The sequence below is a fragment of the Shewanella sp. 6_MG-2023 genome (genome assembly GCF_030547195.1).
Taxonomy (GTDB): Bacteria; Pseudomonadota; Gammaproteobacteria; order Enterobacterales; family Shewanellaceae; genus Shewanella.
Map to the genome: position 1 here is coordinate 115,344 of NZ_JAUOQU010000001.1, position 57,671 is coordinate 173,014.

The window sequence follows — 57,671 nt, forward strand, 5'->3', positions numbered from 1 at the left end:
GGCACGATGTCTTCGATATCGCCGAATGCTTCAAGAGGGACTTCTTGTTTTAGGCCGTCATGGTATTCACCATATGCTTGTTCAGTTGGAATATTCGCGTCAAATTTGTCACCAATAACTTTACCTTCTAGCTCAGTTTCTAAGCCTGGAATTAAGCCTTCAGTTCCGTGTAGATAAACCATAGGTTCAGCTTCAAATGAGCTTTCGATTAAACGACCTTCTTGATCGGTTAAACTGTAGTGAATAGTTACTGCTGCATGTTTTGTGATTTTCATAACGACTCCAATTCTGAATGTGGCGGCATAATACTATTGTTTTTACAAAGTCGCGATAATTTGTATCAGCTTTTGCTTATTCAATCACATGTTTTTAAATCAAGTATCTCGCTGGCTGACATTTGCTTTAAATCGTGGCGCATCCGGTTACTTATCCTTTGACAATGGATGTTTTTACCATTGTTGCTGTGACTAAATTTACGCGCAGTACACAGGTCACTGTTTTTAAATAGATTAGATGAATCATTTTCATGGTGATTTGCGCTGCCATGTTTATGAAAATGCTAATTTTAGTGCTTAGGCACTGAAATTTAATGCAAGATGACTTTTGGCGCTTTTGAATAACCATATAAAAATCATAATAATAGTAAGCCTCTGACTTGTAAGTATTTATTCTTGTATATCTTTTTTGGGTTACGTTTACGTAAACATACTAAAAACTTGTTTTGGAGGCGTTTTTTAGTGTGATAGCTGCGATTATTGTGATTTCAGCAGTGATTTAGCTTGTTATCAATAGAGTGCTTAAAAATAAACCACTAATTAGGGGTTGACAACCTACCTTAAAAAAAGCAATTCTGTTATCAATTCAAAACAAACACATATTAAATCGAGTGTAATGATGAAATCCGTTAACCATGTTGTAGTTACCATTATTACAACCACCACAATTAACATTGTGGGGGCGGGCTGATTACACCCTAAAGATTTATAACGACAAGCCCGCTTCCCACAAAGAAGCGGGCTTTTTGTTTTCAGATTTAAAATTAATATTTAGTGCTAGCGAGTTAAGGGAGAAGAATATGAAAGTGATGAAGTTTGGTGGAACCTCGTTAGCCAATTGGCAACGTTTTTTGATGGCAGCAGACATTATTGAACAAGCTGCAGCTGAAGAGGCTATTGCGACTGTGTTATCAGCGCCTGCAACTGTTACCAATGCCTTGTTAGAGTTAGTAAGTCTCGCACAAACCAATCAAGACTATGCAGCGGTATTAGCCCATATTGAGTCGGTTTTTAGTGGCCTTTTTAGTGACGCTGAACAAGCGTTAATTTCACCGCAGCAAAAAGCGCTACTGGATGAAAAGCTGGCGCTGCAATTAACTGACTGGAATGACAAAGTCACTGGAATAAAGCTGCTTAACGAATGCCCCGATCATGTTCAAGCGCAGGTTATCGTCTCTGGCGAGCGTTTATCGGCAGCCTTAATGGAACAAGTGATGCTAGCAAAATCACTTACCGCAGCGCAATTTGACCCAAGAAAATTATTCTTAGCCCATGGTAAGCCACTTGAATCTATTGTTGATATCAATGAAAGCAAACCGCGTTTTGCTGCGCTTTCATTAAATGAAGCACGGGTATGGATTATGCCAGGTTTTACTGCTGCTAATGAGCAAGGTAAAACAGTGACTTTAGGGCGAAATGGCTCAGATTACTCTGCAGCGGTTTTAGCAGCTTGTCTTGATGCCTCAAGCTGTGAAATTTGGACCGATGTCGATGGGGTTTATAACACGGATCCACGCGTGGTATTAGACGCTAAATTACTTGAACAACTTAGCTATCAAGAAGCTATGGAGCTTTCTTATTTTGGTGCTAAGGTGTTGCACCCTAAAACCATTGCACCGATTGCTCAGTATCACATTCCTTGCTATATCAAAAATAGTTTTAACCCATCAGCGCCTGGCACATTAGTGTCTAATCGGCCTGACAAAACAGGCTTGCAGGTCAAGGCCATTTCTAACCTTGATGAACAAACCATGTTTAACATTTCAGGCCCTGGCATGAAAGGCATGGTGGGCATGGCCAGTCGTACCCTTGAAGCGATTTCTCGCAGTGGTATTTCAGTTTCATTAATCACTCAAAGCTCGTCTGAATACAGTATTAGCTTTTGTGTTAGCTCTAATGAAGCTTATAAAGCAAAACAAGCATTAGAAGTTGAATTTGAGTTAGAAATCCAGTCTGAGTTACTCGAGCCTATCGAATTAAGACAAGATTTAGCGATTGTGTCGCTTATTGGTGATGGCATGAAAACCCATAAAGGCGCCGCTGCTAAGTTTTTCAGCGCCCTGGCTAAAGCCAGCGTTAATATTATCGCCATCGCCCAAGGCTCGTCAGAACGTTCGATTTCTACTGTAATTGAGCAACGTAAAACTAAGCATGCCATTGCCGCCTGTCATCAAGCCTTCTTTGATGTTCAGCAGTATTTAGATGTGTTTTTAGTAGGCAGTGGTAATGTGGGGGCAGGGCTATTAGAGCAAATCAAACAACAAGCCTCGATGCTTAAAGAGCAGCATATAACCATGCGAGTATGTGGTATTGCCAATTCTCGTAAAATGCTTCTGAGCAGTGCTGGGCTAGATTTAAATAATTGGCAGGCTTTATTGGCTGATAGCGATACAAGCTATGATCTCGCAGAGATGCTGGCCTGGGGTAAAGAACAGCAACTGCTAAACCCTGTTTTAGTTGATTGCACTTCAAGTGAGTTGGTTTCAGATCGTTATCTTGATGTGATGAATGCTGGCTACCATGTCGTCACCCCGAATAAGAAAGCCAACACTCGTGATTATGCTTACTACCAACAATTGCGCACAACGGCGTTATTGCAGCGCAGACAATTCTTGTATGAAACAACCGTAGGTGCTGGCCTGCCAGTGATTGATAACTTAAAGAAACTGCTATATGCCGGTGATAAGTTACAGCGATTTAATGGGATCTTATCTGGTTCATTATCTTATATATTCGGCATGTTAGATGAAGGCATGAGCTTATCAGAGGCCACCTCAATCGCTCGTGATAAGTGTTTTACAGAGCCGGATCCTCGTGAAGATTTAAGTGGTTTGGATGTGGCGCGAAAAGTACTAATTCTTGCTCGTGAAGTGGGCATGCCATTAGAACTTGATGATATTAATGTTGAATCAGTTCTGCCAAGCTCGTTTGATGATTCAGGCGATGTAGACACCTTTATGAATCGTTTACCACAACTTGATGCGCAAGTCAGTGCGCGAGTTGAATCGGCAAAAGCGCAAGGTAAAGTACTGCGTTATGTGGGTCAGATTGAAGCAGGTAAGTGTCATGTACGTATTGTAGAGGTTGATTCATCAGATCCGTTATACAGCGTAAAAGGCGGCGAGAATGCACTGGCATTTTACAGCCGTTATTATCAGCCTATTCCATTTGTATTACGCGGTTATGGTGCGGGTACTGATGTGACTGCAGCTGGCGCGTTTGCGGATGTATTAAGAACTTTAAACTGGACTCGTGAGGTGGGGCTATGAGCAAACAAGTCACTTCGGATAAAGCGATAACTGTTTATGCTCCTGCTTCAATGGGTAATGTCGGTGTTGGATTTGATCTACTCGGCGCTGCGCTTGCGCCAATTGATGGCAGTTTACTGGGTGACAGAGTGATGATTGAAGCGGCTGATGCTGGTGTTCATTATTCTCAAACGGGTCCATGGGCGCATAAGTTACCAGAAGATGGTAAACAGAATATCGTCTATCAATGTGCTGTGTTTTTTCTTGAAAAACTTAATGCTAAACAAGGTGTGGCTATTTGTTTAGAGAAAAATTTACCAGTTGGCAGTGGGCTTGGTTCTAGTGCAAGCTCTGTGGTTGCAGCACTTTATGCATTAAATGAGCATTTTGAGCAGCCTTTTGATGAACAAGCATTATTGCTTTTAATGGGCGAGTTTGAAGGAATGATTTCAGGCAGTGTTCATTTTGATAATGTTGCCCCTTGTTATTTAGGCGGCATGCAGTTGATGCTAAATACTCCCAATAAGGTGTGCGCTGGTATTCCTACGTTTAAGCAATGGTATTGGGTGGTGGCCTATCCGGGGATCTCACTGTCAACGGCCAAGATGCGCGACTTATTACCACAGCAATACGATAAAGCGGTAGCCATCGATTTTGGCCGTCATTTAAGTGCATTTGTGCATGCAAGCTATCAGCAAGATCCAAAGCTTGCTATTAGCGTTTTAAAGGATGTGATGGCTGAGCCTTATCGAGCCGATGCGATTCCGGGTTATAGCCATGCGCGCGCAGAACTTGAAACGTTAGGCATGTTAACCACCGGCATATCAGGAAGTGGCCCAACGCTGTTTTCTGTAACCGATAATCTAGAAACTGCTAAAGCTGCTAAAGCATGGTTAGAGCAGCATTATTTATCACAGGCTGGTGGGTTTGCCCATGTCTGTCAACTTGATGAGCAAGGTACGCGTCGAGTTTAGTCACCACATTTTAATTTTAAAGGCGTTTAGAAATGGAATTATATAATTTAAAGCACCCATCACAAGTGGTCAGTTTTAGTGAAGCGGTAAAATTAGGTTTAGGTAAAGATAGAGGGCTTTTTTTTCCAAAATCTATTCCTGTGCTTGATAATATCGATGAGCTACTCGCGTTACCTTTTGTTGCAAGAAGTCAGCGTATTTTAGGGGCTTGGCTTGCTGATGAAATTGGTCAAGATAAAGTTAATGAGTTAGTTAATGCAGCATTCACTTTTGATGTGCCTTTAGTGAAAGCTGATGATAAACGTGCGTGTTTAGAGTTATTTCATGGGCCTACATTGGCATTTAAAGACTTTGGCGCGCGCTTTATGGCGCAATGCGTTAATTTATTAGCAGGAGATGAAAAGCTCACTATTTTGACGGCGACCTCAGGGGATACTGGCGCGGCGGTGGCAGATGCTTTCTTTGGCCTTGACGCTGTACAAGTGGTGGTGATGTACCCCAAAGGAAAAATCAGTGAGCTGCAAGAGAAGATGTTCACGACTCTAGGTAAGAATATTCATACTGTCGCTGTTGCGTCAGATTTTGATGCTTGCCAAACACTGGTTAAGCAGGCATTTGATGATAGTGATGTGCGTGATGGGCTGCACTTAAACTCGGCTAATTCAATCAATATTAGTCGGTTATTGGCGCAAATTTGTTACTACTTTGAAGCGGTAGCTCAAATGAAGCAAACCAGCAATGCTGAGATTGTGCTGTCAGTGCCTAGCGGTAACTTTGGTAATTTAACCGCAGGTTTATTTGCCAAGGCGATGGGCTTACCTATTAAGCGCTTTATTGCGGCGACTAACTCAAACGATACTGTGCCACGTTACCTTGCTGCAGGTGATTGGGCGCCAAATACTACCGTTGCGACTATGTCTAATGCGATGGATGTGTCCGAGCCATCAAACTGGCCAAGAGTCGAAGCCATTTGTGAGGCGTTAAATTGGCCGTTATCGTCTATTACAGGGGTGGCGCTTAATGAAGCGCAAACAACTGCGGCGTTAAAAGAGTTATATCAGCTGGGTTATCAATCTGAGCCTCATGCCGCAATTGCCGCACAAGCTTTATCTGATGAGCTTAAAAGTGGTGAAACCGGTATTTTCTTAGGAACGGCGCATCCAGCGAAATTTAAAGATGTGGTCGATGTGCAATTACAAATCGATTTACCATTACCCCAAGAGCTTGAAGCTGTAGTGAATAAGCCGATTTTATCTGCAGAACTGAGCGCTGATTTTACCAAGCTGAAAGAGCACTTATTTAACATTCTTAAATAATAAAGCTTTAATATCAGCTTACTAAAGCACCTTAGGGTGCTTTTTTGTTATTTAAACTCATCTGAATGTTTCAGATTTGTATTTTATGATCTCGGTCATAACATCTGCGCAATCCATAGTGTAGATTAATAATACTAGAGGTTTAAACTTTTTAGACATGAAGGAATTGTGGTAATGGAGAAGATGATACTTAAAAGGCTAATGAATGATCACAAACACATAGCCATATTATTGAATATTCTAGCCAAGAAAAATCACAAACTTTCTCAGGGTGAATCAGTTAATTTTGCGCTTATTCGTGATGTCGTCGAATATATGCAGGTTTATGCTGAGCATAGTCACCATCCGGTAGAAGATATTACTTTTGATTACTTTATTAAGCACTTTCCTAGCCCTAGTACGACCAGGCTTCATGATGAACATAGCAGTCTAGCAGAGTCATCTGGTGCATTGATGTATAGTCTGAATTTGATACTTTCAGATGTGGTGATTTCCCGAGAAAAGTTGGTTTCCGACTTAAAAGCGTATGTTGAAATCCAAACGGCTCATATGCAATATGAAGAAAAAGAGCTATTTCCTCTGTTTGCTAAGCACATGCAGGGCAGTGATTGGGATAAAATATGGCAACAATGTGAGCAGCGTTTAGTTGATGATCCGTTATTTAACGATAGTGATGATAATATCTTTGAAGAGCTTAAAGAGCATATTGCTGAAGTTGAACCACAGTAGCTGACTCTGTGTTATCTCGCCTAAAGGATTAATGATAACGAGTTAAAAGCATTAAAAAGAGCGCTATAAGCGCTCTTTTTATATATAGACCTTTGAATAACTATTCAGTTAGTTATCTTGCTTACAATGGCATCGCATCGAAATCAAAATCGAAACTTGTGTCAATGTCTTGAAGTTCCTTAAGTAAGCGTTGTTTATCCTTTAACGCTTCTATTTCTCGCCATTTACGTTTTTTATTTGAGCTTTTTGAGCGAGTTGGTCTTTCAACAACTTGGTCTAGCGCACCACCATAGTCTAAACGATCCATGGTAAACCTCCCTTGTTATTATGATGTCTCTATTCAAATAAATATCATATTCCGTCACTATAGTGCAATAGTTATGTTTCAATATTGTTAATGGGAGGTGGTGTTTAAGTGATGTTCAAGTGGTGTTTTGCTGGCGTATTTAGAGGCTTGTGCTATGAGGAAATGAAAGTGTATATAAAAAAGCCAGCTTTAGCTGGCTTTTTTAGTGTTTAAATCTGACCTTGACGGTATAAATTAATTAATGAATTACTGGAGCTATCAAGCTCTGTGGCATCATTTTTGGCGCCGATGCGGTCTAGGACATCGTTGCCAAGGACTTTACCTAATTCCACACCCCATTGATCAAAAGAGTTAATTTGCCAAATAGCGCCTTGAACAAACGTGCGGTGTTCATATAAGGCAATTAACGAACCTAAGGTCGTTGGAGTTAGCTTATCCATTAATAAGGTATTACTTGGCTTATTACCTGCCATTGTCTTGTGCTTAGCAATAAGGGCTTTATCAGCATCAGGCGTATCTTTGCCTGCCAATTCCGCTAAAGCTTCTTCATAAGTGCGACCTTGCATTAATGCTTGGGTTTGGCCAAAGCAGTTTGAAGCAAGCTGGTTATGATGTTCACCTAATGGATTGTGACTTTGCAGTGGCATAATAAAGTCAGCTGGGATAAGTGCTGTACCTTGATGTAACAACTGGTGATATGCATGCTGACCATTGGTGCCTTCACCACCCCAGATCACTGGGCCGGTATTGAAATCTACCTGAGTTCCATCAAGCATGACCGACTTACCATTACTTTCCATATCAAGTTGCTGGAAGTAAGCGGGTAAACCACGTAAATAATGATCATAGGTCAAAACTACATGGGATTGTGCATCATGAAAATTGCTATAAAGCACTGACAACATGCCCATAATCACAGGCATATTTTGTTCAAGTGGCGCTTGGGCAAAATGTTGATCCATTTGGTTGGCACCATCAAGCAGTTGCTTGAAGTTATCCATACCCACTAATAACGCTATGGGTAAGCCAATGGCTGACCATAATGAATAACGTCCACCCACCCAATCCCACATAGGGAAAATATTGTCAGCATCAATACCAAACTCAGTCGCTTTAGCAACGTTTGATGTTACTGCGACAAAGTGCTTGGCGACATCGGCTTGGCTACCACCTTGCTCGAGGAACCAGTCTTTAGCGCTTAGGGTATTGGTCAGTGTTTCTTGGGTGCCAAATGACTTCGATGACATGACAAATAAGGTTGTTTCAGCATCTAAGTTTTTAAGCTTCTCACAGATAGAGCTTGCGTCAACGTTAGCCACAAAATGGCAATTAAGGCCTTTTTGCCAATAAGGCCTTAATGCTTGAGAGACAATTTTAGGGCCAAGGAAAGAGCCACCAATGCCAATACTGACAATATCAGTAATGGTTTTGCCGGTGTAACCTTTCCATTCACCTTGAGATACAGACGCCACAAACTGAGTCATCTTTGCTAGTGTTTGCTGCACTTCAGGGACGATATTCGCCCCTTCAGCCATAATTACTTGCTCAGGATTACTCCTCAGCGCTGTGTGTAATACTGCACGGCCTTCGGTGTTATTGATAATATCGCCATTAAACATGGCAGAAATTTTAGCTGATAACTGGGTTTCTTCAGCTAATGCAAACAATAATCCTAAGCCTTCCTTATCGATACGGTTTTTAGAATAATCTAATAATAAACCGCAGCTTTTGAGGCTCATCTTCTCAAAACGTTTAGGGTCATTAGCAAATAGCTCCCGCATATGGGGAAGCGCTGCTGTATTTTTCTTTAGCTGCTGCCAAGTATTACTCTGAGTTAAATTAGTCATGCAAATCACTCCGTTGATTAGCTAAGTTTTGCGTTTAGCATAACCTCAAGTTTACCTTGGTCGATGGCAAAGTTGCGAATGCCTTCAGCAAGTTTATCAACAGCCATTGGGTCTTGGTTATATTCCCAACGGAACTGTGCTTCGGTTAATGGTGCTGGCGCGGCAACCGTTGTTGTTGCAGGTTTTAGCTTTTGGCTAATAAAAGTATCGCTATTGGCTAACTCTTCTAATAGCGCAGGGCCTATCGTTAGGCGGTCACAGCCCGCAAGCTCGATAATTTCGCCAGTGTTACGGAAACTTGCACCCATTACCACAGTGTTATAGCCGTGAAGCTTATAGTAGTTATAGATATCGGTTACTGATACCACACCAGGATCGGTTTCAGCGGTGTAATCAAGACCTGTGTCTTTCTTATACCAATCTAAAATACGACCAACAAATGGCGAAATAAGGTAAACACCTGCTTCAGCACAAGCTCGGGCTTGAGCAAAGCTAAATAATAGCGTTAGGTTACAGTTGATGCCTTGTTGCTCAAGCTCTTTTGCTGCGCAGATCCCTTCCCAAGTAGATGCTAACTTGATCAGAATGCGAGATTTATCAATACCGGCTGCTTGATATAGGTTAATTAGCTTATGGGCTTTTTCGATAGAGCCTGCTTTATCAAAAGAAAGTCTGGCATCGACTTCTGTTGAGATGCGGCCTGGAACAATCTTAAGAATTTCTACACCGATGTTGACGGCTAATTTATCACCTGCGTCTTCAACTTGCTGAGCTGTGTCATTTGACTGCTGTTTTGCCCAAGCAATAGCATCATCAATTAATGGGGTATATTCAGGAATTTGCGCCGCTTTTAAAATTAGAGAAGGGTTGGTGGTTGCGTCTTCTGGTTGGTAGCGTTTAATTGCTTCAATGTCGCCGGTATCAGCAACGATTGTGGTTAGTGCTTTTAGTTGAGCTAACGTGTTCGCCATGGAAATTTCCCTCTCAAGTAACAAAGTTATTTTGTTCAATACAGTTATTAAATGCGATCTTACTGTATTTTCCAACAACATTTGTAAAAAAATAACGCAAATAAACGTGAAATGAGCTCATAAGCAACTAATTGTGTAATTTAATGCCTGATTTATTAGTTGTTTAAGTTGTTTTTATCGTTGAAATAAAAGTGTTACCGATAACATCTCTTTGTTGGTAAGGGTTTTTATTTTTTAGCTGATGGCTACAAAAACAAAAAAGTCGCTGCAAGCAGCGACTTTTTATTACCAGCTTAATTAGTTGATTATTTTAGAACCGCACGTTTTTCTGTGCCGGTTACGATAGCTTCAATACGACGATTTTGCTTATGGGCTTCAGCGGTATTGCCTTCCATAATAGGTTTAGTAATACCATAGCCAATAGCTTGAATACGACTTGCTTCAATATCATATTTAGCTGCTAAAGCTTCAGCGACTGATTTAGCACGACTCTCAGAAAGGGTCATATTATATGCAGGCTTGCCAACATTAGAAGCGTGACCTTCGATTGATACGGTATGCTCAGGATTTTTCTTCAAGTAATTAGCTAATTTTTCAATGTCAGCATAAGAAGCTGACTTAATAACAGAAGAGTTGTTATCAAATAAAATACCACCTAAGTCATGATTGTCTGTTACAAATTCGTAGACAGTACAACCATTGGCATCAACTTTGTGAGTTGCTGGTGTATCTGGACAGCTATCTTGATCATCCATTACGCCATCGTTGTCGGAATCAATTGGTGCAGCAGCAGCTGCAACAACAGGGGCTGCTGCTTTAGCTTTACCAAAGCGGTAGCTTAATTCTAAGCCCCAATAGTTACTTTCCATTTCAAGGGTATTATATTTATCATCGTCTAAGTTTTCGTAGCGACGATATTTAGCCTGCAGCTTTAAGTTTTCGGTAAAATTATAACCGATACCAGCACCGATATAGGGCGCAATACCGCTGTCACTGTAATACTCAGTGCCATAATTTTTTATGTTCTTTAAAAGGTAGTTCATTCCGCCAGCCTCAGCAGACAAACTCCACTTGTCAGCGAAAGGATAAAAACCGACTAAACCTAATGCCATGCCTCTAGCGCCGACATCATTACGTTTATTACTGAAATCTGTCCATTGAATACGACCTAAGTCTCTATAACCGAGTTCAATACCAAAATAGTCATTAAATAAGTAACCACCGAAGACATCCCAAGCATAAGGGTCATCATCTTCACAGTGGGTCATTGTTTTAAGGTCGCAATGTGGTTCGTAATTATTAATCCCTAAACCACCACCGACATACCATGGCGTTAACTCTTGTTCTGCGACAGCGGCAAAAGGCAACATTGAGGTGAGTAATACTACTTTTAAGGTGTTTTTCATCATATATAGTCCATTGTTATTTTATGTCACCAAAACACATGTAAACCGATTGTTTACCTTAAGTGTCACCAGCACTTATTTGGCGTTCCTATTATGATTTAGCTGGCAAGCTAATTATCGTCTTAAATTCAATGGTTTTCCATAGTAGTTACGAATATTTTTAAAATATTATCAACAAACACCTAACGAATCCCCGCAAGATGTTGCAGTGTTGGTTTTTTCTAATGAATTGACGATGGGCTTTGTTGTCCGTGGTATAAAGAAAAAGCGCCCAAAGGCGCTTTAACTCGTTATAAACGATTGTAGTTTGTTTTTTGAACTCTAATCTTATTACCGAGTCCAAACCCAATTTTCAATGTCTACTGGGTCAACACCGTTGGCCTTAATGTAGTTACGGTGTTCGACTAATCTTTGGAGCATATCCGTTGTGATTTGAACATGCTGAGTTTCATCAATAACACCTTGTTGGAATAGTTTGTATGCCATATCAATCACAAGGTGATAACGTGATGTGCCATTACGAACGCCCATATCAAATGGTGTTGTAGTTGAACCTTCTTCTTCATAGCCTTTAATGCGGAAACGTTTACTGCCTTTATAATCAAATACCAATTTCTTGATGGTATTTGGATAACCATGGTAGTTAAATACCACGCCTTTATCTTCAGTAAATATTTCATCCATTAACCAAGGCTTATTTTGGAATTTACGACTACCTAAACCGTTACTATTAAGTTCAGTTACACTGACATAACGAATACGCACTCTTGGCAGTAGTTCTCTAATGAGTACTAATGACGCCATACATTCTTGAGTGACATAATCACCACAACCTGCAAGTACTACATCAGGATTATCATCTGATGCAAAATCCCATACCATCACGCCATCTTTAGTTTGCTTACGGGCTTCATCTAGTGATAGCCATTGAGGTAACTCTTTTTTACCTGCAACTAAAATGTTGAGTTTGTCGCGGTCTTCATATGCACGCTCTGTATAAGTGAGTGTACTGTTACCATCAGCAGGTAAATATGCAGAAATAATATCTGGATGCTTTTCTAACATAGCACCTAGAAATGAAGGGTTTTGATGCGAATAACCATTATGATCTTGACGCTCTAATAAAGAAGACAAAACAACATTACAAGAAGGTACAGGTTTACGGAAGTGAACCCCTTGACTGGCATACACATATTTACAGTACTGATCAGCCATTGATGAAACTACTTGAGAGAAGGCTTCATAGGTTGGGAACATGGCATGCCGACCTGTTACTGTGTAACCGTGCATCATACCGAAGAGTAAGTTTTCCGATAGCAGTTCAATAACACGGCCATCACGCGCCATATCTTGATCCCAGCTTTCAATCGGCCATTGCCATGCACGATCTGTTTCTTCAAATACCGCTTGCAGTTGATTTGAGTATGTTTCATCTGGGCTGAAGATACGTAAGTTACGTTGATCTCGATTTAATTTGAATGCGTCACGCATCCACTCGCCCATTTTGTACATTGATACGCCGCGAGTACCACGTGGGGTTTCTGGACCATAACTTAGTTTTTTAAGATCTGGTTGAGCAAGTGCACGGACTACTTCACCGCCATAACTTAAGTGTTGGCGACCACAACATAACTGCTTAGGTGGAATCAAAGATTGAATTTCTTCATCAAAGGTAATTTCACCTTGCGCATTGATACTGCACAGTTCATCAAATTTGTAACTTGCTAACCAGTCATTAAGCGCTTTTAGGTGACCTGCATCTGTTGCACACTTATTGACGATGACTTGATGAGATTCGCAGTTGCCAGCTAGCTTCTTACCGCCAAACTCAGATGTACCTGTCCAGCCTTTAGCTGTTCGCATAAGAATAACCGGCCAGCGAGGCTTACAAACATCTTCGCCGCGACGGGCACGAGTTTGGATATCATTGATCATCTCGTAAGCTAAGTCCATAGCCTCTTTCATTTGAACAAACACATCCTCTTCAAGTTGATCATCAACAATAATGGGATGATAACCTAAACCACGAAATTCAAGATCTAACTCTTCATGACTCATGCGTCCCATACGAGTCGGGCCTGAGATTTTATAGCCATTAATATGCACAATGGGCAGTACCGCACCATTGGTTGCAGGGTCGACTAACCGGTTGGCATACCATGATGCAGCTAATGGCCCTGTTTCAGACTCACCATCACCAACTAAACAAGCTGCGATTAAGTTTGGATTATCAAGAACGGCGCCCCAAGCAACGGATAATGAATAACCTAATTCGCCACCTTCTAAAATTTGGCCGGGGGCTTCAGGGTTTGCATGAGAAGGGTAGCCATATGCTGCTGAGAACTTTTTACAGATATCTTCAATACCTGATTCGTTATAGGGGATGGTTTCTGGATAAAAATGGCTTAAAGAACCTTCAACAAACAGGTTAGCTTGAACTGCTGGGAAGCCGTGACCAGGACCGACTAAATAAATGAATTCTCTTTCATGCTTAACGATTAAGCGATTAACGTTTGCATACACAAAATTGATACCTGGACAGGTACCCCAATGACCTAAAAGTCGAGGTTTAATGTCAGTATGTTGTAGCTCTCTTTTAAAAAGCACATTTTGCTTAAGATAGATTTGTGAGGTAGCGAGGAAGTTAGTTGCTCTAACATATTTTTTAAGAGCAGTGATTTCATTTTGCTGTGTCATAGTGACCTCATTATGAAAGATAAGATTGATTTAGCTTTTAATGAGAACACTGTATTCCCTAAATTGAATCAATAATGTGTTATTGATCTAACTTTGTATTAAAAAAAATCATTAATAAAATGATGTTAGGTTAAGAAATTGTTGAGTCACTTAGTGTTAGGCGATTTGCAATTGTTATTCTAGATGGGGCTTTAGGCGGCTATTTAAATAAATGTGATCACTGTCACCTATGTTTGAAGTTTTTCTATGCTAGTTTTTTCTCGCATTTTTTTGAGAACACCTATAACTAAGCGATAAGTGGTAAAGAGTGGTAATGTTTGCTGGGCTTTACTGGTTAAAGTCAGTAAAGTTAACTTGAATAATGCTAAATAATAATTAACTAATATATTCGCTCACTGAATTTAATAAACAGTAACAGCTTGGCTATTTACGAATACATGCTGAGGCTGCGAACTTAGATTTTGATGAGCTCATTATAATAATTCGATAATTTTATTTTGTCTGAAGGTGTTGCTCGGTTTAAGCATATTTTTACAAAATAAAGTTATTCCAAGGAATAGATTAAGCAAATGGCAATGTTAGAAACAATTGTTGGTTTCATGAACAATTTACTCTGGGGTAAATTGTTAGTTTATGGGCTGGTAGGCGCAGGTATCTTTTTTACTGTTCGTCTTGGCTGTATTCAAATTACTCATTTCGTACACGGCGTTAAAGTATTAGCGATTAGCCGCCGCCCTGGTAAGCATGGCTTATCTTCATTTCAAGTTTTTTGTACCAGTATGGCTGCCCGTGTCGGAGCCGGTAATATGGCTGGTGTTGCGGTTGCAATCGGTGCCGCAGGTCCTGGGGCAGTATTTTGGATGTGGGCCATTGCCATGCTCGGTATGGCGACGGCAATGATCGAGTCAACGTTAGCGCAAGTTTATAAAGTTAAAGACGTTGACGGGCAGTATCGTGGTGGCCCTTCATATTATATGGAAAAAGGCCTTGGCCAACGCTGGATGGGGATTCTATTTTCAATCCTACTGATTATTTGTTTTGGCTTAGTGTTTAATGCTGTTCAAGCAAATACTATCTCTGGTGCAATGACTGCCGTATTTGATTTAAATCCAATTTATGTCGGTCTTGGGATTGCGCTATTGAGTGGCCTCGTGATTATGGGCGGTCTTAAAAAGGTCGCTAGAGTGTCAGAAATTATCGTTCCGATTATGGCATTAGCCTACATTGCGATTGCCTTGGTTGTTGTTTTAATGAATGTTGAGCAATTGCCTGCCGTATTTATGTTGGTGATTAACAGTGCATTTGGCTGGCAAGAGGCCGCTGCTGGTGGTGTAGCATACAGTGTTGCTCAAGCAATGCAGGCGGGTATTGCTCGCGGCTTGTTCTCTAATGAAGCAGGTATGGGTAGTGCCGCCAATATTGCAGCAAGTGCTTCACCGAATCCTAATCACCCAGCGTCACAAGGTTTTGTGCAAATGATGGGTGTGTTTGTGGACACTATTGTTATCTGTACTGCTACTGCGGCAATTATCTTATTGTCTGGTGATGGTGGCGGCTCTGGTGATGGTATTGCAAGAACCATTAATGCATTAACGCATCATGTGGGTGACTGGGGTGGGGCATTTATTGCCTTTGCTATTTTACTTTTCTGTTTCACGTCAATTATTGCTAACTATTCGTATGCAGAAACTAACGTGATGTTTCTATCTGGCAATAAAAAAGGTGCACTACCAATCTTCCGTATCGCAGTATTAGGTATGGTTATGTTTGGCGCAGTGGCTAAGATTGGCATCGTTTGGGATTTAGCCGACGTTTCTATGGGCTTGATGGCGTTAGTTAATATGATTGCCCTGCTGTTATTGTCAGGTTTAGCGGTGAGAATTATTAATGATTACCGCCAACAAGTTAATAAGGGTGAAGATCCTGTATTTGATACGACTAAGTTCCCAGAGCTTGAAGGTCAGATAGAAGATGGGATTTGGATCAATAAAGAAGTTGAAGTGACCAAGTAACTCACTTTACTTAATCGCGAATGTTAATTGCAGATTAATCAAATCTGAAAAAAGCATTTAGCACAATCTAAAAAACCATGCAGTAATTGCATGGTTTTTTTTATGAAGCTCAGTATGATAGATAGCATGAATTAGAGTCCATTTTATAAAATAGGATTATCAGCAATGCTAGTATTAGTTTCTCCTGCCAAAACACTTGATTTTGAAACGCCTGCATCAACCAAGAAGTTTACTCAACCGACTTTGCTAGATTACAGCCAACAATTGATTGACGTATGTCGTGAATTGACGCCAATGGATATTGCCTCTTTAATGAAAGTGAGCGATAAAATAGCAGGTTTGAATGCGGCTCGATTTGCACAGTGGCAACCACGTTTTACTCTAGATAATGCCAAGCAAGCTATGTTTGCCTTTAGGGGCGATGTATATACCGGCCTTGATGCGGACTCACTGTCTGATATGGAAATCGATAAGGCTCAAAAGCACCTACGAATTTTATCTGGTTTGTATGGCTTACTGAAGCCGCTGGATTTGATGCAAGCCTACCGTTTAGAAATGGGCACCAGCTTGGTAAACCCCGCAGGTAAAAGTCTTTATGCATTTTGGGGCGAGACAATCACCAATGAAGTTAACGCAGCTGTTGCTAATCAAAGCGATGATATCGTCATTAATTTAGCTTCAAATGAGTATTTTAAAGCGGTTAAACCCAAACTACTTAAGGCCACTTTAATCACCCCGGTATTTAAAGACTGCAAAAATGGTCAATACAAGGTGATCAGTTTTTATGCCAAAAGAGCCCGCGGCTTGATGGCGCGTTACATTATCCAAAACGATGTGACGTCATTGGCACAATTGCAGCAATTTGACTTAGATGGCTATTATTACAGTGAAGACTTATCGACACCTGCAGCGCCAGTGTTTTTAAGAGAAGAGCAAATTAAGTAACCACTACAAGTTTCAGTGTAATGTAACGGGTAAAAAAATACTTAATAAAAAAGCAGCTAAGGTTTGAACTCCTTAACTGCTTTTTTGCGATAAAAGGCTGATAGATTATTTCTTATCGGCCTTTTTAGCTAATGGGCGTAAGTTAAGTTCTGATTGCGCCATGATATAAGCAAATTGCGCATAAGCAGCGACATTTTGCGCTAATGCGGTAGGGTCGATTTTATCTAAAGTGTCGTTAGGGGTGTGGTGATAATCAAAGTAATCAGTACCATCTTGTCGAAGGGACGCCACAGGGACACCTAGAGAGGGCATCATAGACACGTCAGGGCCACCAGAAGCGTTATTGTTCCCTAACTTAACCCCGTTGATGGTCATTGAACTGTGCTCAGTTTTAACTTGCTCAAATACGTGTGGATTAACGTTGAAATCAATTTGGTAAATCTTGCCTGCGCCAAAATCAGATTCTGCGGCAATATAATGATTAACCAGCTCGTCAGCATGTTGCTTTGCATAAGCCTTACCGCCAACTAATCCCACTTCTTCTGCGGCATATAATACCACTCGAATGGTTCTCGCTGGTTTTTGAGGTAAATCTTGAATCAATTTCGCCGCTGCAGTCACAATCGCAACGCCTGCACCATCATCAATTGCACCCGTGCCTTCATCCCAAGAGTCAAGGTGAGCGCCAATCAGCACCACTTCTTCAGCCTTACTACTGCCAGTTACCTCGGCAATAACATTGTAGGATGTTGCGACCCCTAAATTCTTTGAAGATAGGTTAAGTGATAAGCTGATGTTCTTATCTCTTTTTAACATGGCATTAATCATATCAGCATCTGGTGCAGACAATGCAGCAGCTGGAATTTTTGCCACTCCATCTTTGTAACGCATCATGCCGGTATGGGCCATGCGGTCATGATCGGTACCTATTGAGCGAATGACCACAGCGACAGCGCCTTTTTCTGCTGCAGCAACCGCGCCTCTTGAGCGGCCGCCAACAGACTGACCATAGCCTTTACCACTAATATGGCGCTCGGTTTTATGATCAATAAAGACAATTTTGCCTTCGACTAATGCTGGATCGGCGACTTGTAGTGCAGCAAGGGTGTCAAAGCGCACTATCTGGGCTTGTAAACCTGACTCAGGCGTTGCCACGCTGCCACCTAGAGCGCTAATGACCAGCGGTTGCTCAAACGGTGAGACGATTGATGCCTGAGCATGGCCTCGTGACCAAGCTGGGACTTGGACAGATTCCTTATAGACCTTATCAAAACCTAAGCTTTTGAGTTTATTCATCGCCCATTCGACTGCGATGAGATCTTTCTCGGAACCGGCGAGTCGAGGGCCGACTTCCACTGTCAATGATTCAACAATGTCATAACCTAAAGTAGAAGATAACGCCTTTGTGGCTAGTTGCTGGCTAATTACATCGTTAGCAGACTGTGGTAATTGTGTTACTTGGGTATCATTTGTCTGGCTTTGACAGCCTGATATAGCGGCTAAAACTATCCCTGTAAAAATTGATTTCTTATAGTTTTTCATGAGTTTCCTTCATTTTTATTAGCTAAGTCTCATTTTTAAAAACAATCTACCAAAAAGTGTGCTTCATGTCGCTGCCCGATTTGTTAGGGAAGGCTATATTAGTCTCAGTGATGATTAAGGAGAGCTAACGCGTGATGAATATAGAAATGATGCAGCAGCGAGCAGATCATGCTGTGGTAATGCTAAAGGCACTGGCAAATGAACGCCGTTTATTTATTTTGTGCCATTTGCTGAATGAAGGTGAAATGTGTGTCGGTGAGATGAATAAAAAACTAGGTCTAAGCCAATCTGCGTTATCGCAGCATTTAGCTTGGCTGAGAAAAGACAATCTCGTTTGTACACGTAAAGAAGCGCAAACTGTGTTTTATTCACTTAAAAGTGATGAAGTTCGTGAGCTAATAAAAGTATTGGATAATTTATACTGCCATTAATGGCAATAATTTTGATACCTATAACGTCTTAACAATATCTTGCTACTGATGACAGTGAGATCGAGTTAAGGCGTTTTTTTATGTCTTAAATATGGATTTGATATTTAGCGCAAAAATGTCCGTAAAAGCTTGAAGGCTGGGCAAGTGGAGAGAGTATTTTTGTGAGTTATTTTATTGCAGATATAAAAAAACCGACCTAAGTCGGTTTTTGTAATATAAATCGCTAAAATTAAGCAGCTAGTGCTTTGATTTTTGCGTTTATACGTGCCTTTTGACGAGCAGCTTTATTCTTGTGAATAAGGCCTTTAGTCGCCATACGGTCAACAATTGGTTGTGCTGCTGCGAATGCTTCTGTAGCCGCTTTGTGGTCACCGCTCTGGATAGCAGCGATAACTCTTTTAACGTATGTACGTAACATTGAACGACGACTAGCATTATGCTGACGACGTTTTTCAGACTGAAGCGCGCGCTTCTTTGCAGACTTGCTATTAGCCAAGGTGCAACTCCTAAAACTGGGTTTAATACTTTGAGGGCGAGGAATATGCCTGCTTTTATTCATTTTGTCAATGAATATGGTAAAAAACTCGTCAAAAAGACAAATAAAATACCTTGCTTGGTTATCTTCAACCCAACTCGTGTAAGATGTGGCGCAATTCTATCAGTTCTTATACCCCATAGACAGCATTAGAATTGAAAATTTGAGATATATCAGACTTAATTTAAACGCGTATGTGCGACTTTGGAGTAATGCTTGAGTAAATCGTTATTAAAATCAGGTGCTATCGTCAGTGTTATGACCTTGATATCTCGGGTGCTTGGCTTAGTTAGAGATGTGGTTATTGCCAATTTGATGGGGGCTGGCAGTAGTGCTGACGTTTTTATTTTTGCTAATAAAATCCCTAATTTTTTACGCCGACTATTTGCTGAAGGGGCCTTTGCACAGGCATTCGTGCCGGTACTCACGGAATACCAACAAAACAAAACACCTGAAGAAACCCGTGAGCTGATTGGCAAGGTCGCTGGAACATTAGGTGGTATTGTCAGTGTGGTTACCTTAATAGGCGTCATTGGCTCACCGATACTCGCTGCTTTATTCGCTGGTGGTTGGTTTTATGATTGGTTAAATGGTGGCCCTGGCGCGGCTAAGTTTGAACTCGCTTCTTTGATGTTAAAAATTACCTTTCCTTATTTATGGTTCATTACGCTAACGGCGTTAGCTGGCTCAATTTTAAATACCCGGGGCAAATTTGCGGTTTCGGCCTTTACACCCGTATTTTTGAATATAACCATTATTATTGCCGCTTTAGTGTTTGCCCCCAAGATGGAACAACCTGAAATCGCTTTAGCTTTAGGGGTGTTTTTTGGTGGTTTAGTGCAGTTTTTGTTTCAAATTCCGTTTTTACTACGTGAAAATGCCTTAGTAAAACCGTCATGGGGCTGGAACCACAGTGGGGTCGTGAAAATCAGAACCTTAATGATCCCTGCATTATTTGGCGTTTCTGTTTCGCAAATCAATTTACTGTTCGATACCTTTATTGCCAGTTTTTTAATGACAGGCTCTATTAGTTGGCTTTACTACTCAGACCGCTTACTTGAGTTCCCTTTAGGATTGTTTGGTATTGCCATTGCGACGGTTATTTTGCCAGCTTTATCTAGAAAGCATATTGATGATAAAGGCAGTGGTTTTAGTGACACTATGGACTGGGGAGTAAGAGCCATTTTATTATTGGGCATGCCAGCCATGCTGGGATTAATCATTCTTGCTCAGCCGATGTTAATGGTGCTTTTTATGCGCGGCGCATTTACAGTATCTGATGTTGAGATGGCATCGTACAGTTTAGTGGCTTATGGTTGTGGCTTACTGAGTTTTATGATGATTAAAGTATTGGCGCCGGGGTATTACTCACGCCAAGATACTAAAACCCCAGTTAAATTCGGTATTATCGCCATGGTAAGCAATATGGTGTTCAATATCATTTTTGCCATTCCATTTGGCTACGTAGGACTTGCAATTGCCACTTCTATGTCAGCCTTTCTTAATGCCGGCCTGTTATATCGAGGCTTACACCTAGCTGGTGTCTATAAAGTCAATCGTTCAACCATGGTATTTTTCGCTAAAGTGGTCATTGCGACACTCGTGATGGCAGCGCTTTTAGTTTACTTATTACCAGAGCAGCAAATGTGGTTAGATATGGCAATGCAAGTTAAGGTTTACAGCCTGTTAAAACTCATCATATTAGGTGCATTAGCCTATTTATTCAGCTTAGTGCTAATGGGGCTAAAACCTTGGACAATGAAACGTCGATCATGAATGCTGATTATCCATTCTATCTAGTATATAATCAGCCGATTTACAGTAGCAGTTGTTTGGCGTAATGGAACTAATTCGCGGTATACATAATATTTTACCTTCGCATAATGGATGCGTGCTCACTATTGGTAACTTTGATGGTGTGCATCGTGGTCATGCGCAAGTGATTAATAATTTAGTTAATAAAGCTAAACACTTTCAGCTACCTGCTGTAGTAATGACCTTTGAGCCACAACCGCAAGAGTTATTTCGCCAACAAGATGCCCCTGCAAGAATTAGCTTATTAAGAGATAAAATTAGTTTGCTAGAAGAGCTCAATATTGATCGTCTTCTGTGTGCTAATTTTAATACTCGTTTTGCTAATCAACCGGCAGAGCAATTTATTGAAGATTTATTAGTCAATAAATTAGGGGTGAAGTATCTAGTGGTTGGTGATGATTTTTGTTTTGGTAAAAACAGAACTGGCACCTTTGATATGTTACTTGAAGCGGGTAAAAAGTTCGGTTTTACTGTGGTCAGTACCCAAAGCTTTATCTTAGGTTCGACCAGAGTGAGCTCCACTGCGGTTCGTGAGCAGTTAGCATTAGGGAACTTAGAGCAAGCAAGGCGTTTACTCGGGCACCCAGTGTTACTGTCAGGTAAAGTGGCCCACGGCCAAGAAATTGGGCGAACCATTGGTTTTCCAACTGCCAACATTGCATTAAAGCGCAAAGTATCACCTGTTAGAGGGGTGTTTGCGGTAAAAATGTATTGGGATGGCAGTGATATTTATGAAGGCGTTGCTAATGTTGGTTTTAGGCCAACTGTTGAAGGGCAAGTCTGTCAATTAGAAGTGCACTTATTCGACTACTCTGGTGACTTATACGGTAAAAGAGTGGAAGTTGAATTAGTGGCAAAAATCCGTGATGAACATCCGTTCGAGTCACTGGATGCGTTAAAAAAACAAATTTTGAATGATGTAAATGAAGCAAAAGCTTTATTTAGCAATGATGCAGGTTGAGATTAATCAGCCCAAATAATGGTATAGGATCAATGACCGACTATAAATCTACTTTGAATTTGCCGGAAACCGATTTTCCGATGCGCGGTAATCTGGCTAATCGTGAGCCAGCTATGTTAGACCGTTGGACTCAAGACGAACTTTATCAAAAAATTCGTGACAGTCGAATTGGTCGCAAACCGTTTATTTTGCATGACGGCCCCCCGTATGCGAATGGCAATATCCATATTGGTCACTCGGTAAACAAAATATTAAAAGATATCATTGTTAAGTCTAAAACAATGGCAGGTTTTGATGCGCCTTATATTCCTGGATGGGATTGTCACGGCTTACCAATTGAATTAATGGTAGAGAAAAAAGTTGGCAAACCAGGTCAAAAGATTTCAGCTGCTGATTTTCGCGAAGAATGCCGTAAATACGCCGCTAAGCAAGTTGACGGTCAACGTGAAGACTTTATTCGTTTAGGTGTATTTGGTGATTGGCATAATCCTTACTTAACCATGGATTACAGCACTGAAGCTAACATCGTACGTTCTTTATCTAAAGTGATTGAAAGCGGTCACCTGCACAAAGGTGTTAAACCTGTTCATTGGTGTACTGACTGTGGTTCAGCGTTAGCAGAAGCAGAAGTTGAATACGAAGATAAAACCTCACCCGCTATTGATGTGGCATTTAATGCCGTTGATAGCGCAGCGGTTGCAGCGAAATTTGGCGTTGAAGGTTACACAAACACGGTTTCAGCGGTTATTTGGACCACGACGCCTTGGACTATCCCTGCTAACCGTGCATTATCATTAAGCCCAGAGCTTGATTACAGCCTAGTTGAGCTCGTTAAAGATGGCGTAACTAAAACCGTTATTTTAGCTGAAGTGCTAGTTGAAGGCTGTTTAACCCGCTTTGAAGCTGAGTCACATCAGGTTATCGGTACTACAAAAGGCGCTGAGCTTGAGCTAATGCGTTTCAAGCATCCTCTTTCTGCATTTGATGTGCCTGCCATTCTTGGTGACCACGTAACAACTGAAGCTGGTACTGGCGTAGTTCATACTGCACCAGGTCATGGTCAAGACGATTTCGTGGTTGGTCAAAAGTACGGCTTAGAAGTCGCAAACCCTGTTGGTGACAATGGTGTCTATAAAGCTGACACTGAGTTTTTTGCTGGTCAACACGTATTCAAAGCCAATAAGAGTGTTGTTGATTTATTAGAAGAGAAAGGCCAGCTGTTGTGTCATGTGGCATATCGTCACAGCTACCCACATTGCTGGAGACACAAAACGCCCATTATCTTCCGTGCAACGCCACAATGGTTTATCTCAATGGATAACCATGGCTTGCGTAAGCAGGCGTTATCTGAAATTGAACAAACGCAGTGGATCCCTGACTGGGGCCAAAGCCGTATTGAAAAAATGGTTGAGAACCGTCCTGACTGGTGTATTTCACGCCAACGTACCTGGGGCGTACCAATCACGTTATTAGTTAACCGTGAAACTGAAGAATTACACCCTGATAGCGTTTCTATCATGGAGCGCGTTGCGCACCGTATCGAGCAACAAGGTATTCAAGCTTGGTGGGATCTTGAGATCAGTGAACTGATTGGCGATGAAGCCGATCAATACCGTAAAGTGACTGATACTTTAGATGTTTGGTATGACTCAGGTTCTACTTTCTCATCAGTTGTTGCATCACGCCCTGAATTCCAAGGCCACGAGATTGACTTATACCTTGAAGGTAGCGATCAGCATCGCGGCTGGTTCATGTCTTCATTGATGATTTCAACGGCAATGAATGGTAAAGCACCTTATAAGCAAGTACTAACACACGGTTTCACCGTTGATGGTAAAGGCCGTAAGATGTCTAAATCAGTAGGTAACGTGATTGCACCGCTACAAGTTATTAATAAGCTTGGCGCTGACATCTTACGCTTATGGGTTGCAGCAACTGATTACAGTGGTGAGATGACGGTTTCTGATGAAATCTTAAATCGCAGCGCTGATTCATATCGCCGTATTCGTAACACCGCGCGCTTTTTACTTGCTAACTTAAGTGGCTTTAATCCAGAAACGGATATGATTGCTACTGAAGATATGGTGTCACTGGATCGCTGGGCAGTACGCCGCGCTGCAGCACTACAAGAAGAAATCATTGAAGCTTACGAGCAATATAATTTCCACTTAGTGACCCAAAAACTAATGCAGTTCTGTTCTGTTGAGCTTGGTAGCTTCTACTTAGATATCATTAAAGATCGCCAGTATACTGCTAAATCAGATGGTCACGCTCGTCGTAGTTGCCAAACTGCTTTATACCATATTGCTGAAGCAATGGTACGTTGGATTGCACCAATCTTAAGCTTTACCGCTGATGAAATCTGGCAGCTACTTCCTGGTGAACGTGAGCAATACGTGTTTACTCAAGAATGGTACCAAGGCCTAGAGTCAGTGACCTTAGCTGACGATTTAAATGATGAATACTGGCAGCAACTTTTAGCTGTTCGTAACGAAGTCAATAAAGTATTAGAGCAAGCCCGTCGTGATAAGCGTATTGGTGGCTCACTGCAAGCTGAAGCGACTTTATATGCTGATGAAGAGTTAGCGGCAAAACTGGCTCAAGTGAATGATGAGCTACGTTTTGTATTGTTAACATCTAAAGCGATTGTTGCCCCATTAAGTGATGCGCCAGCTGATGCAATTGAAACAGAGCTTGCTGCATTAAAGCTTGTTGTTGCAGCAAGTGAAGCCCAGAAGTGTGAGCGTTGCTGGCACTACAGCGAAGATGTTGGCACTGTCGAGTCTCATGCGACATTATGTGGCCGCTGCGTAACTAACATCGAAGGCGATGGCGAACATCGCGACTTTGCATAAAGGACTTGCTTGATGCCACTAACATGGAAAGAAAGCGGCATTCGTTGGTATTGGGTAGCTGTATTGGTATTTATTGCCGATCAGCTATCTAAGCAATGGGTGTTAGCCAATTTTGAGCTGTATGAATCAATACAGCTGTTACCTATTTTTAATTTCACCTATGTGCGTAATTACGGCGCCGCGTTTAGCTTTTTAAGTGAAGCCGGTGGCTGGCAGAGGTGGTTTTTTACCATCATAGCCGTTGGTTTTAGCACACTGCTGACGATATGGCTGCGTAAACAGTCAGCGTCGCTGTGGCGCACCAACCTTGCGTATACGCTCATTATTGGTGGCGCCATTGGTAATTTAGTTGATCGTTTAATGCATGGTTACGTAGTGGACTTTATCGATTTCTATTGGAAAACCAGCCACTATCCAGCATTTAATATTGCTGATTCAGCTATTTTTATCGGTGCAGCATTGATTATTTGGGAAGCGTTTAAACCCGAAACCCAAGCGGCAGAAAGTTAGGGAGTCTATTTTGTCTGAGCAACAACTTGCACGTTCCATAGTGTGTCATATGAATATCATTTTAGAAGATGGCTCAACGGCAGAAAGCACCAAAGCATCAGGAAAACCAGCGCGTTTTAATGTTGGTGATGAGAGCTTAAGCCCTGCATTTGAATCAGAAATTTCAAGCCTGAATAAAGGTGATAAGCACAGCTTTACCTTAGATGCGATTGATACTTTTGGTGAGTCTAATCCTGATGCTGTGCATCATATGGACAGAAGTAAATTCCCTGCTGATATGGCATTAGAACCTGGTGTCATTGTTAGTTTCGGTGGTCCAGGCGGCAGTGAAATCCCAGGTATGGTTCGTGAAGTTGCTGGTGATTCAGTGACTATAGACTTGAATCATCCTCTAGCTGGTCAGAAATTAACTTTCGAACTTGAAGTGGTAGAGGTACTTTAAAATGCTTAAAGTTGATCCTACATCGCCAGAACTGAACATCTTACTGGCAAATCCGCGCGGTTTTTGTGCTGGTGTTGATCGGGCGATTAGCATTGTCGAACGTGCTTTAGAGTTATTTGAACCACCGATTTATGTCCGCCATGAAGTCGTACATAACCGTTACGTGGTACAAAACCTAAAAGACCGCGGCGCTATATTTGTTGATGAGTTAGAGCAAGTGCCTGATAACAGTATTGTGATTTTTAGTGCTCATGGTGTTTCTCAGGCTGTTCGCAAAGAAGCAAAAGTGCGTGGTTTAAAAGTATTTGATGCCACGTGTCCTTTGGTCACTAAAGTGCATCTTCAAGTTACTCGTGCAAGCCGTAAAGGCGTGGAGTGTATTCTGATTGGCCATGAAGGCCATCCAGAGGTTGAAGGCACTATGGGTCAATACGACAACACTGAAGGTGGGGTTTATTTGATTGAATCCCCGGAAGATGTAGCGTCTTTAAAGGTTAATAACCCAGATAACCTATGTTTCGTCACGCAGACCACATTATCAGTTGATGACACGCTAGATATTATTGCGGCCTTGCAACAACGTTTTCCTTCCATTGAAGGGCCGCGTAAAGATGATATTTGTTATGCCACTCAAAATCGTCAAGATGCAGTGCGCAATATGTCATCAGAAGCAGATTTAATGATTGTTGTAGGCTCAAAAAATAGCTCTAACTCCAATCGACTGCGTGAACTCGCTGAGAAAACTGGTACAGAAGCCTATTTAGTTGATACCGCTGCCGATGTTGATGAAGCTTGGTTTAAAGATGTAAAAAAAGTAGCAGTGACTGCTGGCGCTTCAGCGCCTGAAGTGCTGGTTCAACAAGTTGTTGACGCGATAGCTAAATTTGAGCCATCGGTAATCACTGAGGTTGAAGGTCGTAAAGAAGATACTGTCTTCGCTGTTCCCGCTGAATTGCGCTAGCACTTAATAAACACGCAAACTAACTAAAAGCTAAAAAACCGTAAATCTGTAAAGGTTTACGGTTTTTTTATATCTGCAACTAATAGACTATACTCTTGAAACAGTCTAAGTTAACGATTTACTTATATTTGGCAAACAACTAGACACCTTTCGGTTACATCTTGCTCAAGTGTAGGTAAACAGATATTATTAACCGCTAAGTGATGGATTTATAAAAAGATAGTGATTTAACATTCGTCAATGTATTGGCAAATAATGGAGATTTGACACTCATGCCTGCTCAAAGGAATGGATTTTCTTTAATCGAAGTTATGGTTTCTCTGGTGATTCTGACTGTAGGGTTAATTGGGATTTTTAATCTTCATATTGTTTCTAAACGAGGTAGTTTTGAAGCTTTTCAACAAACCCAGGCGTCATATTATGTGAACGACATTATTAACAGAATGCGGTTGAATAGGGCTGAACTGGTAAATTATGAAGGCACTTACAGCGGTTTAACCGCTGCACCTGATAAATCTTGTGATGTAATAGTGGGGGGGAATAGCACTTGTTCCCTTATAGAGACTCGTAGTTGGGATTTGTATCAATGGGAGCGACTATTTCAAGGTGACTATGAGCAATTGTCCGGCACAAGTATCGGTGGATTGGATTCAGCAACAGCTTGTATTGATATTAATGTGTCAGATGTCACAGTTGTTATGACATGGAAAGGTATTCGTGGTACTTCTGATGGAGCTTCAGACGGTAGTTCGTTTGCAAAGAACTGCGGCACAACAAGCGATCGCCGTAGGGTGTTAGAAATTAACACAGCTATTCTATAAGGATTATAAAATGCCAATAATAGGTAAATCACACAATGGCTTTTCGCTTGTAGAGTTGATGGTGGCAATGGTTATCAGTCTTTTTTTATCGGCTGGCCTTTTTACTATGTTTAGCATGTCATCCACGAATGTCACTACTACAAGTCAATTTAATCAATTGCAAGAAAATGGCCGTATAGCATTGGCTATTATTGATAGGGATTTAAGTCAACTTGGCTTTACTGGTGATATAACCGGTACTGATTTTATTGTTGGAACGAATACCAACATTTCAGCCACAGCTGTAGTTAATGATTGTATTGGGGCTGGATTAAATAATGCAAGTTTTCCTCAGAATCAGCCTGCTCACTTTAGACGGTTGTGGGGGTATGAAGCTGATGTTAGTGCTGAAAATATGGATTGTATTACACCAGACTCAAATACGGATGTTATACAGATAAAAAGATTAATTGGTCCTTCTGTTACTGCTGCTGAGATGAATAGCAGTCGATATTATGCTTCTACAACCTCAAATCAAATTGAAATCTTTAATGGCAGCTCGGCTGCACCTGTTCTGGCGAATAGTCGAATTTGGGAATTTCAACATCATGTTTATTATGTAGAGGAAGATGGTGATATCCCAGTGTTAAAACGCCGCACGTTATCAATAGGCAACGGTATGAATAATGATGAGCAGCTTGTCGAAGGTATCGAAAATATGCGCATTATGTATGGTTTTGACAGTAATGGGGATGATACTGCTGATAGTTATATGCCCGTTCAAAATGTTACCTCACTAATGTGGGATAACGAACTATTTCAACGTTTAGTTTCTTTAAGGGTCTTCTTATTAGTTCGTTCGGCTCAAATAGATAGAAGTTATACAAATGAAGTAACTTATCAGTTAGGTGATAAGAGTATTGGTCCACTAAATGATAACTATCGTCGCAAGGTTGTTTCGACCACGGTGGTACTTGAGAACCCTGTGTTAATACGTAACTAGGAAAGCTAAATGATGAATGGTTCTTTTTATAAGCAACAAGGTATCGTGCTTTTTTTCTCTTTGATTATATTAATCATTATGACGGTAATTGGAGTAGCTCTCGCTGTTAATTCGACACAGTCGTTAAGGATGGCCGGTGCAGGGTCTGAGCGCATTGGCGCTATGATGTCTGTTCAAGGAGCGCAAGATAAAGTCATAACGAATAAGCAAGGAAAAGTAATGGCTACCATGAATGCTGTGACAACGGATCTAGATGCTGCACTTGGAGTGATAAATACCATGACGCCAATGACTGTTGGTGATGTGAATTGTCAACGAAGTACTAAAGCAAATTCAGGTAATTTGATTAGTTGTCGACGAGTTGAAATATCAAGTGCGGCGGCTTTTGGCCGAAATAATTTAGGGCAAGTTACCGTCGTGTCAGGTATCGAACAAGAAGTGTTAACAGGGAGTTAGTCATGTTTAAGTATTTATCATTATCCGCTTTATTTGCAGCTATAGGTTTCTCTGCAATTAGCTTTGCTGATGACACTGAGCTTTATGTTTTTGAATCGACAGCTCGTTCAGGCTCTAAACCACAAGTCCTTATTATATTTGATACCTCTGGGAGTATGGGAACTAACTTTAATACAGATGTCCCTTATGAGCGTGGTGACGAGAATCTTAATGATAATGGCAATCTTAGAAATGCCACTAAATTATTTTTCTCAAGAAGTAGTAGTGATGTGCCACTTTCTTCAAGCCTTCAGTATTTCAAACATAAAATCAACGGTTGTCAAATATCAGAAAACTACCTCGAAGACTATGGCATGTTTACTGGTTTTTTACGGGAACATAAATATGTTGGCGAAAATGGTGTTTGGTCAGAGTTACCATTAACTGACGGTAGTGGTATTCAACAAGTCGATTGCTATGAAGATATAGCCGAAAGTAACTTTAAAAATAATGGTGTAACCAAAGGTTTTCCTGTTGATGGCTTAGGTACAAGTGCTGAGCCGATTAGGTATACCAACGTTGATGGAAATTCATCTGCTGCTGAGGTAGAAGATGCAATTACTAAGGCAAAATTAACAAACTTAGGTATCGGTCAGTCAATCACGCTTTACACTGAGAAATATGTTAACTGGTATCATAGTACAAAAAGCACGCAAAATTATTCACGAATGGCTGTCGCTAAAAGGGTTATGGAAGATACCATTGTTACAACTCCAGGGGTTGATTTTGGTTTGTCAGTTTTTAACGAGAATAGGGATGATGATGATAGTGGTGGCCGAATAATTTATGATATATCGCCAAACAATGTCGATAATAAAGACAATTTACTTGAAGCTATTGATGACTTAGGTGCTGATGGTTGGACACCTTTGTGTGAAAATTTATATGAAGCATATCGGTACTTCTCTGGGAAAAGTGTCTATTTTGGTGATGATGATTCCGTTAGTACCCCTAGTAGAGATAAAGGAAGTGAAACGAGTGAAACAAGTGGTATTTATGAATCGCCTTTTGAAGGTAAACAGTGTCAAGATAAAGCCTATGTTATTTATGTGACAGATGGCGAGCCAACACGTGATACTGATGCTAATAGTGTTGTGGAAGCACTAGGTATTACCAGTAGCGAAAAGTATGAGAGTAATTATTTACCTGCATTAGCGGGTTGGTTGCATACTAATGATGTGAATACCACTTTGGAAGGTACGCAAACGATTTCAACTTACACTATTGGTTTCAGCTCTGGCGCAGCAAGCGCAGCGCCTATCTTGCAAGAAACTGCTAACCGTGGTGGCGGTGATTATTATTCCGCCCTTGATGCTCAAAAACTGCAAGAAGCGTTACAGAACATTTTTTCAAATATTTTAGAGTCAAATTCGAGCTTCACCTCTCCTTCAGTAGCCAGTAACAACTTTGATAGAACGCAAACATTAGATTCAGTTTACTATGCAATGTTCTTACCCAACAAAGGCCCTCGTTGGTTAGGGAATCTTAAAAAATTCAAGGTTACTGGGTCTGGTGATGTTGTTGATAAAAACGGTAATAATGCAATTGGTGATGATGGTAATTTAGATTCATCGGCTTGTTCTTACTGGACTCCTGCTAGTGTTTGTTCTGCTACTTCAGGTGGCGGTGACGGTAATGACGTTGCAATTGGTGGTGCCTCATTAATGCTGCAGTCAGCTGATAGAACGCTTTACGGTAACTTTGGAAGCGGTGGAGCATTAACTGATTTTACGAAATCAAATGCTATTAACAGTGCAGGTATTGGAAGCGAAGACGAGTTAGCACTTTTTATGGGAGTTGATAAATCAGAACTTCAGGAGCTTTTCGACTGGGCAGAAGGTAAAGATGTTGATGATGAAGATTTAGATAATTCGACATCTGATATGCGTACTGATGTTATGGGCGATCCACTACACTCAAAACCATTAGCAATAAACTACGGAACAGATGGTTCGCCTGATGTCAGAGTGTTACTTGGCACAAACCAAGGCTTTGTGCACATGTTTAAAGATAAAGGTGATGAGGTTGAGGAAACGTGGGCATTTATGCCACAAGAGCTGTTACCGAATTTACGCGAATTAAGGGCTAATGTGCCAACTGGAGTTCATTCAGTGTATGGAATGGATAGCCCACCAGTCGCATACGTACAAAGAAGTGCTTCAGGAGCTATAGAAAAAGCCTGGTTGTTTATAGGAATGCGACGAGGTGGTAAATCTTATTACGCTTTAAATATTACCAACCCCGATTCTCCTACATTCATGTGGAAAATTGATGCTAGCTCAACTGGTATGGCTGATATTGGTCAAACATGGTCTGAACCTGTCGTTACTTTTGTTCCTGGTGTGCCTGCTGGCAATACTGCATCAGCAACGGCATCGCCAGTTTTAATTATCGGTGGCGGTTATAACCCTTCTACAAAAGATGCAGCAGGTGTAGGCGACGACGATACAATAGGGCGTGGGGTTTATATAGTTAATGCTGAAACAGGTAGTTTAGTGCATCACTTCGGTACGTCAGGCGGGACTAGTAAAACTTCACTACCAGGTATTATTGATAGTATTCCAAATAGTGTTGCTATTTTGGATAGCAATAATGATAAATTAACCGACCGTATATATGCCACTGATACAGGTGCAAATATTTGGCGGATGGATTTACCTAGTGCTTCACCTAATGACACAACTAACCCGTGGACAGCCTTTAAATTTGCTTCATTGGGCGATTCATCTCAAGAAGGCGATAGACGCTTTTTTGCAGAAGCAGCAGTTGCTCAAACAGTGTTTACTAATATTTCGGAAGTGACAGTTACAGTCGATGGTGAAAGTACTACCACAACAAGTTATCAAAATGTACCTTATGACGCAGTAACCGTAGGTTCTGGGCATAGACCACATCCTTTAGATAAGACTCGTTCAGATAAATTCTTTGTTTTACAAGATAGAAATATTGTCACGAAATCTTTTACGGGCACAGCAGGAAGCGAAATCCCCGAGACATTGGAGATCGAGGGTTTATATGATGTGACTAGTACACCTCCTGAGTCCGAAGATGAGAATATCGCTTTTGGAGTAAAACGCGGTTGGTATTATAGTTTTTCCGCATCTGGTGAGAAGAGCCTTTCAGCACCAAGCATTATTCAAGGAAAGGTATTTTTTACTTCTTATGTTCCAGGTAATTTGGAAGCCACAAATCAATGTTTAGTTACTGGTGAAGGCCGGTTATACGGCTTTGACTTGCACAAAGGTACTCGCTCATACAGCCAAGAGTATCTTGAAATGGGGGATCGAGTTCCTGATACTCCACAGCTTGTTATCCCTCCAAATGGTGATGGTGATAGTTATATGTACCTTATTGGTATCGGTTCTGCGGGCGATGAGATGGAAAAAGTTGAACCTATTGATGATGGTTGTCCGCCAGGGGATGAAAAATGCATTGGCGGTGGCTTAGGTATTAACAAAATTTATTATCATATAGATGAGTAATTTGATGAACAGTGAAATGAAAAAGACAGGTTTTACTTTAATAGAAGTTATGATTACAGTTGTAATCATTGGTATTCTTGCTTCAATTGCCTATCCAAGCTATACAGGCTTTATAGCAAAAGGCGCAAGGGCAGACGGTCTTGCTGGTTTGATGGCTGTAGCGAATAGGCAAGAGCAATATTATTTAGATAATCGGTCGTATACAACTGATATGACGAAACTTGGACTCAATGCTGACCCTTGGGTGGTAGAGAATACTTTTTATGCGATAGATTCTACCATTGCAGCGGGAGTACTAACGATTAGTGCTACAGCACAAGGTGTGCAAGCAACTCGAGATTCAGCATGCGCTTCTATTACATTAACGGATTCAGGTATTAGGTCTCCGGAGGAATGCTGGTAATGAAAAATTCATTTAATATATTTGTTCTGTCAATAAGCTTATTATTTGCTTCTCATGGAGCTCAAGCGGAAACGAGCCAATACTATTATTGCCATATTAACACCTCAAATGGTGATGATATTGCAATTTTTTATTGGTCTTCAGCGGAGGCTGTTGAAAACCAAGCTGCACTATTAACTCAACAAGTCAGTACGCTTAAATCTAATCGTGAAGGTTCAGATAGAGTCATGACTGTCAGACGTGTGTTTGAATGTTTAGGAGAAGGGCAGCCATTTAAGAATAAGAAAATAAATAGGCTGCGGGAACAGAGTATCACCCACTAATAAAGAATAAGTGCTCACTGGTTAACTACCAGTGGTCACTTAAGTGCAGTCACTTCCTGTTAATTCTGAAACTCTCCCAGATACACCGATAGAAATTCCGCGAGAATTAGCACTGTTTGTATCGCCAGGACAATATACCATTGAACCTGTATTGGTATCATTTAACATACCGTCGGGGTTAAATGTAAAACTGCTTGCTGATGACTTAATGAAATCACTACTATGTATAGCGCTTTGAGTTATTATTAGCAGGTCATCAGTGTTGAGACTATTAATTGGGGCTGCATCAATAAAGATGCTGTAACCTCCACTCCAATCGGTACTGCAGTTTGTTCCAACTAAGGGGCAAATAGTAACTTGAATGCCATAACTAATCGCCTGACTTCGAGCTTGTAAAAAAGCGGTCTCTATATTACCAATCGCACTTCGCGCACGATTTCCTTCGTATAGTGAAACCATAGATGGTGATGCAACTGCTAGCAGAATTGCTGCTACAGCTATCGTTACCATAAGCTCAACGAGTGTGAATCCATTACTAAATCGCAGCTTCATTTTGTCTCCTTAATATTGCTTACTCAGAGTATAACAAATAGAAGCATTAAGGATACAGGCTGAAGTCATATCGCTAGTTCAATTTAACAATTAACAAACTTGATTCTTATTTTATTTTTTACAGCTTATAAGTTTTTTAGTTGAATATCGAACTCTGCCAGCTTGATTTACAATTACAGCCTTCGAATAAGGACTTGTATGAATTTCAGGACAATAAGTTAAGGTTCCATTCGTACCTGAAGCGAGGCCATCTGGTAAAAAGCGTACAGCTTTACGATTATATTGAACAATATCATTGGCATGGAAAGGGCTTATTTGCTTTAGAATAGTATCTTCAGTATCAAGTTGATTTGATATACCAGTATCTAAGAATATGGTATATCCAGACCGCCAGTCAGTGCTGCATTTTTCATCAACTAATGGGCACACAGTTACCCTTGCACCGTAGTTAATGGCCATGTTTCTGGCAAATTGCAGTGAGTGTTGAATAGTGCTGATATTACTTTTAGCTCTAATTTGAAGTTGAACTGAGTTTAAGGCGGGTACACCAATGGCCAATAATATGCTTGCAACGGTTACTGTTGTCATTAACTCGACTAAATTAAAGCCACGACGATAATAATGAATATTCATATCTAACAATCCTTGTTTATTAAGTGCTGCATCCTGCAGCGCATATTGAGTATAGACAGGGATTGATTTATTGCACGAAAAGCACGTTTTAAAATTAACGTAAAATAGCTACAGAAACTTAAAGCGCTTTAGCGTAGTATAATAAATAGTATTGTATTTTAACGATATAGCTTAAAATCTATTAACTCGTAGATTAGCTTATATACCATATTGCCTGTGAATGGAGTGGATAAATGAAAAAAGTAGAAGCCGTTATTAAACCTTTTAAGTTAGATGATGTGCGTGAAACATTAGCTGAAATAGGTATAACAGGCATGACGGTTTCTGAAGTGAAAGGCTTTGGGCGTCAAAAAGGTCACACTGAATTATATCGTGGTGCTGAGTATATGGTCGATTTTTTACCGAAAGTAAAAATCGAGCTTGTTATTCAAGATGAGCAATTAGACCAAGCCATTGAGGTTATTGTTGATACTGCTCGTACGGGTAAAATCGGCGATGGAAAAATATTTGTAACCGATATTGAACGTGTTATTCGTATCCGTACTGGCGAAGAAAACGAAGATGCTGTTTAATTTACAATAGATTAAATTAAAAAAGCCTCAATAAATAATTTATTGAGGCTTTTTTATTGGGGATAAATTATAAGCTCACTATTGCCATCATGGTTTGCTTGATGAGTCCCGAATAACCGGCTCAGGCGTAAATACCATCGATTTTTTCTCTGTCGTTTCTTTGCTATTGGCGATTAACAGTTCAGTGGCGACTTTGGCAATTTTCACGTTTGGTTGATGCACTGTGGTTAATTTGGGCCACGTCTGTCGGGAGAAGGGGCTATCCTCAAATCCTACAATGGATAAATCTTTTGGTATATCAAGCCCAGCTAAACGCGCAGCAAATAAAGCCCCTGCAGCTATTTCATCGTTACAGGCGACGATTGCCGTAGGCCGTTTGGTTAAGTTAATCAATTTATTGGCACCTTCTACCCCAGATTCGAAAGAGTATTTACCATCTAAAACCCAGGTGTTATTCACGTTAAGATTATTGTGCTCAAGGGCATCTTTAAAACCAGCTAAACGTTCTTTGGTTGATTCATGCTGCTGATCGCCACTTAAAAATCCAATATCACTATGACCCATATCAATTAAGTGTTGGGTGATTTCTAAAGCGCCATGTTTATCATTGACAAGTACAGTAAGCCCATTTTCTGCATCAGTGCTTTCGCCTGCAATAATTCTTACATAATTAGCATCTATTTCATCAAGTGCTGCAAGTATCTTCGGGTCTTCTGACATTGGCGGGGTGAGCACTAAACCCGATAGCCGAGAGTGTTTGACCATTTTGGTTAGTTCATCACAAATTGTGTCAGAGGTAGCATTACAAGGGTGGATCAACAACTCGTAGCCTTTATCTTGGCAGGCAGAAAGAATACCGTTCTGCATATCAATAATATAATAAGCATTGGGGTTATCATAAATAAAACCAATAACATAGGATTTTGTGCTTGCTAGATTTCTTGCTGCTAAGTTAGGTTGATAATTTAGCTCATTAATTGCTGCATTGACCTTGTCGACCGTGGTTTGTCTGACTGACGATTCGTTATTGGTGACCCGTGAAACGGTTTTAATTGATACGCCAGCATGTTTGGCAACATCATTTATGGTTACTTTCATTATTTGTTAACTCTTAAACTCAGGCGATGAACTTAGCATTGTATTTATATTGATAACAATCATCCCCAAATGAAGGTTATCAATATTGTAGGTAAAAACAAAAGCTAAGCCGATTTAACTCTAATAGTGCTGATTTTTATCCTAATAGGCAATCTCGAATTACTTTTCTGGTTGGATGAGTTCACTTTAAAGTCTATTTGTTCTTAATTTGATACAAACATCGTCAACATTTAAGTGTCTGATTTTTAGTTATTAATTGTGTTTACATCTGTTTTATATAAGCTGGCTTTGCACATTTTGTCTGCAATAAAGTTATTTTGTTGTGGCAAGACTGTTAAATATTGTGTAATGTTTGCTCTAGACATGACAGCGTTGTCATTCCGATTGGAATGGTTATGTATCCAAAAACGATAATAAAGTTATGGAAGGGAAATGAAGATGCGACCTATTAATTTTAAGAAAAATGTTTTAGCAACTAACATTGCTATCCTACTTGGCAGTATGGTTTCAGTTGCTGCGTTTGCAGCAGATGCTGAAACTACAGAAGAAAATATCGAAAAAATTGAAGTAAAAGGCATGCGTGCCTCGATGAAGGCTTCAGTTAATGATAAACGTTTTTCTAACTCTGTTGTTGATGCGGTAACGGCTGAAGATATCGGTAAATTTCCTGATGGTGACGTGGGTGAGTCATTAGGGCGTATACCAGGTGTGGCTGTGAGCCGTCAATTTGGTCAAGGCCAAGGTGTTTCGATTCGTGGTGCTTCTAGCAGCTTGACTCGTACATTATTAAACGGCCATTCAGTTGCATCTACCGGTTGGTACGATCAACAGTCAATTGACAGAAGCTTTAACTACAGTTTACTACCATCAGAAATGGTCGGTGGAATTGAAGTATATAAATCGTCTCAGGCTGATTTACCTGAAGGTGGTGTTGGCGGTACCGTTATCGTTAAAACCCGCAAGCCATTAGATTTAGATGCCAATACTGTATTCCTTAGTGCTAAAGGCGACTACGGTACAATTTCTGAAGAAACAGATCCTGAATTATCAGGCCTATACAGCTGGAAAAATGAAGATGAGAACTTTGGTTTCTTAATTTCTGCAGCTGGCTCAGAAACAACTTATCAACGCAATGGTATTGAGTCATTAATTGGTTGGGGTGATATTGTTCCGACGACTTTTGAACAAGAGCGTGAACGTACTGCTATTAACGGTTCATTCCAATACAGTCCAACAGATAATTTAAATTTCGGTTTAGACATTATGAGTCTGGACATGAAAGCGAACAACGCAAATACCTCATTATTCGTGATGTTCCCAGATGATAAAGACGAAGCGTGTGAACAGCGTAACTCTTTAGGCACTTGTACTTTCTATCGCCGTGATGGTAATGGTGAAAACCCAGGTTGGGCACAAACTTGGGCGCGCCAAGCTAGCATGGACTCAAATACTTACGATTTCAATTTCGATTACGAAAATGACATGTTTAAAGTAGAAGGTCGTGTGGGTAACACCAAGTCTGAAGGTGGTACTGATTTAACTTCTAACTATGGTTTCTGGTTAGGTACCGCTGCTGATTATGCTGGTACTTATGATGCGACTGGTGAAATCATCAAAATAGATGTTGCTAATAAAAACTTCACCGCAGATGACTTTGGTGGTCAATTGTCCCCTGCAGGTTGGGCACTTAAAAAGCAGCCAAACTCAGATGAAGAAACTTACGCACAATTAGACTTTACTATTCCGACTGATTTAGGTGCGATTACCTCATTCAAAACAGGTGTTCGTTATGCAGATCATGATGTTAGCATGTTAACTTTACCTGCAATCGTTAATGCTGATATAGCAGCAAAAGATGCATCAGCATATTACAGTGGTCAAATTTCATCGGGTGCAGGTTATACCTTACCTAAGCCAGATATGGATGCCATGTTACGTGATGCTAAGGCTGCAATTAATGGTTTCTCGACAGAAGGGACCGTATATAAGGCTGGCTACGGCACCATTAACGAAGAAAACCTATCGTTATATTTAATGGCTAATTTTGAGTCAGACGGTATGCGCGGTAACTTCGGCTTACGTTATATATCAACAGATGCATCATCTGATTATTTCGCGCTGCAAGCTGATGGTACTTATGCCGATAACTTAAGCACTAAAGATGCAAGTTATAATGACGTATTGCCAAGTATCAACGTTGCATTTGATGTGGCGCCAGATGTCATTATCCGTACTTCAGCATCACAAGTGATTTCACGTCCTAATTATGCTGATATGTTTGCAGCTTCGGCACTGCAAGGTTACAACGATGACGTTGCAGGTAACCAAGTGGTTAGTACCGGTAATATCGCCCTTGAGCCATTTAAAGCGACTCAAGCTGATTTAGGTGTGGAATGGTATTTCAGTCCTGACGGGTTAATGAGTGCTTCTTACTTTATCAAAGATATCAGCTCTTTTATCACCTCAGAGCAGAAGCTAGATCAAAGCATTGGTATTGTTGATCCTAATTCAGGTGAAGATAACTGGACTGTTTCAACGAAGAAAAATGGTACTGGCGGTCAAATCCAAGGTATAGAGCTGCAAATCCAAGATGGTTTTGACAACGGCTTTGGTTACTCTGCTAACTATACCTTTGCTGATTCTGATGCTGCAGCTGAGAACTACCCTGATCAAGTTAGCGTATTTTCTGACTCTTCTAAGCACACTGTTAACTTAGTTGGTTACTACGAGATGGATGACTTCTCAGCACGTGTTGCTTATAACTGGCGTAGTGAATACATGATGCGTGAGTTACCAGGTTTCTACGGTAACCGTGAACATCAAGACTTCGGTACACTTGATTTAAGTGCTAACTACAATATCACTGATTACTTAGGTATCACATTTGAAGTAGTTAACTTACTTGAAGAAGACAGTGTTCAATTAGGTGTTGCACCTGATGATGCTGACGTTAAGCCTGAGCTAAAAGGTGGTTACCCAGCATGGAGCTTTGAAGGTGAAGCTCGTTATAAGTTAGGTTTAAACTTACGTTTTTAATCTGATTTAGAAGCATAAAAAGCCTAGCACTTGCTAGGCTTTTTGATTTTAACTTTCCACTGGTAAATACGGTTAAAATCCAATTAGCGACTTATCTACAGTTAACAGTTAAGAGGCGTAATATGAAAGTGCAGAAGATTGTTATTATCGGTGGTGGCACAGCAGGTTGGCTTGCTGCAAATCATATTGGTAAAGCGGTGCAATCATTGGCTGATGTGTCCGTTACGTTAATCGAGTCTCCTGATATTCCGCCCATTGGTGTTGGTGAAGGCACTGTACCTGCGATTAGGCAGTCATTACAAAGCTTTGGAATAAGCGAAACCGAGTTTATTCAGCAGTGTGATGTGAGCTTCAAGCAGTCTATCCAATTTCGAAACTGGCTCGATAAAACCAAACATGGCGCAGATAATCGCTACCATCACTTATTTGATGTACCAAGCCCATTAGGCGATGACTTAAGCGCCTTTTGGAACCAAACCGCCACTGAGGATATGGCTTATAGTGCAATGGTTTCACCTCAGCATTATATTTGTGAGGCATTAAAGGCACCTAAATCCATCACCACCCCCGAATACGCTGGCTCGGTGAGTTATGCTTATCATTTAAATGCGGCAAAATTTGCCAAATTATTAGCCACTAACGCCACAAGTAAATATGCCGTTGAGCATATCAAAGCCAATGTGTTAGATGCGGCAATAGATGATGTAGGCAATATCAGCCGCTTAAAAACTGATAAGCTCGGCGAGTTAGCTTTTGATTTTTATATCGACTGCAGTGGCTTTGAGTCCATTTTGTTAGCCAAAAAGCTTAACGTCGGCTTTGTGGATAAATCCCATCAGTTATTGGTGAATAAAGCCATTGTTGCCCAAGTGCCGACAGACATTACTGAAGCGATTGCCCCTTTTACCATTGCCACAGCGCATCAAGCAGGCTGGATTTGGGATATCGCTTTGCCAGAGCGCCGCGGTACTGGTTTTGTGTATTCTGATAACCACATGACAAGCGCACAAGCTGAGCAAAAGTTTAACCGTTATTTAGGCGGGAAACTAGACCAGTTACACCATCGTGAAATCCCCATGAAAGTGGGCTACCGCGAACAATTTTGGGCAAAAAACTGTGTAGCATTAGGCCTAGCACAAGGCTTTTTAGAGCCAATCGAGGCAACCTCAATACTATTAACTGATTTTGCCGCCGGTTACTTAGCTAAGCGACTACCGCAGACACTGGCGCAAATGCCAGCATTGTCTGAGCGCTTTAATCACACTATAGGTTACGCGTGGGAGCGAGTAGTGGAGTTTGCTAAGTTGCATTATTGCATTTCAGATAGAACTGACAGTGATTTTTGGTTAGATAATCAAAAGCCTGAAACGATACCTGAATCCTTGCAACAAAAATTGCAATTATGGCAGAGCTTTAGCCCGATAACCGATGATCTATTCTCACGCTACGAAGTGTTTAATATTGATAATTACCTGTATGTCTTATACGGGATGCATTATCAAACCAAAAACCAGCCGCTCGACACTGTGTATCTTAAAAATGCCCAGCAGCAGGCCAATAAAATACAGCAAATAGGCCACAAGCTGGCGCTAGACTTACCAGAGCATCGAGCACTGCTTGATAAAATTAACCGTTACGGTTTACAAAAGGTTTAGCTACAGGATTAATAAACTTAGAACCCAGTTGAGTGAAATTTATACTTATAGATGAAAGTTGGCACGATTTAGGTGAAATATCAGCGAATAGCTAGTGGTACTTTATTGCTTGATACGGTAACGTAAGCTGCAGATTAAATGATAGTGGGCTTTATAATAAGTCATCAGCTAAAGATTTTGGGATTTTTTATTTTAATCTACTAGCAAAAGTTTAAAACAAAAGGGATTTGAATCCCTATTTTTATGTATATCATTATTGATTAGAAGCGCCTGAAGGAGCCAAGATGTCTAACCAAATTACGTTACTTGAACACGCAAAGCACGGTGATTTAAAAATTACCGCAACTAATTTTGCACACGTTGCAGATCAACATATTGTTCCAGTAACTTTGCATGAGATTGCTCGTGCAGCTACAGAATACCCAATTGTATTCGTTAAAAACACTGATAGCGGTGAATTCCAAGCTGTTGCTATGTTAGGTCTTAAGCCTGGTCAAAACCTGAGTATTAAAGACGGCAAGTGGCAAGGACTATATATCCCTGCTGTTGTCCGTGACTATCCACTTGGATTAGTACTTAACCCAGAAGTAAAAGACAAAGTATGGATTGGTATTCGCGAATCTGCTGCTGAAGTCAGCAAGACTGAAGGCCAAGCATTATTTGAAGGTGAGCAAGAGTCTGCTTACTTAGAAAACCGCAAAAAAGCCTTAATCGCGCATTTTGAGCAAGATCAAGCAAGTCGCAACATTCTTGGTTTCTTGGCTGAAAAAAAGTTACTAACAACCCAAACATTAACGGTTGATGTAGCGGGTGAGAAGCGCAACATCAATGGCTTATACTTAATTGATGAAGCTAAATTAAATGAATTGTCAGATGAAGATTACTTAGAACTTAGAAAGCGCGGCTTACTAGGTCCTATCTATGGTCATTTAGCATCGTTAAACCAAGTTAACCGTCTAGCACGTACTGAGATCATGGCTAAAGCTTAATCTTATTGTATCGCGCGTATTAAGGCATTATTTCATATATTGAAATAATGCCTTTTTTATTAGTAGCATATTTAGCATAAGATTCTTTTGCTTAAAGCTTTTCACTTCATTCAATCCTTTCTTTACCACTAGATGCCAATATTCTTGGTTATCACTAAGCCAATTAAGCTTAATTTAAGCAATTAAGCCACTGTTATTATTTGTTTTTAATGTCTATTGTTGCAAACCTGTGTCAAAACATAAAAAAAATGTAGAAATCTCGTTCTATATTCGGTAGATTATTAAATGACAGCGTTGTCATTGCTTGTGTGTGAATCGTTGTTTTAAGGTCGACATGGATAATTTATAGGTCCCTATTATCCATGCCTTAATGCTATTTCGGTCGGGCGAAATAGCATTAATTTATACTTTTAGTCTCTCCCCAGAAACGAGTATAAGCTGGGTACAATTTTTGTTCCCAGCTATTTTTTTGCCGGTTTCTTAGTAAGGATAAAACCTAGCAGTTAACGAGACATAGATATTGAACAGGCTAAATACACTAATAAATTTAATCAATTAAATACTGTTGCCGCTAAAAATTAGCTGCAGTAATTTCGCTAAAATAGGCTAACGTCAGTAGTCAGTCAACGCGCGGCATCTCATCAGATGATCATTTAGGGATAAATTGAGGAATATATGAAAAAGACCATCCTTGCATCAGCATTATTACTATCAATAGGCGTAGTGGGTTGCCAGTATTCTTCAGCTCCTTCTACGTCTGATGATGCTCAATCAGCTAATGGTTCAGATCTGCAACATAAGGCTAATCAAGCCGCTGATAGCGCTTGGACTCAAGCAAGCCTAAAACAATTTGCCGCAGATCTAAAAGTCACTTATCGCATGGTGACCAATGTCCCTGAAGAAAGTTGCTCAGCAACACAGCCTGATGAGCAATGTTTTATCGCTGAAATTGATTTAACCAGTTCAGTTAATATTCCCCATGCCGACTGGGCAATTTATTTCAGCCAAATGCGCCCAGTACAAGCGGTGTTAAATCCGCAGTTTAGTATCACTCGAGTACAAGGTGATTTACATAAAATTGCCCCCACCGAACAATTCACTGGCTTTAGCGCTGGCGTAACCCAACGCATTGGTTTTAGAGGCGAGTTATGGCAATTATCTGAAACTGACCCAATGCCAAACTATTACATTGTGGTGGATGGTTTAGAGCCTGTCGTGATAGCTAGCACTCAATTAAGTATTGACGCAGAAACCGGCATGGAAGTTAGACCCTATGTTGAAGCCTTTACGGATGAAAAAAGGCAATATCGCAGAACCGCAACCGATAACTTAGCGTGGAGCCGTGCTGAGGTGTTATTTGAAGCCAATAATGCCCTTGTAGTTAATCGCGAGGCTGCCATTAATCGCATTATTCCAACGCCGCTCAGTGCTAGCGTTACATCAAGTAATACACCGGTAGATTTGTCTCAAGGTATTGAGGTTAATTACCAGCAAGTTGACTCAGCAGCAGTTGCCGCAGCTTTGTCGAGATTAGCGAGACTTGGGGTTAAGCAATCAGATACAGGCTTGTCGTTAGCGTTTGTTAAAAACAGCAAGGTTACAGCAGACGAGCAAGGGATTGATGGCGCTTATCAGCTCAAGGTGGCCGTTGACGGCATTACCATTACCGCCGCCACCGACAGTGGTTTTTCATATGGTCTTTCGTCACTTGCAGCGTTAATCGATACTCGAGAACTCAGTATAAATACTATGGTTGTTGATGATGCACCGCGTTATGATTTTCGTGGTATGCACATTGATGTCGCGCGTAACTTTCACAGTAAACAACTGATATTTGATTTAATCGATCAAATGGCAGCTTATAAGCTCAATAAATTACACCTACATATGGCCGATGATGAAGCATGGCGCTTAGAAATTGATGGCTTACCTGAGCTTACTGATATTGGTAGTAAGCGTTGCCATGATTTAACCGAAAGCACCTGCTTAATTCCCCAGCTGGGCAGTGGCCCTTTTGCTGATGCCAGTGTAAATGGTTTTTATAGCAAAGCCGATTATATAGACATTTTGCAGTATGCCAGCGCCCGCCAAGTAGAGGTTATCCCGTCAATGGATATGCCTGGTCACTCACGTGCTGCGATAAAATCTATGGATGCCCGCTACCGTAAGTTTATGGCAAGTGGCGAAAATAATGCTGCTAATGAGTTCTTACTGACAGATGCTAACGACACCACAGTGTATTCATCGGTGCAGTATTATAACGATAACACCCTAAATGTGTGCTTGGAGTCGACCTATCACTTTGTCGATAAAGTCATTGATGAAATTGCTAAATTGCACCAACAAGCAGGCCATCCGCTAAAACGCTACCACATTGGCGCTGATGAAACGGCAGGGGCGTGGAAGCAATCACCACAATGCGTAGACTTTGTTGCTAACAATGACAAAGGGGTTAAATCGATCGATGATTTAGGTGCTTATTTTATTGAGCGCGTCGCCAATATGGTCAGCGCTAAAGGTATTGAACCTGCAGGTTGGAGCGATGGTATGAGCCATACTAATGCAGACAATATGCCGGCTAAATCACAAACCAACATTTGGGATGTGATTTCACACCATGGTTATCAAAGAGCCCACAGCCAAGCCAATTTAGGTTGGGATACTGTGCTTTCAAACCCTGAAGTGTTGTACTTTGATTTCCCCTATGAGGCTGATCCTAAAGAGCATGGTTACTACTGGGCGACCCGAGCGCTAAACAGCCAAAAATTGTTTAGTTTTATGCCAGATAACTTACCTGCGAATGCGGAACAATGGAATGATATCGAAAATAACCCCTTTACCGCCGACGATAGCGTTAAAAAAGATGAGCAAGGTAAGGTGACCTCAGCGCCATTACAACAAGGTAAAGGCTTTAGTGGTATTCAAGGTCAAATCTGGAGTGAAACTATTCGCAGTGATGAAGTCGCTGAATATATGATGTTTCCACGGCTGCTAATGCTAGCTGAAAAAGCTTGGCATAAAGCAAAGTGGGAAGTGCCATATCAGTATCAAGGCGCGGTTTATCATCAAAACTCAGGTTACTTTACTGCTGATATGCGTAAGCAGCAGCAACAGCAATGGAATGACATCGCTAATACCTTAGGCCATAAAGAGCTGGCTAAGTTAGATGTGGCTAACATTGAATATCGGGTGCCAACCGTTGGGGCAAAAATTGAAGCTGGACTGCTTTATGCCAATATTGCCTTTCCAGGGCTTAAGATTGAGTATCGTCAACTCAGTGAAGAGAGTGACAATAACGCTGCTGAAACAGCATCATGGCTTGAATACCAAGCTCCGGTAAAGGTATCAGGTAATATTGAGATAAGAGCAATTTCCGCATCAGGAAAACGCAAAGGGCGCTCGTTGTTTTTATAGCTGGCTTTTATTGCTGTGCAGTTAACTAAATACAAAGGACGTTAATCGAATGGTTAACGTCCTTTTTAAAAGAAAATCAGCAAAACATCCAAAACTTTCAATTTAATTACCTAGCTAAAATCAATATAAATCAGAGCTTTAATAGTTACTTCGCTGTTTGCTTTATAAACACCACAAAAAGTAAATGACAACGCTGTCATTTGTGGTGTAACATAAAGTTAACTTACAAAAGAGCCTATAAAAATCAGTTATAAAAGGCTTGGGTAATAGAGACAAGAGGGATGTCATGAGCGTTAATCAGCAAAATGAATCACAGCTTTATATCGGAATTGACGGTGGTGGCAGTAAGTGCCGCGCCAGCATATTTTGCCCACAAAAAGGTGTAATTGGCACTGGTGTAGCAGGTAGAGCTAATCCTCTTCACGGACTAGAACAAACTTTTAATTCAATTATCGAATCAACCAAGCTTGCCTTGGCAGATGCAAACTTAGCACCAAGCTACGCTCAGCAGTTAATCGCCGGTGTCGGCCTCGCTGGCGTGAATGTGCCGCGTTTGTTTGACCAAGTGAACAACTGGCAGCACCCGTTTGCCAAAATGTACCTCACCACAGACTTACATACTGCCTGTATTGGTGCCCATAACGGCGATGATGGTGCCGTGATTATTACCGGTACTGGCTCTTGTGGCTTTGCCCATGTAGGCGAGCAAAGTTTATTAATTGGCGGCCATGGCTTTGCATTAGGTGACAAAGGCAGTGGCGCATGGTTAGGCCAAAAAGCCGCTGAGCATGTATTACTGAATTTAGACGGCTTTGCCGCCGACACCGCACTAACACAATTATTACTAGCACACTTTAATGTTGATGATGCCATGGGCATTGTCGAGCATCTTGCCGGACAGTCTTCAAGCACCTACGCCAAATTAGCCCGTATTGTGCTGTTATGCGCCGACAATGGTGATGAGGTTGCCATTGATATTGTGCAACAGGGAGCGGGTTATATTAGTGAAATGGCCAGAAAGTTATTTGCCATTCATCCTAGTCGTTTTTCGATGATTGGCGGCCTAGCAGAGCCATTATTACATTGGTTAGACATTGATGTGGCTAGCAAAGTGGCTGAAGCGCTATCACCACCAGAAATCGGCGCTATCTTGTTTGCGCAGCAACAGTTTGCCGCAGATAACGGCAAGAGTCTGTAACTCGCCAAATTATCTTGAACTCGCTTAAAATTTTCAGTGTCAACGATAAATTCATCGCCATGCACTGCTCAGTAACTTGATACCTCAATGGATCAACTTGAACATAAATTAAGGTTAACTCGATGACAAATACAATTATGGAACGTGAAGCGCGTTCAGCACCGCAGAAAATCGCTGAGCAACTGGCTGCTAATGCTGGCTTAACCAAAGAGCTTGGTGAAAAACTACGTAGTTTTAAGCCAAAGTTTGTGATGATTGTTGGTCGTGGCTCATCAGATCACGCAGGGGTATTTGCTAAATACTTATTTGAAATTGAAGTGGGCATTCCAACTTTTGCTGCAGCGCCATCAGTTGCCAGTGTTTATGGTAAAAGCTTACAACTTGAAGGCGGATTAGTGATTGTTATTTCACAATCAGGCCGTAGCCCAGATATATTGGCTCAAGCGAGAATGGCTAAAGAAGCCGGCGCTTTTTGTGTCGCATTAGTCAACGATGAAACAGCACCAATTAAAGATATTGTCGATGTGGTATTACCGCTTAGAGCGGGTGAAGAAAAAGCCGTCGCAGCGACCAAAAGCTACTTAGCGACTTTATCAGCCATTGTGCAGTTAACTGCTGAGTGGACCCAAAGTGAGTCGTTAGCTGCAGCCGTTGATTCAATGCCTGCTGCATTACAAACCGCCGTTGACGCAGCGCCGCAATTAACCGCCGAGTCTTTAGCTGGGGTTAATAACCTTGTGGTGCTTGGCCGTGGTTTAGGTTATGCGGTAACCAAAGAAATCGCCCTTAAAATGAAAGAGGTTTGTTCTATTCATGCCGAATCATTCAGTAGCGCTGAGTTTTTACATGGGCCGGTGACTTTAGTTGAAAAGAAACTGGCTATTGTCGATGCCTGCATTAATGATGAGTCTTATGAAAGCCATATCGAGCAAATAGAAAACGTAAAACAACGTGGCGCAGACTTGGTGCATTTAAATCAAACATCATCTGAAATACACCCGCGTGTTGCGCCATTAGCATTGCTACAACGTTTTTATATCGATGTCGCCGCCGTCGCTGTTGCCCGTGGTATTGACCCAGATCAGCCAGAAGGTTTGAAAAAAGTCACCCAAACACTATAAGTTTGACTCGACTTTGAACATTAAGAAGAAAGCTGTTAAAGATTAACGCAATATAAAGAGAACATTATGAGACAAACCCTAATAGCAGACGGTTTTTTTGATGGACAGCAATTTCATCAAGATGCGGTGATCTCTATTGAAGACGGCCACATCATCGCCTTAGATTCAGTATCGAATGCGAAAGAAGTGCGTTTACAAGGCACGTTAGTGCCTGGGTTTGTTGATGTTCAAGTCAATGGCGGCGGTGGGGCACTGTTTAATAGCGCACCAACCCTTGATTGTATTGAGACCATAGGTCGAGCACATGCTCAATTTGGTACGACCGGTTTTCTGCCGACGCTCATTACCGATAAAGTTGAGGTGATGGCGCAAGCCGCTGATGCCGTTGCCGAGGCTATTAAGCTGCAATCTGCAGGCGTGTTAGGGATTCACTTTGAAGGGCCACATTTGAGTGTGCCTAAAAAAGGCGTGCATCCACAATCGTTTATTCGCAGTATTTCAGATGAAGAACTGGCGATATTTTCACGACAAGATCTTGGTATAAAAGTGGTCACTTTAGCCCCTGAAAATGTCTCAGTTGAGGTGATAAAAACCTTAGTCGCTAACGACGTAAAGGTGTGCTTAGGTCACTCAAATGCCGATTATGATACTGTGCTGGCGGCGTTAAATGCTGGCGCTAACGGTTTTACACATTTGTTTAATGCCATGTCAGGCTTTGGCTCTCGTGAGCCGGGCATGGTGGGCGCAGCGCTAGAAAGTGATGCAGCATGGTGCGGATTGATTGTCGATGGCCACCATGTTCACAGTGCGACTGCAAAAGTTGCCCTTAAAGCTAAGCCCCAAGGCAAAATCATGTTAGTAACCGATGCTATGCCACCGGTGGGACTGGATGATGATGCCAGCTTTGAACTGTTTGGCACCGAGGTCATACGTCAAGGTGATAGGCTCAATGCCAAATCAGGTGAGCTAGCAGGTTGCGTACTTGATATGGTTGGCGCAGTTAACAATACGGTTAGCATGCTTGGCCTCAGTTATGAAGAAGCCCTTAGAATGGCATCGTTATATCCAGCGCAGTATCTACAGCAAGCTAAGCTTGGCACCATAGCCGTAGGTCAGCGCGCAGACTTAGTGTTGTTAGCTGCTAATGCAAACGATAACTCGCGTTATCAAGTTAACCAAACCTATATTAATGGCGATGTGGTTTTTAGCCGATGCGATAAAGGCTAATGTATGTCGACTAAAACCGCTTTGAAGCCAAGATTAATGTCATTGGACGCCCTGCGCGGTTTTGACATGTTTTGGATCCTTGGCGGTGAGGGCCTATTTGCTGGATTATTTATATTAACCGGCTGGGCTGGGTGGAATTGGTTTGACGGCCAAATGCATCACAGTCAATGGCATGGATTTACCTTTTATGATGTTATATTCCCGCTGTTTATTTTCCTCTCCGGTGTGGCTTTAGGCCTGTCACCAAAACGCTTAGATAAACTACCAATGCAGCAGCGGCTGCCCTTGTATCGTCATGCTATAAAGCGCCTTGGTTTACTTATTTTTTTAGGGGTACTTTATAATCATGGTTGGGGCGTTGGTATGCCTGCAGATCCCGACAGTGTGCGTTATGCCAGTGTGTTGGCACGTATTGGTTTTGCATGGTTTATAGGCGCGATGTTGGTGTGGCATACCAGCCTTAGAACCCAAATTATTGTCGCCATTAGTCTATTAATTGGCTATGGGCTTATTCAGTTATATCTTCCTTATCCCGATCTCACGCTATATTCTGGGCTAGTTCAAAACCCAGAATTAGCTCAAGCAGCTGTTAATCAAACAAGCCAAACCTTTGCCCGCTTTAGCGCCGAAAATAGTATTAACGCTTACGTTGATTCAATACTGCTACCTGGTAGCGCATATCAAAATAGAGCCGTAGATCCTGAAGGGGTGCTATCCACACTGCCTGCGGTGGTAAATGGCTTAATCGGTGTGTTTGTCGGTCACTATATTGTTAAAGCCAAGCCGCCCTTATGGGGGCTTAGGGGTGAATGGCTAAAAGTCTTGAGTATGGTGATTATTGGTGCGGCGTTATTGTCATTAGGCTGGCTATTAGACTTGATTATTCCGGTCAATAAAGACTTATGGACCAGCAGTTTTGTGTTGGTAACCAGTGGTTGGAGCATCATCTTACTCGCCATTTTTTACGCCATTATCGATGTACTTAAATGGCACAAATGGGCCTTTGTTTTTGTGGTGATTGGCACTAATGCCATCATCATCTATATCGCATCTAGTCTGGTTAATTGGCAATACTTAGCCAATAGTTTATTGGGCGGCTTTATTCGCGCCACCCCAGCAGACTGGCAACCATTACTCTTTGTACTGAGCTTACTGACAGTGCAATGGCTAATTTTATTGTGGCTTTATCAACGTAAAATTTTTATTCGCATCTAAAGGCTGTTTATAAGAGCTGTCACTATGGACTGTCACTAAGAACTGCATGCAAGATTTATTTTGGGGCTTGTGGTGTGATCAATGATGTTTAGTTGTTAATGAAATGACAGCGTTGTCTTTGCTGTGTTTATGTTTTAACATGAAATGCACAACGATTATGATCTGCAGCAACATTGCTAGGTCAAATTGTTGATAAAAACTCAATAATAATAAGACTCATATGGGGCGCTAGTAGGAAGTCAGTGCCGAAATATCAATGACAATAAGAAGCAGGGTTTATGGAAACAACAATGAATAATAGTCAGCAAAAAAGCAGCATAGTGCCCATGGCCATTGTGGCAATACTCTTTTTCGTATTAGGGTTTGCGACTTGGCTTAATGGTTCGTTAATGCCATATCTAAAGCAAATCCTTCAGTTAAGCCCTTTTCAAGCGTCACTAATTCTATTCTCTTTTTATATAGCAGTAACTTTTACCGCACTACCTTCAGCTTGGGTCATCCGTAAAGTGGGCTATAAAAACGGTATGGCGCTGGGTATGGGGGTGATGATGGTGGCGGGTTTACTCTTTATTCCAGCCGCTAAAACCCAAGTGTTTGCTTTGTTCTTACTCGCGCAACTGGTTATGGGCACCGGACAAACATTATTACAAACCGCTGTTAACCCTTATGTGGTTCGCTTAGGCCCTGAAGAGTCTGCTGCAGCACGCGTTAGTGTTATGGGGATTTTGAATAAAGGCGCGGGTGTTATTGCTCCTATGGTGTTTACCGCATTAATCCTTGATAGCTTTAAAGATCGCGTCGGCACCACCCTAAGTCAGGTTCAAATTGATGAAATGGCTAACAGCTTAATTCTGCCGTATTTAGGTATGGCAATCTTCATTGGTATTTTAGCCTATGCTGTTAAGAAATCACCGCTACCAGAGCTTGAACAAGACGAAGCAGAAGAGGGCACCAGTAAAGGTCAAATTAAACAGGCACTAGCAAAACCCAACTTAGCCCTTGGGGTGGTGGCCTTGTTTGTTTATGTGGCTGTTGAGGTAATCGCTGGCGATACCATTGGTACGTATGCACTCACCTTAGGGGTTGAAAACTATGGGGTGATGACCTCATACACCATGATATGCATGGTAGTGGGTTACACCTTAGGGATTATTTGTATTCCACAGTTTATATCTCAGCCTAATGCGCTACTTATTAGCGCCATACTTGGGGTGGTGTTGTCCTTTGGTATTGTATTTGGTGATAGCAGCTCAACGGCTATTTCTGACACTGTATTAGTGCCATTTGGTGGCGCACAACTGCCAGATACCTTATTGTTAATTGCCTTTTTAGGCTTGGCTAACGCAATTGTTTGGCCAGCAGTTTGGCCGTTAGCCTTATCTGGTATGGGTAAACTAACCAGCACAGGTTCAGCACTACTCATCATGGGTATTGCTGGTGGCGCATTTGGCCCAGTATTCTGGGGCTTAACCAGCTCAGCAACCTCCCTTGGCATGCAAGGCGGCTACTTAGTGATGATCCCATGTTATCTATTCATTTTATTTTATGCGGTTAAAGGCCACAAGATGACCAGCTGGAAGTAAACTGAGTGACTTTTCGTTTTAGGTAAAAAAGAGAGCTTCGGCTCTCTTTTTTTGTATCCGATAAAAGCCAGCGAATAGATTTTACCTGAGCATATGATTAACCTTGTTTGGCACCTCTGTAATCATGGTTACCGCATAAGCGATTGGTTTTTATGCAAATTGTTAAGGTTTATTAAACGAAACGCCGTAAAATCATCCATGATGGCTTAACATCCGCGTCCATGCGGTTGATATTCGCTTAATAAACTCCCACTAATTGAACGAAAAGCATTTGCGCTCTCACCCTACCTCTGTAATGCTGTTTTGCAAATCAATTTGGTTACTTTTCATGTTTAAGACGGCGGCTTAATGCACTTTGGCTTATTCCTAGCATTTTTGCTGCAACAGTTTGACTATTTGCCGTACGGCTCATCGCTTCGTTAATTAATGCATCACTCATTTGTGCCAACGTAGGTAACTCCTTTGGAAACGTCAGTTGCGCGGTATTATCTGCTGCGACTTTGGTTAAGTTGTTGGCTTCCATAAAGGGGCTGATATTGAGCTTAATTCCATCACTGCGACTGACGGCATCAAACACCATTCCTCTGAGTTCATGTAAATTACCGGGAAACTCATATTCGGCTATTTGCGAGGCGAGGGTATTGGGTTGCTCAGGTCTAGGCAGATCCATTTCTTCTGCTGCAAGGGTAATAAAGTGATTAATTAACATAAATAGGTCGAGTTTACGTTGTCTTAATGGCGGCAGTTTGATGGTATGTGAGCGAAGACGATACAAAAGGTCATTGCGAAATTTTCCCGCTTTGCTTAATGCGAGTAAGTCATGTTGGGTGGAAGTGATGATTTTACACATCACTGGGTAGGCCTTGTCGCTGCCAATTGGGTAGTATTGTTTATGTTCAATGACATCCACCAGTTTTGCTTGCGCCTCTATTGGCAAATCACCTATTTCATTCAGGTAAAGTAAACCTGATTGAACTTGATGCAACGCCCCCGCTTGGGCGCATAGTTGGCCATCTTCCAAGGTGTTGATTTTGCCAAACAGTTGTAACTCAAATGCTGATGCACTTATCCCAGCTAGATTGATATTTATAAATGGCGCTTGTGGGCAGCAAAGTAAGTGGGCTGATTTGGCAAATTCATCTTTACCCGTGCCGCTTTCACCTTGAATTAGAATGGGTTCAGGACTGGGTGCTACTGCTTCAAAATATCGAAACTGGTCGAGCAAGGCAGGCTCGCAGGTCAAAAAATTATCAAACGCCTCAGGTTGATTCAATGTCTTACTTAAAAAGCTTTGTTTAATTCTTAGATAGTTGCGCTCAAGACCAACAACCTCTAATGCTTGGCGTACTGTTCTAGCAAGATCATCAACTTTGTCGGTCTTAATAAAATAATCATAAGCGCCATGCTTGATGCAACGCACAGCCGTATCAACCTGATTAACACCGGTAACGATAATCACTCGAGTGTAAGGCGATGTGTTGCGAATACTCTCCAGTAGCTCCTCACCTGAGTGAAATGGCATGGTGAGATCTAATAGCACCAATGCATAGTCACCTACTTCAAGTCGGTTAATCACTTGCCGACTATCAATGCAGGTATCAATTGTTGCCTCGGGTACTAAACGGTTGAGGGTAATGGCTAGAGTGCGTAACCAAGGTGCCTCATCATCAACAAGTAAAATGTTTCTGGCTAATTTCACGTTTCAGACTCCAAAGGAAAGCGAATAATAACAGTTGTGCCTTGACCAATACGCGATTTAATCTGCATCTTGGCTTGATGTTGTTTAATTATCCGACTACAAACAGATAACCCTAAGCCACTACCGCCACTTGAACGCCTAGTGGTAAAAAAGGGTTCGGTAATTCGTTGAAGAGTTGCTTGGTCCATGCCTTGACCTTTATCGGTTACAGTTAAGCATGCAAACTGCTGTTCAATGCTGGTGCTAATTGACAGGTGCTGGTCATCATAAGTCGTTGCATCCAACACAATCGCGTGGCAAGCGTTTTGAATTAGGTTAATCAGTACCTGATTTAGCTGTTGCTCATCACCTTTAATAGTAGGACTTGGGTTTTGTAAGTGTGTCACCATTTTTAAGTTTTTTATTTGGTTTGCCGTTAAACGTAAAGATGCCTGAACGACTTCGTTAAGCTGGATAAGTTGATACTCATCAGACACTGTGGGTAAGGCGTAGCGTTTTAAATCACAGACAATGCGACTAATGCGTTCAGCACCGTCCATAATAGACTGGCCGCTCAACTTTAATTCGTCCATGGCGGGAGTCGGCGTTAAGCCCGCTATATTCCAAAATGGATTTTGTTGTTGGTAATGATTAGCGGCAACAGAAAGATCAGCTAGAGCATCATTAATAAAGGCAATAGCATGCACGATAATACCCGTCGGATTATTTATTTCATGGGCAATACCAGCAGATAGCTCACCTAATGAAGCTAATCGGCTAGCTTCATCGTTGGCTTGACGAAGCTGCTGTTGCTCGGTCGTTTCTTCAAGCAATATAACGGCTTGTTCACTACCAATAAGATGCAGTTGAAGTTGCCAATATTGTTTATGAATTACCATATCAGCAATAATGGATTTATTGTTATTGATCGCTTCAAACAAGGTGGAACTAAGGTCAAAGGGCTGTCCGTCTAAGTAATGAAAATCAGGATTATTAAGCAGATCATTATTGTTGTCGTTACTCCATAAGCATTCTCCAGCACGGTTGAATAGCGTCACACCATGAGGAATACCATCTAATACTGCCTGGAACTGTTTCGATAGCTCCGAAATAGCGGTTTCTGCTTTTTTACGCTGAGTAAGTTCAAGCTTGAGTGCTTTGGTGCGCTTTCGTAAACTCAGGCTGATATATCCAGTTAGTATCATCCCTATCGCAGATATCAGGCTGATTAATATCGCAAGCGATAATAACCTTTGCTGCGCCGAGTTTAAGTCAACTTTTTCTCGTCCTGTACCAAACCATTTGTTGACTAGGCGATCATATTCGCCTGATAGTTTTAGCTGTCGTATTGCGGCATTTATTTGCTCCATTAACATGGCATTTTTATGATTGCTGACAAAATTGAATGCACCATACATCAAAGGATCGCTTGAGCTGCGCACCGAAGGGTATAAAGGCATTAATCGGCGTGCAACAAAGTTCTCAGCAATGACAACATCAACCTGTTGTTTTATTAATAGCTGAAAGCCTGTCTCGTAAAGGTCAACATCGACACGTTCGAAGTCTTGTGCTTGACCCGAAATGTAAATATCAACAAAAGCGCCTTTTTTGATAGCGACCCGTTTTCCTTTAAGATCATGCCATCCATTTATAAATGACTTGCCTTGGAGGGTGTAGGCCTTGGCATGGGTTGCATAAATAGGATCAGACTGACTAAGCACACGTTCGACCGTCACAGGGCTGACAACAGCAATAACATCAATTAGCGAGTCAGGGTTATGTACATCGGCAAGTAACTGTTGAAATGTTTTGCGTCTGACCTTGATACGTTTACCGGTGATTTGGCCAATTCTAGCCATTAACTCAACATTAAAACCTTGATCAACCCCATTATTACGCCATTCCAGTGGTGCCGTTTTTGAGTGAACCCCAAAAACAATCGTTTGATTTTCTTGCGCACAAACAGCGAGTGCGAAAAACGCAAACCCAAATAAGCTTAATGTGCAGATTATGTTAACAAGTTTTTTCATAACATCATCTTAGCATGTGCTTATACAGCTTAACTGTGCTGAGTTTCTCGCTTTTTCAAGCGGGTTACCACTGAGGCTATTTAGGCTTAAATTTGGGGTTGCAAATACAGTTACTTCAACAAGTCATTGCCTATATTGCCGTCATTGTGATCGGTGCAACCCACGGTTATGCATTTTTGCATAACCATGAATTTAGCTATGCATTTGTGCATGAGCAAATTTACATCTTGTGAACGAATGTTGATTTTTATCGCGAGTAATTGTTGTTTGATTGTTGGTGGTAAACCTAAGCCTCAAAATAACGGTGAAGTTAAAAATTAACGGCAACACGTTTGATTGTCGGCATTACTGCAAAGCAGTTAAGTAAATGAGGGTGTGATATGAAAAATTTCAAAAAAGTAGTGTGTATAGCCACGCTTCTGGGTTCTGCAGGGGTGATGACAAACTCGATAGCAGCGGACAATCTAGCAGAATTACACGCTGAAAACCAAGAGTGTGAAAGTTGTCATATGCCAGATGGTGAGTTATCAAATGATAATTTAAGCTTTGAAAATCAGCAATGTGTTTCCTGTCACGGCACAATGGAAGAGGTTGCCAAAGAAACTGAACATGATCACTACAATGCTCATGCCTCCCACTTTCCTGGTGAAATAGCTTGTACTTCTTGTCACAGTGCTCATGAAAAATCGATGGTTTACTGCGACTCTTGTCATAGCTTTGATTTTGATATGCCATTCACCAAAAAATGGCAACGTAATGAGCCAAGCATAGAAGAGTTATTGAAAGACAAATCAGATCGCCAAACCGCTTTAGCTGCTGCGCCAAAAGATACTGTTAACGTTGTGGTTATTGGCTCTGGTGGTGCAGGTTTCTCTGCAGCTGTTTCTGCCCATGACAATGGTGCAAAAGTCATTTTAGTTGAGAAAGAGCCGGTTATTGGTGGTAATGCTAAGTTAGCTGCTGGTGGTATGAACGCAGCTTGGACCGATCAGCAAAAAGCTAAAGACATCACCGACAGCGTTGACTTGATGGTAAAAGACACCATGAAAGGGGGCCGTGATTTAAATGAACCTGAATTAGTCGATGTATTAGCGTCTCACTCTAAGGGCTCAGTTGATTGGTTAACCGCTATGGGCGCTGATTTGACCGACGTTGGTCGTATGGGCGGCGCGTCAGTAAACCGTTCACATCGTCCTACTGGTGGCGCAGGTGTTGGTGCTCATGTGATTCAAGTGCTTTACGATAATGCCGTAAAACGTGATATCGACATGCGATTAAATACTCGCGGAATTGAAATTCTAAAAGATGATAAAGGCAATGTTAAAGGCTTACTGGTTAAAGGCATGTATAAAGGCTATTACTGGATAAAAGCTGACGCAGTTGTATTGGCAACAGGCGGTTTTGGTAAAAATAATGACCGTGTGGCCAAGCTAGATCCTAAGTTAAAAGGCTTTGTATCTACTAACCAACCAGGTGCCACAGGTGACGGCATTGATGTTGCGGGTAATGCTGGCGCAGCAATGAAAGATTTGCAATATATCCAAGCTCATCCAACGTTATCGGTTAAAGGTGGCGTAATGGTAACTGAAGCGGTTCGTGGTAATGGCGCTATTTTAGTTAACCGCGAAGGTAAACGTTTTGTCAACGAAATCACCACTCGTGACAAAGCTGCTGCAGCTATCTTGAACCAAACAGGCAAAACAGCTTACTTAATTTTTGATGACTCAGTGCGTAAATCACTCAGCAAAATTGATAAATACATCGGCCTAGGTGTAGCACCTTCTGCTAACTCACTGGTTGAACTTGGTAAGCTAGAGAACATCGATGGCAAAGCCTTGACCGAAACGGTTGCTCGCTATAACAGCCTTGTTAAAGCTGGCAAAGATACTGACTTCGAACGTCCAAACCTTCCACGTGCATTGAATGAAGGTAACTACTACGCGATTGAAGTTACCCCAGGTGTTCATCACACCATGGGCGGTGTGATGATTGATTCTAAATCTGAAATTCTTAACGCTAAAAAACAAGTGATTCCTGGTCTTTATGGTGCAGGTGAAGTCACTGGTGGGGTTCATGGTGCTAACCGTTTAGGTGGGAATGCCATTTCTGACATCGTTACCTTCGGCAGAATGGCTGGTGAAAATGCCGCTAAGTATTCAACTCAGCAGTCAACCAAAAAGTAAGGCTTAATTTTTGAGGTAAAAGCCCTCAGTTCACAAATGAGGGCTTAATTCTGTTAATGACGTTAAGCCTTAATCCTCAAACAAGTTTTATTAAACCTATTAAGGCGTTGAACAAATGATTAACGCTAGGCAATTAATTATAAAAAATTGAAAAGAACAAAGTTATTGGGAGCACTACTTATGAAAAAATCACTAATCGCAG

At 41.3% G+C, this 57,671-nt stretch carries 45 protein-coding genes (2 of these 45 cut by a window edge); 32 read left to right on the forward strand and 13 right to left on the reverse strand.

Translation table 11 applies throughout. The annotated features are described in order from the left end of the window. Positions 1-275 carry the 5' portion of a peptidylprolyl isomerase gene (locus Q4533_RS00570; RefSeq protein ID WP_102475618.1) on the reverse strand. Its footprint begins 277 nt before the window's first position, so only the first 275 of its 552 coding nucleotides appear in the window; the start codon lies at positions 273-275; the stop codon falls past the left edge of the window. A gap of 800 nt (positions 276-1,075) precedes the next feature. Here Q4533_RS00570 and thrA point away from each other — a divergent pair. From thrA to Q4533_RS00590, 4 genes are all read left to right on the forward strand, one after another. After that, on the forward strand, positions 1,076-3,544 hold the full coding sequence (gene thrA / locus Q4533_RS00575) for a bifunctional aspartate kinase/homoserine dehydrogenase I (protein ID WP_303410379.1): 2,469 nt from the start codon (positions 1,076-1,078) through the stop codon (positions 3,542-3,544). Then, positions 3,541-4,497: a homoserine kinase gene (thrB, locus tag Q4533_RS00580; protein ID WP_102439214.1), complete on the forward strand. Its 957-nt coding sequence runs from the start codon at positions 3,541-3,543 to the stop codon at positions 4,495-4,497. The genes thrA and thrB overlap by 4 nt, the downstream gene beginning before the upstream one ends. Positions 4,498-4,529: 32 nt before the next feature. After that, positions 4,530-5,813: a threonine synthase gene (thrC, locus tag Q4533_RS00585; protein ID WP_102531401.1), complete on the forward strand. Its 1,284-nt coding sequence runs from the start codon at positions 4,530-4,532 to the stop codon at positions 5,811-5,813. A gap of 186 nt (positions 5,814-5,999) precedes the next feature. Then, positions 6,000-6,542, forward strand: coding sequence for a hemerythrin domain-containing protein (locus tag Q4533_RS00590; RefSeq protein ID WP_102439282.1), 543 nt, complete (start codon positions 6,000-6,002; stop codon positions 6,540-6,542). A 121-nt stretch (positions 6,543-6,663) separates the two neighbouring features. Here Q4533_RS00590 and Q4533_RS00595 read toward each other — a convergent pair whose 3' ends face one another. The 5 genes from Q4533_RS00595 to Q4533_RS00615 all read right to left on the reverse strand — a co-directional run bounded on the left by Q4533_RS00595 (position 6,664) and on the right by Q4533_RS00615 (position 13,770). Further along, positions 6,664-6,849 carry a DUF3545 family protein gene (locus tag Q4533_RS00595; RefSeq protein ID WP_076542968.1) on the reverse strand — a complete coding sequence of 62 codons (186 nt, stop codon included), beginning with the start codon at positions 6,847-6,849 and terminating at the stop codon, positions 6,664-6,666. 209 nt (positions 6,850-7,058) lie between these two features. Further along, complete coding sequence (pgi, locus tag Q4533_RS00600) at positions 7,059-8,696, reverse strand: glucose-6-phosphate isomerase (protein WP_102475621.1); 1,638 nt, start codon at positions 8,694-8,696, stop codon at positions 7,059-7,061. Between the two features lie 17 nt (positions 8,697-8,713). Further along, on the reverse strand, positions 8,714-9,667 hold the full coding sequence (tal, locus tag Q4533_RS00605) for a transaldolase (RefSeq protein WP_303501307.1): 954 nt from the start codon (positions 9,665-9,667) through the stop codon (positions 8,714-8,716). 305 nt (positions 9,668-9,972) lie between these two features. Continuing rightward, positions 9,973-11,076, reverse strand: a complete 1,104-nt coding sequence (locus Q4533_RS00610) for an OmpA family protein (protein ID WP_303501309.1) — start codon at positions 11,074-11,076, stop codon at positions 9,973-9,975. Between the two features lie 327 nt (positions 11,077-11,403). Beyond that, positions 11,404-13,770: a phosphoketolase family protein gene (locus Q4533_RS00615; protein ID WP_102439209.1), complete on the reverse strand. Its 2,367-nt coding sequence runs from the start codon at positions 13,768-13,770 to the stop codon at positions 11,404-11,406. Between the two features lie 575 nt (positions 13,771-14,345). Here Q4533_RS00615 and Q4533_RS00620 point away from each other — a divergent pair. Together Q4533_RS00620 and yaaA are read left to right on the forward strand one after the other, a co-directional pair. Further along, a complete protein-coding gene (locus tag Q4533_RS00620) occupies positions 14,346-15,782 on the forward strand; it encodes a sodium:alanine symporter family protein (RefSeq protein WP_076542978.1) in 1,437 nt (478 codons plus the stop codon). A gap of 165 nt (positions 15,783-15,947) precedes the next feature. Then, positions 15,948-16,727, forward strand: a complete 780-nt coding sequence (yaaA, locus tag Q4533_RS00625) for a peroxide stress protein YaaA (protein WP_102475624.1) — start codon at positions 15,948-15,950, stop codon at positions 16,725-16,727. 105 nt (positions 16,728-16,832) lie between these two features. Here the strand turns inward: yaaA and Q4533_RS00630 are convergent, their stop codons facing one another. Continuing rightward, the gene (locus tag Q4533_RS00630; RefSeq protein WP_102439207.1) at positions 16,833-18,269 is read right to left on the reverse strand and encodes a M20/M25/M40 family metallo-hydrolase; all 1,437 of its coding nucleotides are present in this window, start codon (positions 18,267-18,269) and stop codon (positions 16,833-16,835) included. A 134-nt stretch (positions 18,270-18,403) separates the two neighbouring features. Here Q4533_RS00630 and Q4533_RS00635 point away from each other — a divergent pair, with 134 nt between their 5' ends. After that, a complete protein-coding gene (locus Q4533_RS00635; protein ID WP_076542961.1) occupies positions 18,404-18,700 on the forward strand; it encodes a metalloregulator ArsR/SmtB family transcription factor in 297 nt (98 codons plus the stop codon). A 229-nt stretch (positions 18,701-18,929) separates the two neighbouring features. Here the strand turns inward: Q4533_RS00635 and rpsT are convergent, their stop codons facing one another. Further along, a complete protein-coding gene (gene rpsT, locus Q4533_RS00640) occupies positions 18,930-19,196 on the reverse strand; it encodes a 30S ribosomal protein S20 (protein ID WP_076542960.1) in 267 nt (88 codons plus the stop codon). Positions 19,197-19,451: 255 nt separating this feature from the next. On the opposite strand from rpsT, the gene murJ reads away from it, so the two are divergent. The 12 genes from murJ to Q4533_RS00700 all read left to right on the forward strand — a co-directional run bounded on the left by murJ (position 19,452) and on the right by Q4533_RS00700 (position 33,285). Beyond that, complete coding sequence (gene murJ / locus Q4533_RS00645; RefSeq protein WP_303501310.1) at positions 19,452-21,011, forward strand: murein biosynthesis integral membrane protein MurJ; 1,560 nt, start codon at positions 19,452-19,454, stop codon at positions 21,009-21,011. 64 nt (positions 21,012-21,075) lie between these two features. Then, positions 21,076-22,011, forward strand: coding sequence for a bifunctional riboflavin kinase/FAD synthetase (gene ribF / locus Q4533_RS00650; protein WP_303501311.1), 936 nt, complete (start codon positions 21,076-21,078; stop codon positions 22,009-22,011). Between the two features lie 32 nt (positions 22,012-22,043). Next, a complete protein-coding gene (gene ileS, locus Q4533_RS00655) occupies positions 22,044-24,866 on the forward strand; it encodes an isoleucine--tRNA ligase (RefSeq protein ID WP_102475625.1) in 2,823 nt (940 codons plus the stop codon). A gap of 12 nt (positions 24,867-24,878) precedes the next feature. Then, positions 24,879-25,376 (forward strand): signal peptidase II, encoded by a 498-nt coding sequence (gene lspA / locus Q4533_RS00660; RefSeq protein ID WP_076542956.1) that lies wholly within the window; start codon positions 24,879-24,881, stop codon positions 25,374-25,376. A 10-nt stretch (positions 25,377-25,386) separates the two neighbouring features. Then, entirely contained in the window at positions 25,387-25,818 is a 432-nt protein-coding gene (gene fkpB / locus Q4533_RS00665; protein ID WP_277869342.1) for an FKBP-type peptidyl-prolyl cis-trans isomerase, read from the forward strand. A 31-nt stretch (positions 25,819-25,849) separates the two neighbouring features. Further along, positions 25,850-26,779 carry a 4-hydroxy-3-methylbut-2-enyl diphosphate reductase gene (gene ispH, locus Q4533_RS00670; RefSeq protein ID WP_303501499.1) on the forward strand — a complete coding sequence of 310 codons (930 nt, stop codon included), beginning with the start codon at positions 25,850-25,852 and terminating at the stop codon, positions 26,777-26,779. Between the two features lie 272 nt (positions 26,780-27,051). Continuing rightward, positions 27,052-27,600, forward strand: a complete 549-nt coding sequence (gene pilV / locus Q4533_RS00675; RefSeq protein WP_303501312.1) for a type IV pilus modification protein PilV — start codon at positions 27,052-27,054, stop codon at positions 27,598-27,600. Between the two features lie 10 nt (positions 27,601-27,610). Next, the gene (locus Q4533_RS00680) at positions 27,611-28,582 is read left to right on the forward strand and encodes a PilW family protein (RefSeq protein WP_303501315.1); all 972 of its coding nucleotides are present in this window, start codon (positions 27,611-27,613) and stop codon (positions 28,580-28,582) included. Positions 28,583-28,591: 9 nt separating this feature from the next. Next, positions 28,592-29,038, forward strand: a complete 447-nt coding sequence (locus Q4533_RS00685) for a pilus assembly PilX N-terminal domain-containing protein (RefSeq protein WP_303446500.1) — start codon at positions 28,592-28,594, stop codon at positions 29,036-29,038. A gap of 2 nt (positions 29,039-29,040) precedes the next feature. Further along, positions 29,041-32,559 carry a pilus assembly protein gene (locus Q4533_RS00690; RefSeq protein ID WP_303501317.1) on the forward strand — a complete coding sequence of 1,173 codons (3,519 nt, stop codon included), beginning with the start codon at positions 29,041-29,043 and terminating at the stop codon, positions 32,557-32,559. A gap of 16 nt (positions 32,560-32,575) precedes the next feature. Continuing rightward, the gene (locus Q4533_RS00695; protein ID WP_303501319.1) at positions 32,576-32,962 is read left to right on the forward strand and encodes a type IV pilin protein; all 387 of its coding nucleotides are present in this window, start codon (positions 32,576-32,578) and stop codon (positions 32,960-32,962) included. Continuing rightward, a complete protein-coding gene (locus tag Q4533_RS00700) occupies positions 32,962-33,285 on the forward strand; it encodes a TapY2 family type IVa secretion system protein (RefSeq protein ID WP_303446497.1) in 324 nt (107 codons plus the stop codon). Before Q4533_RS00695 ends, Q4533_RS00700 begins: the two co-directional genes overlap by 1 nt. Before the next feature lie 39 nt (positions 33,286-33,324). On the opposite strand, the gene Q4533_RS00705 is transcribed toward Q4533_RS00700, so the two are convergent. Both Q4533_RS00705 and Q4533_RS00710 read right to left on the reverse strand, forming a co-directional pair. Then, positions 33,325-33,837 (reverse strand): GspH/FimT family pseudopilin, encoded by a 513-nt coding sequence (locus Q4533_RS00705; protein WP_303446496.1) that lies wholly within the window; start codon positions 33,835-33,837, stop codon positions 33,325-33,327. Between the two features lie 111 nt (positions 33,838-33,948). Beyond that, complete coding sequence (locus Q4533_RS00710) at positions 33,949-34,470, reverse strand: GspH/FimT family pseudopilin (protein ID WP_303501321.1); 522 nt, start codon at positions 34,468-34,470, stop codon at positions 33,949-33,951. 233 nt (positions 34,471-34,703) lie between these two features. Here Q4533_RS00710 and Q4533_RS00715 point away from each other — a divergent pair, with 233 nt between their 5' ends. Then, positions 34,704-35,042, forward strand: a complete 339-nt coding sequence (locus Q4533_RS00715; protein WP_102439193.1) for a P-II family nitrogen regulator — start codon at positions 34,704-34,706, stop codon at positions 35,040-35,042. Positions 35,043-35,129: 87 nt separating this feature from the next. Here the strand turns inward: Q4533_RS00715 and Q4533_RS00720 are convergent, their stop codons facing one another. Then, positions 35,130-36,140: a LacI family DNA-binding transcriptional regulator gene (locus Q4533_RS00720; RefSeq protein ID WP_102475634.1), complete on the reverse strand. Its 1,011-nt coding sequence runs from the start codon at positions 36,138-36,140 to the stop codon at positions 35,130-35,132. A 438-nt stretch (positions 36,141-36,578) separates the two neighbouring features. Here Q4533_RS00720 and Q4533_RS00725 point away from each other — a divergent pair, with 438 nt between their 5' ends. From Q4533_RS00725 to nagP, 9 genes are all read left to right on the forward strand, one after another. Further along, entirely contained in the window at positions 36,579-39,176 is a 2,598-nt protein-coding gene (locus tag Q4533_RS00725) for a TonB-dependent receptor (RefSeq protein WP_102439280.1), read from the forward strand. 122 nt (positions 39,177-39,298) lie between these two features. Next, positions 39,299-40,831, forward strand: a complete 1,533-nt coding sequence (locus Q4533_RS00730; RefSeq protein WP_303501325.1) for a tryptophan halogenase family protein — start codon at positions 39,299-39,301, stop codon at positions 40,829-40,831. 284 nt (positions 40,832-41,115) lie between these two features. Then, positions 41,116-41,820, forward strand: coding sequence for a SapC family protein (locus tag Q4533_RS00735; RefSeq protein WP_303501327.1), 705 nt, complete (start codon positions 41,116-41,118; stop codon positions 41,818-41,820). Positions 41,821-42,495: 675 nt separating this feature from the next. Beyond that, positions 42,496-45,234: a family 20 glycosylhydrolase gene (locus Q4533_RS00740; RefSeq protein ID WP_303501329.1), complete on the forward strand. Its 2,739-nt coding sequence runs from the start codon at positions 42,496-42,498 to the stop codon at positions 45,232-45,234. Between the two features lie 286 nt (positions 45,235-45,520). Then, positions 45,521-46,432, forward strand: a complete 912-nt coding sequence (gene nagK, locus Q4533_RS00745) for an N-acetylglucosamine kinase (RefSeq protein WP_102532170.1) — start codon at positions 45,521-45,523, stop codon at positions 46,430-46,432. Positions 46,433-46,554: 122 nt separating this feature from the next. Further along, the gene (gene nagB-II, locus Q4533_RS00750) at positions 46,555-47,553 is read left to right on the forward strand and encodes a glucosamine-6-phosphate deaminase NagB-II (RefSeq protein WP_102475637.1); all 999 of its coding nucleotides are present in this window, start codon (positions 46,555-46,557) and stop codon (positions 47,551-47,553) included. Between the two features lie 66 nt (positions 47,554-47,619). Further along, positions 47,620-48,780: an N-acetylglucosamine-6-phosphate deacetylase gene (nagA, locus tag Q4533_RS00755; protein ID WP_102519281.1), complete on the forward strand. Its 1,161-nt coding sequence runs from the start codon at positions 47,620-47,622 to the stop codon at positions 48,778-48,780. Positions 48,781-48,783: 3 nt separating this feature from the next. Then, entirely contained in the window at positions 48,784-49,995 is a 1,212-nt protein-coding gene (locus Q4533_RS00760) for an acyltransferase family protein (protein ID WP_102475639.1), read from the forward strand. A gap of 278 nt (positions 49,996-50,273) precedes the next feature. Then, positions 50,274-51,578, forward strand: coding sequence for an N-acetylglucosamine MFS transporter NagP (nagP, locus tag Q4533_RS00765; RefSeq protein WP_303501335.1), 1,305 nt, complete (start codon positions 50,274-50,276; stop codon positions 51,576-51,578). Between the two features lie 319 nt (positions 51,579-51,897). Here the strand turns inward: nagP and Q4533_RS00770 are convergent, their stop codons facing one another. Together Q4533_RS00770 and Q4533_RS00775 are read right to left on the reverse strand one after the other, a co-directional pair. Next, entirely contained in the window at positions 51,898-53,277 is a 1,380-nt protein-coding gene (locus tag Q4533_RS00770) for a sigma-54 dependent transcriptional regulator (protein ID WP_102519278.1), read from the reverse strand. Continuing rightward, on the reverse strand, positions 53,274-55,286 hold the full coding sequence (locus tag Q4533_RS00775) for a transporter substrate-binding domain-containing protein (protein WP_303501337.1): 2,013 nt from the start codon (positions 55,284-55,286) through the stop codon (positions 53,274-53,276). Before Q4533_RS00775 ends, Q4533_RS00770 begins: the two co-directional genes overlap by 4 nt. A 92-nt stretch (positions 55,287-55,378) precedes the next feature. Between Q4533_RS00775 and Q4533_RS00780 the strand changes: the two genes are divergently transcribed. From Q4533_RS00780 to Q4533_RS00790, 3 genes are all read left to right on the forward strand, one after another. Beyond that, positions 55,379-55,519: a hypothetical protein gene (locus Q4533_RS00780; protein WP_303501339.1), complete on the forward strand. Its 141-nt coding sequence runs from the start codon at positions 55,379-55,381 to the stop codon at positions 55,517-55,519. 147 nt (positions 55,520-55,666) lie between these two features. Then, complete coding sequence (locus Q4533_RS00785) at positions 55,667-57,469, forward strand: flavocytochrome c (RefSeq protein WP_303501342.1); 1,803 nt, start codon at positions 55,667-55,669, stop codon at positions 57,467-57,469. Between the two features lie 180 nt (positions 57,470-57,649). Beyond that, positions 57,650-57,671 carry the 5' portion of a porin gene (locus Q4533_RS00790; protein WP_303501345.1) on the forward strand. It continues 995 nt past the right edge of the window, so only the first 22 of its 1,017 coding nucleotides appear in the window; its start codon is at positions 57,650-57,652; the stop codon falls past the right edge of the window.

What these genes read in the sequence shown, in the direction of transcription:
- thrA (WP_303410379.1), top strand. Translation starts at nt 1,076, where the DNA reads ATGAAAGTGATGAAGTTTGGTGGAACCTCGTTAGCCAATTGGCAACGT.
- thrB (WP_102439214.1), top strand. Translation starts at nt 3,541, where the DNA reads ATGAGCAAACAAGTCACTTCGGATAAAGCGATAACTGTTTATGCTCCT.
- thrC (WP_102531401.1), top strand. Translation starts at nt 4,530, where the DNA reads ATGGAATTATATAATTTAAAGCACCCATCACAAGTGGTCAGTTTTAGT.
- Q4533_RS00595 (WP_076542968.1), bottom strand. Translation starts at nt 6,849, where the DNA reads ATGGATCGTTTAGACTATGGTGGTGCGCTAGACCAAGTTGTTGAAAGA.
- pgi (WP_102475621.1), bottom strand. Translation starts at nt 8,696, where the DNA reads ATGACTAATTTAACTCAGAGTAATACTTGGCAGCAGCTAAAGAAAAAT.
- tal (WP_303501307.1), bottom strand. Translation starts at nt 9,667, where the DNA reads ATGGCGAACACGTTAGCTCAACTAAAAGCACTAACCACAATCGTTGCT.
- Q4533_RS00610 (WP_303501309.1), bottom strand. Translation starts at nt 11,076, where the DNA reads ATGATGAAAAACACCTTAAAAGTAGTATTACTCACCTCAATGTTGCCT.
- Q4533_RS00615 (WP_102439209.1), bottom strand. Translation starts at nt 13,770, where the DNA reads ATGACACAGCAAAATGAAATCACTGCTCTTAAAAAATATGTTAGAGCA.
- Q4533_RS00620 (WP_076542978.1), top strand. Translation starts at nt 14,346, where the DNA reads ATGTTAGAAACAATTGTTGGTTTCATGAACAATTTACTCTGGGGTAAA.
- yaaA (WP_102475624.1), top strand. Translation starts at nt 15,948, where the DNA reads ATGCTAGTATTAGTTTCTCCTGCCAAAACACTTGATTTTGAAACGCCT.
- Q4533_RS00630 (WP_102439207.1), bottom strand. Translation starts at nt 18,269, where the DNA reads ATGAAAAACTATAAGAAATCAATTTTTACAGGGATAGTTTTAGCCGCT.
- Q4533_RS00635 (WP_076542961.1), top strand. Translation starts at nt 18,404, where the DNA reads ATGAATATAGAAATGATGCAGCAGCGAGCAGATCATGCTGTGGTAATG.
- ribF (WP_303501311.1), top strand. Translation starts at nt 21,076, where the DNA reads ATGGAACTAATTCGCGGTATACATAATATTTTACCTTCGCATAATGGA.
- ileS (WP_102475625.1), top strand. Translation starts at nt 22,044, where the DNA reads ATGACCGACTATAAATCTACTTTGAATTTGCCGGAAACCGATTTTCCG.
- lspA (WP_076542956.1), top strand. Translation starts at nt 24,879, where the DNA reads ATGCCACTAACATGGAAAGAAAGCGGCATTCGTTGGTATTGGGTAGCT.
- pilV (WP_303501312.1), top strand. Translation starts at nt 27,052, where the DNA reads ATGCCTGCTCAAAGGAATGGATTTTCTTTAATCGAAGTTATGGTTTCT.
- Q4533_RS00680 (WP_303501315.1), top strand. Translation starts at nt 27,611, where the DNA reads ATGCCAATAATAGGTAAATCACACAATGGCTTTTCGCTTGTAGAGTTG.
- Q4533_RS00685 (WP_303446500.1), top strand. Translation starts at nt 28,592, where the DNA reads ATGATGAATGGTTCTTTTTATAAGCAACAAGGTATCGTGCTTTTTTTC.
- Q4533_RS00690 (WP_303501317.1), top strand. Translation starts at nt 29,041, where the DNA reads ATGTTTAAGTATTTATCATTATCCGCTTTATTTGCAGCTATAGGTTTC.
- Q4533_RS00695 (WP_303501319.1), top strand. Translation starts at nt 32,576, where the DNA reads ATGAAAAAGACAGGTTTTACTTTAATAGAAGTTATGATTACAGTTGTA.
- Q4533_RS00700 (WP_303446497.1), top strand. Translation starts at nt 32,962, where the DNA reads ATGAAAAATTCATTTAATATATTTGTTCTGTCAATAAGCTTATTATTT.
- Q4533_RS00705 (WP_303446496.1), bottom strand. Translation starts at nt 33,837, where the DNA reads ATGAAGCTGCGATTTAGTAATGGATTCACACTCGTTGAGCTTATGGTA.
- Q4533_RS00710 (WP_303501321.1), bottom strand. Translation starts at nt 34,470, where the DNA reads ATGAATATTCATTATTATCGTCGTGGCTTTAATTTAGTCGAGTTAATG.
- Q4533_RS00715 (WP_102439193.1), top strand. Translation starts at nt 34,704, where the DNA reads ATGAAAAAAGTAGAAGCCGTTATTAAACCTTTTAAGTTAGATGATGTG.
- Q4533_RS00720 (WP_102475634.1), bottom strand. Translation starts at nt 36,140, where the DNA reads ATGAAAGTAACCATAAATGATGTTGCCAAACATGCTGGCGTATCAATT.
- Q4533_RS00725 (WP_102439280.1), top strand. Translation starts at nt 36,579, where the DNA reads ATGCGACCTATTAATTTTAAGAAAAATGTTTTAGCAACTAACATTGCT.
- Q4533_RS00730 (WP_303501325.1), top strand. Translation starts at nt 39,299, where the DNA reads ATGAAAGTGCAGAAGATTGTTATTATCGGTGGTGGCACAGCAGGTTGG.
- Q4533_RS00735 (WP_303501327.1), top strand. Translation starts at nt 41,116, where the DNA reads ATGTCTAACCAAATTACGTTACTTGAACACGCAAAGCACGGTGATTTA.
- Q4533_RS00740 (WP_303501329.1), top strand. Translation starts at nt 42,496, where the DNA reads ATGAAAAAGACCATCCTTGCATCAGCATTATTACTATCAATAGGCGTA.
- nagK (WP_102532170.1), top strand. Translation starts at nt 45,521, where the DNA reads ATGAGCGTTAATCAGCAAAATGAATCACAGCTTTATATCGGAATTGAC.
- nagB-II (WP_102475637.1), top strand. Translation starts at nt 46,555, where the DNA reads ATGACAAATACAATTATGGAACGTGAAGCGCGTTCAGCACCGCAGAAA.
- nagA (WP_102519281.1), top strand. Translation starts at nt 47,620, where the DNA reads ATGAGACAAACCCTAATAGCAGACGGTTTTTTTGATGGACAGCAATTT.
- Q4533_RS00760 (WP_102475639.1), top strand. Translation starts at nt 48,784, where the DNA reads ATGTCGACTAAAACCGCTTTGAAGCCAAGATTAATGTCATTGGACGCC.
- nagP (WP_303501335.1), top strand. Translation starts at nt 50,274, where the DNA reads ATGGAAACAACAATGAATAATAGTCAGCAAAAAAGCAGCATAGTGCCC.
- Q4533_RS00775 (WP_303501337.1), bottom strand. Translation starts at nt 55,286, where the DNA reads ATGAAAAAACTTGTTAACATAATCTGCACATTAAGCTTATTTGGGTTT.
- Q4533_RS00785 (WP_303501342.1), top strand. Translation starts at nt 55,667, where the DNA reads ATGAAAAATTTCAAAAAAGTAGTGTGTATAGCCACGCTTCTGGGTTCT.